This window comes from Bacillus sp. AK124, from assembly GCF_053903085.1.
Window position 1 is genome coordinate 2,326,397 of the sequence record NZ_CP096378.1, and the last position, 56,875, is coordinate 2,383,271.

General features: G+C 40.1%; 68 protein-coding genes and 2 pseudogenes (2 of these 70 cut by a window edge). 7 read left to right on the forward strand and 63 right to left on the reverse strand.

Annotated elements, in window-relative coordinates; all coding sequences use genetic code 11:
• Nucleotides 1-551 carry the 5' portion of a YneB family resolvase-like protein gene (locus M1E06_RS11560; RefSeq protein ID WP_020451593.1) on the reverse strand. The gene continues 97 nt to the left of window position 1, outside the view, so 551 of the gene's 648 nt are visible here — the first part of the coding sequence; its start codon is at nt 549-551; its stop codon lies beyond the left edge, outside the window.
• A gap of 18 nt (nt 552-569) precedes the next feature.
• Nucleotides 570-881 carry a cell division suppressor protein YneA gene (gene yneA, locus M1E06_RS11565; protein WP_020451592.1) on the reverse strand — a complete coding sequence of 104 codons (312 nt, stop codon included), beginning with the start codon at nt 879-881 and terminating at the stop codon, nt 570-572.
• 151 nt (nt 882-1,032) lie between these two features.
• Here yneA and lexA point away from each other — a divergent pair, with 151 nt between their 5' ends.
• Nucleotides 1,033-1,656 carry a transcriptional repressor LexA gene (gene lexA / locus M1E06_RS11570; RefSeq protein ID WP_020451591.1) on the forward strand — a complete coding sequence of 208 codons (624 nt, stop codon included), beginning with the start codon at nt 1,033-1,035 and terminating at the stop codon, nt 1,654-1,656.
• 198 nt (nt 1,657-1,854) lie between these two features.
• On the opposite strand, the gene M1E06_RS11575 is transcribed toward lexA, so the two are convergent.
• The 16 genes from M1E06_RS11575 to M1E06_RS11650 form a co-directional block, all read right to left on the reverse strand.
• Nucleotides 1,855-2,283, reverse strand: a complete 429-nt coding sequence (locus tag M1E06_RS11575) for a NucA/NucB deoxyribonuclease domain-containing protein (RefSeq protein ID WP_020451590.1) — start codon at nt 2,281-2,283, stop codon at nt 1,855-1,857.
• A 293-nt stretch (nt 2,284-2,576) separates the two neighbouring features.
• The gene (locus tag M1E06_RS11580) at nt 2,577-3,416 is read right to left on the reverse strand and encodes a thymidylate synthase (RefSeq protein WP_026579651.1); all 840 of its coding nucleotides are present in this window, start codon (nt 3,414-3,416) and stop codon (nt 2,577-2,579) included.
• Between the two features lie 59 nt (nt 3,417-3,475).
• The gene (locus M1E06_RS11585; protein ID WP_041817207.1) at nt 3,476-4,237 is read right to left on the reverse strand and encodes a hypothetical protein; all 762 of its coding nucleotides are present in this window, start codon (nt 4,235-4,237) and stop codon (nt 3,476-3,478) included.
• An 88-nt stretch (nt 4,238-4,325) separates the two neighbouring features.
• The gene (locus M1E06_RS11590; RefSeq protein WP_020451587.1) at nt 4,326-5,159 is read right to left on the reverse strand and encodes a prohibitin family protein; all 834 of its coding nucleotides are present in this window, start codon (nt 5,157-5,159) and stop codon (nt 4,326-4,328) included.
• Nucleotides 5,152-5,292: a hypothetical protein gene (locus M1E06_RS11595; RefSeq protein WP_023857597.1), complete on the reverse strand. Its 141-nt coding sequence runs from the start codon at nt 5,290-5,292 to the stop codon at nt 5,152-5,154. Before M1E06_RS11595 ends, M1E06_RS11590 begins: the two co-directional genes overlap by 8 nt.
• A 310-nt stretch (nt 5,293-5,602) precedes the next feature.
• The gene (wrbA, locus tag M1E06_RS11600) at nt 5,603-6,217 is read right to left on the reverse strand and encodes an NAD(P)H:quinone oxidoreductase (RefSeq protein ID WP_020451586.1); all 615 of its coding nucleotides are present in this window, start codon (nt 6,215-6,217) and stop codon (nt 5,603-5,605) included.
• Nucleotides 6,218-6,418: 201 nt separating this feature from the next.
• Nucleotides 6,419-7,027: a flavin reductase family protein gene (locus M1E06_RS11605; RefSeq protein WP_020451585.1), complete on the reverse strand. Its 609-nt coding sequence runs from the start codon at nt 7,025-7,027 to the stop codon at nt 6,419-6,421.
• Between the two features lie 21 nt (nt 7,028-7,048).
• Entirely contained in the window at nt 7,049-7,987 is a 939-nt protein-coding gene (locus M1E06_RS11610) for a ring-cleaving dioxygenase (protein WP_020451584.1), read from the reverse strand.
• 346 nt (nt 7,988-8,333) lie between these two features.
• Nucleotides 8,334-8,789 carry a MarR family winged helix-turn-helix transcriptional regulator gene (locus tag M1E06_RS11615; RefSeq protein ID WP_020451583.1) on the reverse strand — a complete coding sequence of 152 codons (456 nt, stop codon included), beginning with the start codon at nt 8,787-8,789 and terminating at the stop codon, nt 8,334-8,336.
• Nucleotides 8,790-9,004: 215 nt separating this feature from the next.
• Nucleotides 9,005-9,610, reverse strand: a complete 606-nt coding sequence (locus M1E06_RS11620) for a TetR/AcrR family transcriptional regulator (protein WP_020451582.1) — start codon at nt 9,608-9,610, stop codon at nt 9,005-9,007.
• 323 nt (nt 9,611-9,933) lie between these two features.
• Nucleotides 9,934-10,236 (reverse strand): hypothetical protein, encoded by a 303-nt coding sequence (locus M1E06_RS11625; RefSeq protein WP_020451581.1) that lies wholly within the window; start codon nt 10,234-10,236, stop codon nt 9,934-9,936.
• A gap of 16 nt (nt 10,237-10,252) precedes the next feature.
• Entirely contained in the window at nt 10,253-10,747 is a 495-nt protein-coding gene (locus tag M1E06_RS11630; RefSeq protein ID WP_020451580.1) for a GNAT family N-acetyltransferase, read from the reverse strand.
• 131 nt (nt 10,748-10,878) lie between these two features.
• The gene (locus tag M1E06_RS11635; RefSeq protein ID WP_020451579.1) at nt 10,879-11,679 is read right to left on the reverse strand and encodes a DUF2935 domain-containing protein; all 801 of its coding nucleotides are present in this window, start codon (nt 11,677-11,679) and stop codon (nt 10,879-10,881) included.
• An 82-nt stretch (nt 11,680-11,761) separates the two neighbouring features.
• Entirely contained in the window at nt 11,762-12,625 is an 864-nt protein-coding gene (locus tag M1E06_RS11640; RefSeq protein ID WP_020451578.1) for a manganese catalase family protein, read from the reverse strand.
• Between the two features lie 76 nt (nt 12,626-12,701).
• Nucleotides 12,702-13,154, reverse strand: a complete 453-nt coding sequence (locus M1E06_RS11645) for a redoxin domain-containing protein (RefSeq protein ID WP_315897817.1) — start codon at nt 13,152-13,154, stop codon at nt 12,702-12,704.
• 127 nt (nt 13,155-13,281) lie between these two features.
• Nucleotides 13,282-13,722, reverse strand: a complete 441-nt coding sequence (locus tag M1E06_RS11650; protein WP_048350287.1) for a hypothetical protein — start codon at nt 13,720-13,722, stop codon at nt 13,282-13,284.
• 209 nt (nt 13,723-13,931) lie between these two features.
• Here M1E06_RS11650 and M1E06_RS11655 point away from each other — a divergent pair, with 209 nt between their 5' ends.
• Entirely contained in the window at nt 13,932-14,258 is a 327-nt protein-coding gene (locus M1E06_RS11655) for a YxeA family protein (RefSeq protein ID WP_217626321.1), read from the forward strand.
• Nucleotides 14,259-14,294: 36 nt separating this feature from the next.
• On the opposite strand, the gene speG is transcribed toward M1E06_RS11655, so the two are convergent.
• The 4 genes from speG to M1E06_RS11675 all read right to left on the reverse strand — a co-directional run bounded on the left by speG (nt 14,295) and on the right by M1E06_RS11675 (nt 16,183).
• Nucleotides 14,295-14,837 carry a spermidine N1-acetyltransferase gene (gene speG, locus M1E06_RS11660; RefSeq protein WP_020451574.1) on the reverse strand — a complete coding sequence of 181 codons (543 nt, stop codon included), beginning with the start codon at nt 14,835-14,837 and terminating at the stop codon, nt 14,295-14,297.
• Between the two features lie 28 nt (nt 14,838-14,865).
• On the reverse strand, nt 14,866-15,183 hold the full coding sequence (locus M1E06_RS11665) for a DMT family transporter (protein ID WP_020451573.1): 318 nt from the start codon (nt 15,181-15,183) through the stop codon (nt 14,866-14,868).
• Between the two features lie 2 nt (nt 15,184-15,185).
• Complete coding sequence (locus tag M1E06_RS11670) at nt 15,186-15,518, reverse strand: DMT family transporter (protein WP_020451572.1); 333 nt, start codon at nt 15,516-15,518, stop codon at nt 15,186-15,188.
• A gap of 80 nt (nt 15,519-15,598) precedes the next feature.
• Nucleotides 15,599-16,183: a TetR family transcriptional regulator gene (locus M1E06_RS11675; protein WP_020451571.1), complete on the reverse strand. Its 585-nt coding sequence runs from the start codon at nt 16,181-16,183 to the stop codon at nt 15,599-15,601.
• A 560-nt stretch (nt 16,184-16,743) separates the two neighbouring features.
• Here M1E06_RS11675 and M1E06_RS11680 point away from each other — a divergent pair.
• Nucleotides 16,744-17,364: a hypothetical protein gene (locus M1E06_RS11680; protein WP_020451570.1), complete on the forward strand. Its 621-nt coding sequence runs from the start codon at nt 16,744-16,746 to the stop codon at nt 17,362-17,364.
• A gap of 352 nt (nt 17,365-17,716) precedes the next feature.
• Here M1E06_RS11680 and M1E06_RS11685 read toward each other — a convergent pair whose 3' ends face one another.
• The 11 genes from M1E06_RS11685 to M1E06_RS11735 all read right to left on the reverse strand — a co-directional run bounded on the left by M1E06_RS11685 (nt 17,717) and on the right by M1E06_RS11735 (nt 25,175).
• Entirely contained in the window at nt 17,717-17,890 is a 174-nt protein-coding gene (locus tag M1E06_RS11685; protein WP_020451569.1) for a hypothetical protein, read from the reverse strand.
• Nucleotides 17,891-18,008: 118 nt separating this feature from the next.
• Nucleotides 18,009-18,485, reverse strand: a complete 477-nt coding sequence (locus M1E06_RS11690) for a Rok-like winged helix domain-containing protein (RefSeq protein WP_020451568.1) — start codon at nt 18,483-18,485, stop codon at nt 18,009-18,011.
• 130 nt (nt 18,486-18,615) lie between these two features.
• Nucleotides 18,616-19,188, reverse strand: coding sequence for a GNAT family N-acetyltransferase (locus M1E06_RS11695; RefSeq protein ID WP_020451567.1), 573 nt, complete (start codon nt 19,186-19,188; stop codon nt 18,616-18,618).
• A gap of 33 nt (nt 19,189-19,221) precedes the next feature.
• On the reverse strand, nt 19,222-19,704 hold the full coding sequence (locus M1E06_RS11700; protein WP_020451566.1) for a DUF4944 domain-containing protein: 483 nt from the start codon (nt 19,702-19,704) through the stop codon (nt 19,222-19,224).
• Between the two features lie 105 nt (nt 19,705-19,809).
• Nucleotides 19,810-20,406: an SAM-dependent methyltransferase gene (locus M1E06_RS11705; RefSeq protein ID WP_020451565.1), complete on the reverse strand. Its 597-nt coding sequence runs from the start codon at nt 20,404-20,406 to the stop codon at nt 19,810-19,812.
• 161 nt (nt 20,407-20,567) lie between these two features.
• Complete coding sequence (locus M1E06_RS11710; protein WP_436231765.1) at nt 20,568-20,813, reverse strand: DUF7878 domain-containing protein; 246 nt, start codon at nt 20,811-20,813, stop codon at nt 20,568-20,570.
• Between the two features lie 289 nt (nt 20,814-21,102).
• On the reverse strand, nt 21,103-21,327 hold the full coding sequence (locus M1E06_RS11715; protein WP_020451564.1) for a hypothetical protein: 225 nt from the start codon (nt 21,325-21,327) through the stop codon (nt 21,103-21,105).
• 60 nt (nt 21,328-21,387) lie between these two features.
• Entirely contained in the window at nt 21,388-22,365 is a 978-nt protein-coding gene (locus M1E06_RS11720; protein WP_020451563.1) for an alpha/beta hydrolase family protein, read from the reverse strand.
• A 161-nt stretch (nt 22,366-22,526) separates the two neighbouring features.
• Nucleotides 22,527-22,943 (reverse strand): hypothetical protein, encoded by a 417-nt coding sequence (locus tag M1E06_RS11725; protein WP_020451562.1) that lies wholly within the window; start codon nt 22,941-22,943, stop codon nt 22,527-22,529.
• A 503-nt stretch (nt 22,944-23,446) separates the two neighbouring features.
• Nucleotides 23,447-24,670, reverse strand: coding sequence for a cation:proton antiporter (locus M1E06_RS11730; protein ID WP_020451561.1), 1,224 nt, complete (start codon nt 24,668-24,670; stop codon nt 23,447-23,449).
• A gap of 16 nt (nt 24,671-24,686) precedes the next feature.
• Nucleotides 24,687-25,175 carry a cation:proton antiporter regulatory subunit gene (locus tag M1E06_RS11735; protein WP_020451560.1) on the reverse strand — a complete coding sequence of 163 codons (489 nt, stop codon included), beginning with the start codon at nt 25,173-25,175 and terminating at the stop codon, nt 24,687-24,689.
• Nucleotides 25,176-26,481: 1,306 nt separating this feature from the next.
• Here M1E06_RS11735 and M1E06_RS11740 point away from each other — a divergent pair.
• Nucleotides 26,482-27,336: a manganese catalase family protein gene (locus tag M1E06_RS11740; protein ID WP_020451558.1), complete on the forward strand. Its 855-nt coding sequence runs from the start codon at nt 26,482-26,484 to the stop codon at nt 27,334-27,336.
• Nucleotides 27,337-27,796: 460 nt separating this feature from the next.
• Nucleotides 27,797-28,113 (forward strand): annotated as a pseudogene (locus M1E06_RS11745) (hypothetical protein).
• 124 nt (nt 28,114-28,237) lie between these two features.
• On the opposite strand, the gene M1E06_RS11750 reads toward M1E06_RS11745, so the two are convergent.
• From M1E06_RS11750 to M1E06_RS11765, 4 genes and pseudogenes are all read right to left on the reverse strand, one after another.
• Entirely contained in the window at nt 28,238-29,674 is a 1,437-nt protein-coding gene (locus M1E06_RS11750) for a DUF6179 domain-containing protein (RefSeq protein WP_025810909.1), read from the reverse strand.
• Nucleotide 29,675: 1 nt separating this feature from the next.
• On the reverse strand, nt 29,676-30,143 hold the full coding sequence (locus M1E06_RS11755) for a DUF6323 family protein (protein ID WP_020451555.1): 468 nt from the start codon (nt 30,141-30,143) through the stop codon (nt 29,676-29,678).
• A gap of 1,076 nt (nt 30,144-31,219) precedes the next feature.
• Nucleotides 31,220-31,423 carry a hypothetical protein gene (locus tag M1E06_RS11760; RefSeq protein WP_023857616.1) on the reverse strand — a complete coding sequence of 68 codons (204 nt, stop codon included), beginning with the start codon at nt 31,421-31,423 and terminating at the stop codon, nt 31,220-31,222.
• A 230-nt stretch (nt 31,424-31,653) separates the two neighbouring features.
• Nucleotides 31,654-31,821 (reverse strand): annotated as a pseudogene (locus tag M1E06_RS11765) (type I glutamate--ammonia ligase); the annotation flags it as partial.
• Nucleotides 31,822-31,953: 132 nt separating this feature from the next.
• Between M1E06_RS11765 and M1E06_RS11770 the strand changes: the two are divergent.
• A complete protein-coding gene (locus M1E06_RS11770; protein WP_009327761.1) occupies nt 31,954-32,184 on the forward strand; it encodes a hypothetical protein in 231 nt (76 codons plus the stop codon).
• Nucleotides 32,185-32,216: 32 nt separating this feature from the next.
• On the opposite strand, the gene M1E06_RS11775 is transcribed toward M1E06_RS11770, so the two are convergent.
• The 19 genes from M1E06_RS11775 to M1E06_RS11865 all read right to left on the reverse strand — a co-directional run bounded on the left by M1E06_RS11775 (nt 32,217) and on the right by M1E06_RS11865 (nt 49,567).
• Complete coding sequence (locus M1E06_RS11775; RefSeq protein ID WP_020451551.1) at nt 32,217-32,804, reverse strand: hypothetical protein; 588 nt, start codon at nt 32,802-32,804, stop codon at nt 32,217-32,219.
• A 157-nt stretch (nt 32,805-32,961) separates the two neighbouring features.
• Complete coding sequence (locus tag M1E06_RS11780) at nt 32,962-33,654, reverse strand: peptidoglycan recognition protein family protein (protein ID WP_186440169.1); 693 nt, start codon at nt 33,652-33,654, stop codon at nt 32,962-32,964.
• A gap of 446 nt (nt 33,655-34,100) precedes the next feature.
• Nucleotides 34,101-34,730: a hypothetical protein gene (locus M1E06_RS11785; protein ID WP_035338636.1), complete on the reverse strand. Its 630-nt coding sequence runs from the start codon at nt 34,728-34,730 to the stop codon at nt 34,101-34,103.
• A 682-nt stretch (nt 34,731-35,412) separates the two neighbouring features.
• A complete protein-coding gene (glnA, locus tag M1E06_RS11790; protein ID WP_020451550.1) occupies nt 35,413-36,747 on the reverse strand; it encodes a type I glutamate--ammonia ligase in 1,335 nt (444 codons plus the stop codon).
• A 56-nt stretch (nt 36,748-36,803) separates the two neighbouring features.
• On the reverse strand, nt 36,804-37,211 hold the full coding sequence (locus tag M1E06_RS11795; RefSeq protein ID WP_003182143.1) for a MerR family transcriptional regulator: 408 nt from the start codon (nt 37,209-37,211) through the stop codon (nt 36,804-36,806).
• Between the two features lie 102 nt (nt 37,212-37,313).
• Nucleotides 37,314-38,579 carry a methionine gamma-lyase family protein gene (locus tag M1E06_RS11800; RefSeq protein WP_035338631.1) on the reverse strand — a complete coding sequence of 422 codons (1,266 nt, stop codon included), beginning with the start codon at nt 38,577-38,579 and terminating at the stop codon, nt 37,314-37,316.
• Between the two features lie 18 nt (nt 38,580-38,597).
• Nucleotides 38,598-39,842: a GTPase HflX gene (gene hflX, locus M1E06_RS11805; RefSeq protein ID WP_422677746.1), complete on the reverse strand. Its 1,245-nt coding sequence runs from the start codon at nt 39,840-39,842 to the stop codon at nt 38,598-38,600.
• 122 nt (nt 39,843-39,964) lie between these two features.
• Nucleotides 39,965-40,930: a stage V sporulation protein K gene (spoVK, locus tag M1E06_RS11810; protein ID WP_003182136.1), complete on the reverse strand. Its 966-nt coding sequence runs from the start codon at nt 40,928-40,930 to the stop codon at nt 39,965-39,967.
• Between the two features lie 302 nt (nt 40,931-41,232).
• Nucleotides 41,233-41,931: a hypothetical protein gene (locus M1E06_RS11815; protein ID WP_035338627.1), complete on the reverse strand. Its 699-nt coding sequence runs from the start codon at nt 41,929-41,931 to the stop codon at nt 41,233-41,235.
• 439 nt (nt 41,932-42,370) lie between these two features.
• Nucleotides 42,371-42,808, reverse strand: a complete 438-nt coding sequence (locus tag M1E06_RS11820; protein WP_026579677.1) for a hypothetical protein — start codon at nt 42,806-42,808, stop codon at nt 42,371-42,373.
• 400 nt (nt 42,809-43,208) lie between these two features.
• Nucleotides 43,209-43,814, reverse strand: a complete 606-nt coding sequence (locus M1E06_RS11825) for a PadR family transcriptional regulator (RefSeq protein WP_075213268.1) — start codon at nt 43,812-43,814, stop codon at nt 43,209-43,211.
• 35 nt (nt 43,815-43,849) lie between these two features.
• Complete coding sequence (locus M1E06_RS11830) at nt 43,850-44,542, reverse strand: HoxN/HupN/NixA family nickel/cobalt transporter (protein WP_130569533.1); 693 nt, start codon at nt 44,540-44,542, stop codon at nt 43,850-43,852.
• 65 nt (nt 44,543-44,607) lie between these two features.
• Entirely contained in the window at nt 44,608-45,432 is an 825-nt protein-coding gene (locus tag M1E06_RS11835; RefSeq protein WP_095290576.1) for an urease accessory protein UreD, read from the reverse strand.
• 1 nt (nt 45,433) lies between these two features.
• Nucleotides 45,434-46,045, reverse strand: a complete 612-nt coding sequence (gene ureG / locus M1E06_RS11840; RefSeq protein WP_020451539.1) for an urease accessory protein UreG — start codon at nt 46,043-46,045, stop codon at nt 45,434-45,436.
• A gap of 20 nt (nt 46,046-46,065) precedes the next feature.
• Complete coding sequence (locus M1E06_RS11845) at nt 46,066-46,749, reverse strand: urease accessory protein UreF (protein WP_020451538.1); 684 nt, start codon at nt 46,747-46,749, stop codon at nt 46,066-46,068.
• On the reverse strand, nt 46,742-47,197 hold the full coding sequence (gene ureE / locus M1E06_RS11850; protein ID WP_020451537.1) for an urease accessory protein UreE: 456 nt from the start codon (nt 47,195-47,197) through the stop codon (nt 46,742-46,744). The genes M1E06_RS11845 and ureE overlap by 8 nt, the downstream gene beginning before the upstream one ends.
• Nucleotides 47,198-47,207: 10 nt before the next feature.
• A complete protein-coding gene (ureC, locus tag M1E06_RS11855; RefSeq protein ID WP_020451536.1) occupies nt 47,208-48,920 on the reverse strand; it encodes an urease subunit alpha in 1,713 nt (570 codons plus the stop codon).
• The gene (ureB, locus tag M1E06_RS11860) at nt 48,917-49,243 is read right to left on the reverse strand and encodes an urease subunit beta (protein ID WP_020451535.1); all 327 of its coding nucleotides are present in this window, start codon (nt 49,241-49,243) and stop codon (nt 48,917-48,919) included. The genes ureC and ureB overlap by 4 nt, the downstream gene beginning before the upstream one ends.
• A gap of 21 nt (nt 49,244-49,264) precedes the next feature.
• Nucleotides 49,265-49,567: an urease subunit gamma gene (locus M1E06_RS11865; RefSeq protein ID WP_020451534.1), complete on the reverse strand. Its 303-nt coding sequence runs from the start codon at nt 49,565-49,567 to the stop codon at nt 49,265-49,267.
• A gap of 240 nt (nt 49,568-49,807) precedes the next feature.
• Here M1E06_RS11865 and M1E06_RS11870 point away from each other — a divergent pair, with 240 nt between their 5' ends.
• Nucleotides 49,808-50,752: an urea transporter gene (locus tag M1E06_RS11870; RefSeq protein WP_020451533.1), complete on the forward strand. Its 945-nt coding sequence runs from the start codon at nt 49,808-49,810 to the stop codon at nt 50,750-50,752.
• Between the two features lie 571 nt (nt 50,753-51,323).
• Here M1E06_RS11870 and M1E06_RS11875 read toward each other — a convergent pair.
• From M1E06_RS11875 to M1E06_RS11905, 7 genes are all read right to left on the reverse strand, one after another.
• Nucleotides 51,324-51,575, reverse strand: coding sequence for a hypothetical protein (locus M1E06_RS11875; RefSeq protein WP_020451531.1), 252 nt, complete (start codon nt 51,573-51,575; stop codon nt 51,324-51,326).
• Nucleotides 51,576-52,093: 518 nt separating this feature from the next.
• The gene (locus tag M1E06_RS11880) at nt 52,094-53,227 is read right to left on the reverse strand and encodes a Rap family tetratricopeptide repeat protein (RefSeq protein ID WP_167511155.1); all 1,134 of its coding nucleotides are present in this window, start codon (nt 53,225-53,227) and stop codon (nt 52,094-52,096) included.
• Between the two features lie 60 nt (nt 53,228-53,287).
• Nucleotides 53,288-54,541: an MFS transporter gene (locus tag M1E06_RS11885; RefSeq protein WP_035338621.1), complete on the reverse strand. Its 1,254-nt coding sequence runs from the start codon at nt 54,539-54,541 to the stop codon at nt 53,288-53,290.
• Nucleotides 54,542-54,746: 205 nt separating this feature from the next.
• Nucleotides 54,747-55,166, reverse strand: coding sequence for an SMI1/KNR4 family protein (locus M1E06_RS11890; RefSeq protein ID WP_025811516.1), 420 nt, complete (start codon nt 55,164-55,166; stop codon nt 54,747-54,749).
• Nucleotides 55,166-55,552: an immunity 22 family protein gene (locus tag M1E06_RS11895; protein ID WP_026579688.1), complete on the reverse strand. Its 387-nt coding sequence runs from the start codon at nt 55,550-55,552 to the stop codon at nt 55,166-55,168. Before M1E06_RS11895 ends, M1E06_RS11890 begins: the two co-directional genes overlap by 1 nt.
• A 192-nt stretch (nt 55,553-55,744) precedes the next feature.
• Nucleotides 55,745-56,200: a DUF4274 domain-containing protein gene (locus M1E06_RS11900; RefSeq protein WP_026579689.1), complete on the reverse strand. Its 456-nt coding sequence runs from the start codon at nt 56,198-56,200 to the stop codon at nt 55,745-55,747.
• A gap of 267 nt (nt 56,201-56,467) precedes the next feature.
• On the reverse strand, nt 56,468-56,875 hold the 3' portion of the coding sequence (locus M1E06_RS11905) for an SMI1/KNR4 family protein (protein WP_026579690.1). Its footprint extends 42 nt past the window's final position; the window shows 408 of its 450 coding nt (coding positions 43-450); the start codon falls outside the window, past its right edge; its stop codon occupies nt 56,468-56,470.

Genomic DNA, 56,875 nt, shown 5'->3' on the forward strand with positions numbered 1-56,875 from the left:
GCAAACGTCAGCTTGTTCTCCCTGAGCCTGACGATTTCTGAAAGAGGCGCTTCGATCCGCTCTCTCCCGCCGCCTTCATTGCGGTGTTTCAGATTCCTCTCCGGGCGGTAGCCGTTTTCGACCGCCTTCTTCATTCCCCGCTTAATTTTCAGGTTATGTATTTTCCGCTGGTATTCTTCGACAATGCCGACAATCTCCAAAACCATCGAATCCGCTTCGGAAAGCTCAAGTTTTCCCCGGTGAGCCAGCGTGTAGATTTGAACGCCTTCTTTATATAAACAGTGAAGAAGGGCAATTTTGGCATTCCCTCTTCCAAGTCGCGTATCATCCTGTATTAAAACTGCGTCAATGTCTGATGTTTTGATTTCCTCGAGCAGATCGAAGACGCCGTCGCGGTCCATCTCATATCCGCTCGCCTGTTCGGAAATGACGTTCACGACGTTCATCCCGTGCTCGGCGGCAAGCGACTGGAGCTCTTCAGCCTGCCGTTTTAATGAGGTTTCCTGCTGCTCCTTCGCAGTGCTTACCCTGGTGTAAATAATCGCATTCATGGAAATCCCCTCAATCATTTATTCTACAACTGCAAGCTGATATTGATCGGAGTGCTGTTTGGCTACCGGCAGGACCAAAACATCGCCCGGTTTAATAACGGAGGTCGGCAGATTGTTTTTATCGGCGACCCATTCGATGAATTTTTGTTTGTCAGCGGGTTTTCCGCCTTTGATCCGGTCGGCCAGCTCCCACAATGTATCGCCTTCCTGCACTTCTATTTTAACATATTGCTTTCTTTCTTCGATTTTACCGGCAAAAGACACAAACAGAATACAGCAGCTGATCACAGCAGTAAACAGACTGACAAAAATCAATGATTCTCTTTTCATATCCATCACCCCAGAATGTTTGTTCGGTTTTATGATTTCAGTATACATACGAACAAATGTTTCTGTCAATCGTTTTTTTCGAACCTATGTTTGTACTCAAAGGAAAAACATGCTATAATCTAGCTAAAATCGACGTTTTGAGGTGCAAAAAATGACGAAGCTATCAAAAAGACAACTTGATATTTTGCGTTTCATTAAAGAAGAAGTGAAACGCAAAGGCTATCCGCCTTCCGTCAGGGAGATCGGAGAAGCGGTCGGCCTGGCGTCAAGTTCAACGGTACACGGCCACTTGGCAAGGCTTGAAACGAAGGGATTGATCAGAAGGGATCCGACGAAGCCGAGAGCGATCGAAATTCTCGATACAGAGGAAGAAATTCACATTCCAAAAAACCAGGTTGTCAATGTCCCGGTCATCGGAAAGGTGACGGCCGGTACGCCGATTACCGCAGTCGAAAACATTGAGGAATACTTTCCGCTTCCAGACCGCCTGGCGCCGCCGGATGAGCATGTCTTTATGCTGGAGATCATGGGCGAAAGCATGATCGATGCCGGAATTCTTGATCAGGATTATGTGATAGTCAAACAGCAGAACACCGCAAACAACGGAGATATCGTCGTTGCGATGACCGAAGACGACGAAGCGACTGTTAAGCGGTTTTTCAAGGAAGAAACCCATATCCGCCTTCAGCCGGAAAACCCGACGATGGAACCGATCATCCTCCAGAATGTGACGATTCTCGGAAAAGTCATTGGCGTATTCCGCACGGTTCATTAAAAAACGGACTCATCAGCAAAACCGCCGGTCGGCGGTTTTTTTTCGCACGAAAAAACAGGCTCACATCCATACGGAAATGAAGGATGCGAGCCTGAAACAGAGGGATTGATCATATGCTTACATTACCATTATCCCCCAAACAAGTTTTCCTGTCAACAAAAATGTTTCCTTGAGGAAACATTTATCGTTGTCTCCCTTTTATCGAACGATAAACAAAATTCTCGTCCCGTCAGCGTAATCGCTCAGCCTGTTCCCGACCCAGGAGCCGGCTCCGCGGTTATCCGATGAGCTGACATATCTGACCGACGCTCCTTTTCCCCCTTCTTCACACATGGCCATCGGCCATTCGTCACGGTCAAAGCCCGGCTTAGTCGGAATCCCCTTTAATGATTCCTGACGGCGCTTATCCGCTCCAGATCTTTCAATTGTGCAGACATCTGAATGGCCCGCTTTGATCGCATCGCTTATATGAGCACCTGTTTCAGGATAGCGCGATGCCGGAAAATACAATACGTCATCATACCTTGCAGCGCCTTCGGCATGCTGAGGAGAATATGCAGCCCCTCCCGAAAGCCCAAGCAGCACCAATGCGGAAAACAGCAGATGAACCGCCCATTTTTTGATCATGACAAAAACAACCTCCTCTTGTATATGCTGGTGTCACTAACAGATTAAGAGAGAATTGTTTTTGCTTTTCGGGCTCTTTGTGAAAAAGACGTTTAGATTGTGTAAATAAACGTAAGTTAAATGCTCGGGTCATACCCGTGAAAAACTGCATGTACTTTTTGCGTCCGCTCTAAACGTATACACGGCTGCCGTAAGGAAACATGCGGCTGCCGGATATGCAAATTTTTTCATCGTTGTATTTTTTAAAAATGATTCATTCACACAACAAAAAAACAGGCGGAAAATCCGCCTGTTTATACGGCAACTTCAAATGTCAGCTTGTCGCCGTGCTTATAGTCAATTAATTTAAAATCATCGATTGTAAAGTCATAAAAGTTTTTGATGTCCGGGTTGATCCACAGCTTCGGCGCTTCATATTGCTCGCGTTTCATCTGAATGTTTAAATTATCGATGTGACGGGTATAGATGTGACAGTCGCCGATATTGAAGATGTATTCGCCCAGCTCATAACCGAGGACTTGGGCGATCATGCGCTGCAAGACGTTATATTGGAACACATTGAACGGGTTGCCAAGCGCCATGTCATTGCTTCTCGCTCTTACTTCCAAAGAGAGCTTTCCTTCTTTCACATACCATTGCGTCTCATAGACGCAGGGCGTCAAGGCCATGCCGTCCAAGTCATCGGGATTCCACAGCATGGTCAAATGCCTGCGTGAAGACGGATTATGCTTTAACTGATGGAGCAAATAATCCACTTGATCGGCTTTCTGCCCGTTAACCGTTCTGTTTTTCTTCGCTAATTGATAGCCGTAGGCTGCTCCGATTGTGCCGTCTTCAAGCCGCCATTGATCCCAAATATGAACCCCCATATCGTTCAAAACTTGAACATCATTGGATTTCAGCTGCCAGATCCAAAGCAGCTCTTTGATGGCCGTTTTCCACGCCACCTTCTTCGTCGTCAAAATCGGCACTTCCGAATTGTCAAACCGCATTTTTTCGCTCATGATGCTCAGCGTATGAGCCGGCGTTCCGTCTGAATCCCACTTCGTCCGGACCTGATATTCTTCATCGGAGATCCCTGATTCAATAATTTTTTGAATGATTGCATTGTATTGCTGGTCATAATGGCTCATCTTATCCTCTCCTCTTTCCACATGATATGTATAAAATGAGTTTTTTTCAAGATTTAAGATCATGCGCGGGTTTGATAAATCTCCAACGCTTTCTTGATAACATTTTTATCGTATCCGGTGACATCATGGATTTTCTCAGTCCAGCCTTCAATTGTGTCCGGCTTCGCTTCTCTGTATAATCCTTTGCTCGTGCTAAGATATATGTCCCAGCCGCTGAATTCCCAAAGCGCGATTTCATGTTGAAACTGAATTCTGCATTCCAGTAATGGCGAAGGCTTCAATGCCGCTTGCGAGCATTCAGCCGCCTCCCAAAAAACGGACATGTCAACAGGGTCTGTAGAGTAGACTTGAGTTGACACCTTTCCGTTCGGCCGATGGTAAAGGACCTTAACTCCGCCGGTTGTCGGCTTGACTTGAATTTGTGCTGCCGGGAAAAAACCGTCCAGCTTTTCACTGGTATAATCTTCACATTCGCAGTCGATCAGAATCGGCTGCAGCCATTGATCTCCCAGATCACATAAAAAGCGCCGTCCTCTTTCATCAAGCGCGATGACTGCGGCATGCGCGCGTTCTGTTTTGAACGAACGGCCGATCGGAAAAGCTTCCACTCCGTCTTTTGTAAACTCGTCCAGCAGCCAAATCGAAAGGTCAAAGCAATTGCCGGCAATGCCGTACTCTTGGTGGTGTTCCTTCATCATTGAGACGTTCCGCTGTTTCTGATCCCCTCCCTGATGATAAAACCATGCCTTTGTCAGCGTTTCCATCGGAAAAGCGTCGAATCTTCTCCACGTACGGAGAATGGCATCCGGAGCAAACATCATCTTCCCCCCTGTCCAGAAGCGATTGTTAACACTATTATATACGGGCGACCGAGACGAAAAAAATCCCTTAGCAAGGGATTTTTTCATTTTATTTTCCTTTTTCATCGGTCGGAATCTGGATCAGGGAATTCGATCCTGTCGCTTTAGGCATTTTTCCGTCCCATTTTTGGATCCATTGATACTTGATCATTTCATCTGACATCGATTTTTTAATAATTTCATTATACTCGGCAATACCTTGGGCTTCGATCTTTTTCTTTTTCGCTTCCGCTTCGGCGATCTTCAGCTCTGTCTGCGTTCTTTCCAGTTCCTGCGAAGACTTCACGCGCGCGTCAATCGCTTCCTGGGTCGCTTTATCAGGCTTTGGCACACCGAGTGTTAAATCGTCAATGACAAAGCCGAGCCCCTTCATATCATCTGCAAATGTTTTTTGGATTTCTGCGGCGGCATCAGATGATTTTTGTCCGTATGTATCAATGACGGAGTATTTGGAAATCGACTTTCTTGCAGCGTCCCACAGCCTTGTTTTCAAGTAGCTGTTTTCGATTGATTCAATATCGACCGCTCCGAATTTATTAAACAATTCTACGACTTTATCAGGCTGAACGACATAGTTGTAGGCGATGTCCATTGAGATGTTTTTGCCATCAGAAGTAGCCACTTGAATATCCTGATTGTTTACAGTCTGCATCCGCACCGGATATCTTGTGACTTTGTCAAACAGTCCGACTAAATGCCAGCCTTGATCAAGCGTTTCCGATTTCACCCCGCCATTCGGAGAATAAACGACGCCGACATATCCGTTCGGAATTTTCTCGATGAACAAGGAAGCCGTGAATCCTCCGATAATTAAAGCAACAGCGACAATGATTCCGCCGAGCAGCGTTTTGTTTTTATTCTTCTTTGGTTGTTTTTCATTCATCTTTGTCATCCTCCAGCGTTTTCTTTATTTTGCTCGCCCCGCTTCCGACTTTTTTAAAAAGCGGGCTTAACATAAGCCATACGCCAAACCCTATAATGGATAGCAATATGATCGAACCAATCATGACTTTCACTTTTGTTTCACCCCTTTTGCATTTGTTGATTGATCGTATGACTAAATAAAATCATTTCACTTATGTTTACGTTCATATGAACTTAAAGTTTCATTTTTTTAAAATGTAATAGAAAAAATTTTATCATTGCAATTGCGAAATCAATGGCATCGTTAAAGGATATGTCGGATATCTTACTCTTTATGCCGCGTATATCATGGCGTGGTCGCAGTCAAATGAAGACGAAGCGGCATGCCGAACCAACTATCAGCTGGGCACATACTAAAAAAAGAGCCAAATGATTGGCTCTTTTAAAAATATTAAATTTCAATTATTGTTGATTGCCCTTTTTAACCCATTCAGCTACTGTCACTGTGCGTTTAGCTTGATGTTTCACTGCAGCTTCCACGTCTTCAATCATCTTCCCGTTTTGATCGACTGTAACACTCGTTCCATATGGATTTCCGCCAGCCCCGAAGAGGACAGGATCAGTGTATCCCGGAGAAGCAATAATAGCTCCCCAGTGCATCATTGAAGTATATAAGGACAAAATTGTTGCTTCTTGACCACCATGTGGATTTTGAGCGGAGGACATTGCGCTTACAACCTTATTTACTGTCTTTCCGTTTGCCCAAAGTCCGCCTTGTGTATCAAGAAACTGTTTCATTTGGGATGCCATATTGCCAAAGCGTGTTGGTGTACTGAATATAATAGCATCTGCCCACTCTATATCTTCTGAGGATACGACTGGAATGTCCTTTGTTGCATCAACAGTGGATTTCCACACTTCATTTCCCTCAATGGCTGATTGCGGAGCCAATTCTTGTACTTTTAAAACTCTGACTTCAGCACCTGCTTCTTCTGCACCTTCTGCAGCCCATTTGGCTAATTGATAGTTTGTTCCGCCCATACTATAAAAAACTACAGCTAATTTTACATTTGACATATGATCCAGCTCCTTTGATTTTCTAAATAGTTTGTCTAAAAATCCCATGTTTTCACACCTGCTTTTTTGTTTTCTTTTCGGCAAACCTTTTAAGAACCACCCCCTTGAAGTGTTTCGCTGCCATTATTATTCCTTGCTAGAATAAACTTAAAACATTTCAATTTAATAAATCTCAATTTGGAGATATTATGGATGGTTATATTACTTCGGTCTTTTTCTGGTGAAGATTTCGCCAATCTTTGCGTAATCATGCCCGGCTAAACGACTGATGGCGCCGAGGCCTCTTGGATCGATTTTTCCATTTTCATAGATGCCGCTTTCGATATGATATTGAACGACTCTGCCTATCATAAAATCGCATCCGTCAGAGTGCTTATCTCCCAACTCTAATGAATACTCCAGAACACATTCCATACGCACTTTTGCTTCTATCACGCCCGGCACCGAGACTTTCATACTTTCAACGGGGGTTAACTCCGCTAACTGAACTTCACTTTGACTTGGTGGTAGGCTGGCGGCCGTTAAATTCATTTTTTCAACGTTTTGTTCATCAACGATATGGACCACAAATTCTTTGCTGTTCAAAATGTTTCTCGCTGTATCCTTTTGGCTCCCTTCAAAACGTTGAATAGAAAGGGAGATCATCGGAGGATTTGAAGATACAATATTAAAGTAGCTAAAAGGAGCTCCGTTTAAGACACCCTCCTCTGATAAACTTGTAACAAATGCAACAGGTCTCGGTATAATACTCCCGATTAAAAACTTGTAGTTCTCTCTTTCTGTTTTTGTATTGGGATCAATGGACAGCATCGAATCACTTCCTTACAAAAATTAATCCAGCGCCTTCACTGTTACAGGAATTAATCTTCTTTCTAACTGCTCTCTGTAGTGTTCATACTGGGCCGGCAGCATTAACTGTTCTCCCATTGTTTCATATGATTCATCATGGGCGAATCCTGGTGGATCTGTTGCAATTTCAAATAAGATTTCCCCGTGTTCTCTGAAATAAATCGCGTTAAAATAATTTCTGTCTTGCACAGGTGTAACACGGTATCCGTTTTCCGCAACATATTTTTGCCATTCCAATTGATCATTGTCATCAATGGCTCTCCAGGCAATATGGTGAACTGTACCCGTCCCCATTTGTCCGCTTCCTATAGTTGTTAATTTCAAATCAATCATATTTCCTATGTCACCAGCAGAACGAAAACGTACAAAATCTCCTTCTTCTCCAACTTTTTCAAGTCCCATGACCTTTTCTAATAATTCAGCCGTTTTTTCGGGTTGTTTGGATAACAGTGTTGCTCCACCAAATCCTTTGATTGCATTGTCCGGTGTTATTTCCCCTACTTTCCAGCTGTTCTTTTCCCCTTGTTCTCTTTCGACAATTTCCAGATGAAGACCATGAGGATCATCGAACTCCAAGTATTCCTCTCCAAAACGGTTCATTTTTGTATAAGGCACATTGAATTTTGCTAATCTGTTTTCCCAAAAAGCCATTGCGCCTTTAGGAACGACGTAAGAAGTCACTCCCACTTGACCATCTCCAATGACTCCTCGCCGGGCACCTGCCCAAGGAAAGAATGTAATAATCGTTCCCGGTTTCCCGCCTTCATTGCCAAAATAGAGGTGGTATGTTCCCGGATCATCAAAATTAACGGTTTTTTTCACTAAACGTAAACCAAGAACGCCAGCGTAAAAATCCACGTTCTCTTGCGGATGGCCGACAATCGCTGTAATGTGATGGATTCCGCTTGTTTTCTTTTTCATTCCACTTCACTCCTCTTTCATGAAACATAGCTTTATGATGAGAAATACGTTACAAATTCATTTACAGGTTTTCTAAATCCCCGTGGTTTTTCTGCTTTTTATTTTTTCCTTCTTTAAAAGATCAAAATCAATGGACAAGCATCCCTGCCTTTTTCTTTATAGGACTCCGGGCAGTTTTCAACCTTCGTAGATTTCTGTTGCTTGCTAACGATGATGACTGCCGATGAGCCCAGGATCTTGTTATGTCATGAAGCTCCTGTTCAGAAATAGAATACCCAGTTCAATATTTATTTCTCATTATCATGAATTCATATATTTCGAATTCGAGATATTATCATAAAAAAATTTACATGCTTTGGGCATGGAAGCCAAGTTTTTTTAACTTTTCAATTAGAACTTCTTTTTCTTTTATGTCTAAGCCGCCGAAAATGCCTTTCATAGCTGTTTTATGTTTTGGAAAAAGATTGTTCATCAGTGCAGTTCCTTCATTCGTTAAAGCAGCGTATGTTATACGGCGATCTTTAGGACAAGGCCTTCTCTCTATTAACTTTTTCTTCTCCAACTTATCTACAACATAGGTAATGCTGCTGCTTGCGATTAATACTTTTTCGCCTATTTTTTGGATCGGCTGATCGCCTTTACTATAGACTAATTCTAGAACAGCAAACTCAGTTGGGTTTAGTCCTAAACATTTAATATCCTCTTCCACACGCTTTTTAATCGATTGCAGTGCACGAGACAACACAATAAATGCCTTTAAAGACAACTCCTCTTCGTATCTCTCCATTTCCTGACTGCCCACGGTATTCATCCTTTTTAATTATCTCGAATTCGAGAAAATTGTATAATAACGATTTGCTGTTGTCAACTTTTTAAAACGGTTTATGTTATTACGAGTTAAAACAGATGAGACAGAATTGTTAAACGGATGCATTTCCATTGCCGAAGCAGGATTCGGATCTAACACAAAAAACCGCCGACTCAAGGTCGGCAGCGCCGGCTGTTTCAGAAGTCTTGTCATACATGAAATAGTTTGTCTTTTATCTGGAGATGCAGCTTCGGATTCAGCAAGAAAATAATGGACTGAAGCTGTTCCTGTTTATTAATCGAGGGATCCGCGTGGTGTTGATGGTTGTATCCGTTAAAGATTGCAATCAGCGTGGTGGCCATCACCTTCGGATTGAGCTGTTTTTGAACGATGCCTTCTTCCTGAAGCTGCTCGATCAGTTCGACAAAAAACTCTCTCCACTGCTCATACAGAAGGGCTACTTTTCTTTGAATCTCAGGATATCTATGACTATTTGCCATAAATTCCAAAAACAAAGCTGTCGAATGCTCTTTATTTGATGTTTGAATCAAGTGTTCAATCCCTGCGAGCAATCCCCTCAGCGTCTTTTTTCGAAAACAATTCATGCTGGTTTGAAAGCGATCTTCCATTTGCTCATTCATAATATGGAGAAACAGCATCTCCTTTGACTTGAAATACAAATAAAACGTAGCTTTAGAAAATCCGGCTTCTTTCATAATTTCATCTACAGAGGTTGCCGAATATCCATTTTGGGCGAACAGATGATATCCGGCTTCTACGATCTTTTGAACCGTATTCTGTGTCTTCTTTTTCATTAAGCTGTCCTGTCCTCTCTACTTCTCTAATTAAGTTAACCATCTATGTATTGAGATATACTGGGAACGTCAAGGACTCGTTATGTTAAAGAAAATTGGAAAAAGACGCTTAAAATCTTTTGCTCAAACATACACTTGCAGCCTAAGCGGACGTTCTTTCATCAAGCATAGCAGTGACATATAAACACCGCCAAGTGACATTAGCCCGGTAAGTCAACAAGGTCAATCGCCCTAACAGGCCGGTAGCCGTATGTTCCTTTCCTTGCAAAATTCCCAACCTTCATTCTAGCATTTACTGCTAAAAACTTCATATATATTGTAATTTATTTAATTGGATTTTTCTGTTTTTTAAAAGCCTCTATGAAATACCCGGGGTCCGCATCCACTTCATAAGCAAATACCCCTTGGTTCGTATGGAGGTAAAGCAAACCGGCCTCGGAAAAAGGTCTGTATGATACATCGTGGACGTGCTCAAGGCGATACTGGCGGCTTGCCGTTAAAATTTTATCGTTGTACAGGTACATTTGATTATGCTTTTTTGTATAGGTTTGCCGGTTAAAATCAATCGTCCGTTCTGTTTTGTAGTAGCTGACAGCGGCGATGGCCTGATGGCACCCGTCTTTCATTTGAAACCTCCATTTGCTATTCGTTGATTAATTTGGACATGACATATTCATCAACATATTGTCCTTTTACTTTCAAAGCGTGCTTTTTAGTGCCTTCAATGATAAAACCCATTTTTTTGTATAAACGCACGGCGGCTGTATGATGGGTCATGACAGTCAGCTCAAGTCTGTGAAGCTTTTCTTCACAGGCCCATTTTTCCAATGCCTGAAACAGCTTTACTCCAATACCTTGTCCAATATATGTTTGGCGTATGCCAATGATGATATGGGCACGGTGGCGTGTTCTCTGAACCTGTCCTCTGACTGCTGCAACATATCCGACTAAGCTTCCGTCATCAGCCGCACAAACAAAAACTTCACACACGCCGGATTGGATCTGTTTGATTTGACGTTGTGCCTGAAGCTTTCGTTCACCCGGTTCAAACAGCATGAATTCAGATTCTTCATCGATCGTTTCACAAAGCTTCAGATAGTTTTCTGCATCTGAAGCTGTTAATTTTCTGATATGCAAGAAAGGCCCTCCAAACAGTTTTTAGATTATCTATATATTCTGAATTATAATCGCATGAAAAAGGCTGTGCAAACCGCAGGTGCCAAGATCGATTCGCGGCTTCATCAAAAAAAATAGCAAAACCGTCGGCATTACTTTTCAAGCAGCCTCGGTTTCGCAGGGTCGCACGCAGGTTTTTGCGTATTTGTCGATTCGGCGATTTTCATTAAATAATAGCATTCTTCCCTCATCATGTGGTCTGCCATCAGCGCGGAGAACGTACCGAGCATCTGATCTGTAAGCTCCAGCTCCTCCACTTCTTTCAAAAAGGTACGAAACAGCTCAATCTCAAGCTTCACGTCTTTATTCATCCTTCTGAGAGCGGGAAAAGATTCAACATTCGCTCTGAGATACCCCGTCAATTCAACGGATTTAATATAGAACTGTTCAAAGTGTTTGACAAACTCCCTGCTCTTCTCTTTCAACCGTTTTTCCACCGCATCCAGGTCATCGGCAATTGCTCCAGCATGTCCGGCGGCATCCATCAGCCACAGCATATGGTGGTGCAACTCGTGGAAAACAGGCGGCACTTCCCGTTTTTTTAAGTATTTTAGCACAAGCAAGTACTCCTCCAGTTCATTTACCATATGGTTGATAAAAGTCGGGGGAAGGTGAATTTTAATATCGCCTGTCAGGTGCCTTTTAATGATGGAGAGTTTAAATTTCCTGAATTGAAGGGCATATTCTTCAGCTTCAAGCGTTAATGAATACAAATCAGGCGAAGCATTCACTTTTTTCAGCAAAACATCAAACGTCTGCTTGAACTGCTTCGCCTTTTGAATATCTTCTTTTTCCCTTTCAGCCAAAGAATCCAAAATAAAACGCGCATGATCACCCAAAACCTGAAGCCAAAATTTATGTTCAAAAACGGCCGTCTCCTTATAAGTTTTCAAGCTTGCGCCTCCCTTTAAATACCATTCTTCACTATGGCTATTCGCTGCAAGCCCGAAATATGATCATGCAAATAGAAGCTGATCAATAAAGATTCGGAGGCAGTATATCATCCCGGGGATGTTGAATAACCGATGGCGGCGTATCATGAATATATGCAGGCGCAGGTTTTAACACCGGTTTTTTCGCAAGGGGCTGAGGATGTTCAACATACTGAAAAACGCCTTCCCCATCCATGCTCGGTCCCTTCGCCCATCTGCCTGCAGCGCTCTCGTTGCCTCTTGAAAAATTAAATAATACATGAGAGACTTCCCTTTTTTCCAGATGGCGCGGAAACGTGCTTGGGACGACGACATTTTCTTTCGCTTCCAGTTCTTTAATGGCTGCAAGCCACTGGTTTTGATGCATCGTATCCCTTGCAATCAGCCAGGACAGCATATCTTTGACACCGCGGTCCGTCGTCTCTTCATAAAGCCGGACAGCCTGCAGGCGTCCCTGTGATTCCGCGTTTAAATTTGCCCGAAAGTCAGCAAGCAAATTTCCGCTTGCAATAATATAATCGGCAGTCCAGCGGTTTCCCACGCTGTCGGCCGGCATCGCCCCTAATCCTGATACGATGGCATGCTGCGGATTCATCCCTCCGAGAATGGCGCCGAGCACCGGATCTTTTGCCGCTTTTTCAAGATCGCCGACCGGCGCACCGTCCAAAAGCCTTGCAATCATCGTCGCCAGCATCTCGATATGGGCGAGCTCTTCAGCTCCTGTATCCATCAGCAGATCTTTGTACTTGCCGTTTCCTCTGACACTCCAGCCTTGAAAAAGATATTGCAGAGCTACTGATATTTCCCCGAACTGTCCTCCCAGTATTTCCTGCAGCTTTTTCGCAAATAATGGATCGGGTTTTTCAGGCTTTGCATGATACTGCAGTTCTTTAATATGAAAAAACATAAGATCGCTCCTCTCATGAGCTACCTTATGAACGATAAGAACAATAGGTGTTTGTCTATCCCTTTTAAATGAGTTTCTATGAACCGCTAAGAAGATCTTCAATCCACATATCAACTTGCCGCTCAGACATTCCTCCGACATACATCCGCTCTGGTCTTCCTTCCCGATTAATGAATATACTTGTAGGCAAATAATAAATCTCCCAAGAACGGTAACCTTCAGCCGATTGATCCAAAGCGACCGGAAAAGTTAAGCCATGGCGGTCGACAAAGCTCTTTACCGCACCTTTCGATTCACGCACATTGACAGCGATGATTTCAAAACCGTCTCCTTTAAAACGGTCATAAGCTTTTTGCATGACCGGCATCTCCTCTTTGCACGGTGTACAAAAAGTCCCCCAAAAGTTGACAACCACCGCCTTTCCCCGTAATTTTTTCAGTTCGATGTCACCGCCCTCTAAAGTCGATAATTTAAAATGTAATGCCTGCCTGTTCATTCCGGCCTCCGGCAATATGCTGATAAAGAGCATAACCAGCCGCACAACATAGGAGCAAGAGGATGGCGCCTCTCAATAAAAGCAGCGTTTGTTTTTTCATTTTTTTTCCCGATATGTTAGCCCTGATATGAAAAAAGGACTCTCCTCTGCTGGGCTTTCTTTATGATGAGTAGTCCGGCATTTCATGCTCAAAGCCGTAAAAGCCTGTAATTCCAACTTCTCCGCAGCCTGACACTTTTGTGATATCCAGGAAATGATTGCGGTGCGGCGTCCCGCTCACTTTATCTGCAGCACTTAAATGAAGATGATTTCCAGTAAATTCTTTCTCGCTTAAAGTGATCGCATGTCCTGTTAACGTGATTCTCTGCAGCTTGATGTTGAGTGTACAGCCTTCTGCATTAAAAATCGTAAACTTATAATACAGCCATGTCGGGTAGTAATTTACATTGGTGCTGTCCGCCATAAAAAATCCCACTTGATCTTCAGTCATTGTCATGGTCGTCTTTTTCTCATCTTTTGTAACCGCGGCATCAGCAGGCTGAATATGAAAACTGCAGGCCATCATGATTGAAAACAACATCAAAAATAAAATTTTTTTCATTGGCGCCCCTCCCTTTTTCCATATTATAAACTTTATTGAATAAAAAGGATATTGAAATTTAATCTCCCGTTTCAAGATGAGTGTGCCGAACGATCCCTTACAAAAGTGTAATGTTCATGTCACGTTATTCGATTTTTTTATCAGACAATGAATCTTAAAATGATAAATGAGGTGAAATTGTGAAAAAGCATATCGTATGGATCAGCCTGATGATCATATTTACCGCATTATTAAGCGGATGTAACTTAAACCGTGTGGGAACAGACGAATATTATGTTCACATTACCGGAAACGGGAAGGAAGACACGTCGAAGTTTGACGACGGCGAGGAATACTCCGTCTTCAAATATGAACTGGCCGGTTTTGATGAGGACGGTCAAGAAAAAACAATGGAATTCACAGCTGATAAAAACCTTCGTACAGGCGCGTTTTTACGGCTTTTCTATTCTGAAAATAAAGGCGTGAAATCGTGGGAAGAGGTTGAAAAAGACGATATTCCCGACAAAGCCAAAGATCGATTAGGTGTGAAAAATTAAAAAACATGCGGGAGATGGCGGCGCCATCTCTTTTGTTTATCCTTGCATGCCTTCCTTTTTGCTTTTTTTAAGTGATAAAAATTCATCCTGAAAAATGCACATTCTAATAGCGTTACGATAATAGCCGTCAACGAAAAACTCATCCTGCAGCTCGCTCTCGATTGTGAACCCTGCTTTTTTATACAAGTGAATCGCTTTTGCATTATCTTCGTCGACGATCAAATACAATTTGTGCAAATTCAAAACTGAAAACGCGTAGTTCATCGCCAAATACGTTGCGCTTGACGAATACCCGTTCCCTTGATGCTCTGGATCAATGATGATTTGAAACTCCGCCCGTCTGTGAATATAATCAATTTCGACCAGCTCAACCAATCCGATCATCTCAGTCTCTTTCTCTATGATAAAGCGCCGTTCGCTTTGGTCATGAATGTGTTTGTCAAACAAATCCTGCAGCTCAACAAAAGTCTCATACGGTTCTTCAAACCAATACGACATAATCTTCGCATCGTTGTTAAGACGGTGGACAAACGGAAGGTCTTCTCTTTCGAGCGGACGCAATTTAAGCTGATTGAACATATCAGCAACCTCCAATATAAATTAAAATTTAAGATGATGTAAGGCGCAGGCCGATCACCCCGATTATAATAAAGCCAAGTGAGATGAGCTGCGGAGCGCGAATCCGCTCCTTAAACCAAAATAAGCTGACTGCCGTAATGCCGATGCTGCCGATCCCGGTCCAAACGGCATAGGCAACACCGGCTGAAAGTGCCTGCATGGCTTTCGAAAGGCAGAAAAAAGACAAAGCAAACCCCAATACCATGACAATAATCGGCCATTTTTTTCTTGTGCCGTCTACATATTTCATAGCGATGGCGGCAATGACCTCTTCGATTCCAGAAATCACCAAAAATAACCACGGCATGATCAATCACCCCCTGACTGGGTATTGTTCTCTTTTGTAAACATTTTCATGCCAATAATGCCTCCCAACAGCACGATCAAAAAAAATATTTGCCCTCCTGAAAAGGGTTCGCCCATAAAAACACCCGTCACATATGTGCCGGCCGTTCCGATTCCGACAAATACGGTATAAGCCGACGCCATCGGAATGTTCCTGTAAGATCGTATCAGCATGAGAAAACTTGCCGCGATCAGTACAAAGATCATCAGCCAATCGGCGAAGGAATCCGCATGTTTAAGACCTGAGGCCCAAACCACTTCCAAAAAACCCGCAATAATGACGAGGAGCCAACTCAATGATAACACCCTTCCTGTTGTGAATGAACGTCAGTCATTTTTAGGCCGATAAAAAATGAACAGCTGCAGCCGGTCATTTTTCACTTGGTTCCTATGCTTCTCTTCAGAAAAGTAAATATTTCTTTTTTGAACACACTGAGCTCTTCGTCTTTTTCCGCCCCGATGTAATAACGTTCCGCTGTGTTTTCGACAAAGTTGATAATCGTTCTGGCCGTCCAGCGCACATTGATGTCCGGAATGACCTCGTTTTTCTCAACTGCTTTTTCAATAAGTCCTTCAAGCCAGGAATAATAAGGCTGATAGATCGCCTCCCATTTTTCCATCGAATGGTCAAAGGCAAGACCTGAGTAGCAAAGAACGATAATATCCTGATGAAGTTCCGTCATGTTGAACGTCTCATCGATCATGATGTCCAAGGCGGTCCAGAAAGACATGGTTCCGTCGACCTTGCTCTTAATATGGTCCAAAGAATGTGTCAGAAGATTTTCCGCGATCGCGGGAATCAATGCATTTTTGGATGAGAAATAAAGATAAAAAGTGCCCTGCGCAGTACCTGCTTTTTTCACGATATCTGAAATCGACGCCTTATCCAGCCCCTTTTCAGAAATGACTTCAATGGCCGCCTGCAAAATCTTTTCATATTTCCCGGACGTTTGCTTTGGCATGTTGCAGACCTCCCTAAAAATGAATGACTATCATTCATTTTAGTGGAGCGGCTTTTCATTGTCAACCGGGCGGCGCAGGACTTATTTCCTTAAAATTTCTTTAAAATCCTAAGCATAAGCTGTCTTTGGATATGAATCCCTTTTATACTTTACACATATACCGAAAACAGATGGAGTTGATATTGTTGAAACCGCTGATCAAGCTGGCATGCGGAGCTGCCTCTCTTATCGCAGCCGTCCTCGCAATATGTTTTGCAGTGAAACGGAGCAAAGACAAACAATAGGAATTAGGAAAAGTTCTCAGCAAAGCTTTTCTTTTGCTAAAAGTTTTTTTGTTGATCTCCCTGTTCATTTTAAAGAGAAATGCAATGCATAGTGATCATGAAATCGAATAATCGATTAGACCTCCTACAGCTTTCTATGAATCTTTTTGGACTATTATGCTATATGAAAATATGCACAAAAAATATAACACTTGGAAAATCAATATGATATAATCATTACTCTAATGAGTAAATAAAGAGCTTTTTTAAATATATAAACGACGAAGGGGCTATAGAATGGAACTTACGATCACCAGAGCACTAAGCGAACTCAAAATGTTGGATAAAAGAATCAAGCGGGCCGTAAATGAGAGCACATTCGGAGGTTTGATGATCGGAAAGAAACTGCCGAACGGATTTCGGACAGCCGAAGACTTGGAAACTAGGGCGAAAGCCGATTATCAATCAATTGAAGCCTTAATCAAAAGGCGAAATGCCATTAAGTCTGCCATTGTTGTATCCAACGCGACGACCAAAATCGAAGTGGCCGGAGTCAAGATGACTGTGGCTGAAGCCATCGAAAGAAAAACCTCCATCAGCTACGACATTCAGCTTTTGGATAAGCTGAAAGAAGTGTACGCTGATTTAGTCGACGAGGCCGAGAGCGTCAATCAAAAAGTAACAGAAAGACTAGACAAACATCTGGAGACTCTTTTCGGAAAAGACGGCAAAGTAAAAGCGGCTGAAAACCAGGAAATCGTCAAATCTTTCCTCGCTGAAAATGAAGCAAAAATCATCGATCCGCTGAACCTAAAAGAGAAGATCGATTCCTTGTCAAAAAAGATCGAGGACTTTGAAATGGAAGTTGACTTTGCATTGTCCGAGAGCAATACACTCACCAAAATCAAAATCGATTAACGGCCGATTGTTAGCCAACCGAAAACCGATAAAACTAAACACCTTCCGAGGGAAAGGTGACTCCCTCCTTTTATTTCATCTGCACAGCCAAAGAGACGCTGTGCCAACATTGAGATAAAAGCTCAAAGCTCAACGTTCAGCGTTTACAGCTTAAGTATCAAAGCTCTTAACAGTTCAAAGCTTACGCCTTAAAGTTAAAAGATCGATAAAATCTGGGAGAAACGGCTGCTTGAGCATTTGTTTACCGGCTCAGTCGGTTGCCGCCCAGCAGGTTGGCTAACAATGGATATCAATAACAAAAAAACGTCTATATAGACGTTTTTTTAGTGGATTCGCAAATCAAAGGATGCGCTCAATCTTTCTGTTTGTCCTTTTCTATATGCACCCAAAGATAATAAATCACCCCGCCTGCTAAAATAAACACAATCCCCAAGTACCTTTGTTCTGAGGGAACAAAAAATTGAAATAAAAACGCTAAAATTAAAGCCGGTACCATAATCATGAAGTATTTCTTTTTATCCAACATGTAGAACACCCTTGCATTAGTTTTAGCTAAATATACGATATAGGTGTTGTTTGGTTTCAATTTTTAAAGATTCCGCTCTGATTTATGACAATATGAATCTGGAATAATGACGAAAACCTCAAAGGTCTTTTTCTTTATGCAAAATATAATGGCCGCGGGCAGGCTTTTTAATATCTGGGCGATGTTTCATTAAGCTCTTCATAAATGTCGTCATGTTTTTAATCGGAAAGCCGGTTTCTTTCTCGATTTCAGTTTTGAGCTTAATGCCTTTCAAGCCCTCTTCATAGCGGCTTAAAATGTTTAAGGCAGCCTCGCGCTGTATGGTTGTTTTTGATTGGAAAATAGTATGAGATGGAGTCTTGATGGGCGGATGTTTGTCAGCGGCAATTTGGGATTGTTTTAATTCCTCTGCTGCAGCGCTTGCCAAGTCGATCAATGAAGATTTTTTATTAATTGCGGGATCACTCTCCCGGTCCAATTCACGCAGCTTCGAATAAATGTCCTGTCGTTCTTTTCGCAATTCCCGCATCACCTGAATCTCCGCATCACCTAGCTGTTCAAGTCTCAAACGCAACGCTTCTCTTTCGTCGAACATATCTCCCACATCCTAAAATTAAGATTCCATTATAGTTTATAGGACTTTTTTAACTTTAACAATTTATTTAAAAATAAATTCAAGAAAAGTTCTTTTTATCGTTAAAACGTATATGGAATATAAAGGATGATTACGTTATTGATGTTCTTGTATCAATCGGCATATCCTTCGTCCGTCTCCTCCAAATCATATGATCATATCCTTTCCCCCAATAATCCTTCAGCATATAGTCAGGCTCGCCGAATTTCTTCTTCCATATTTTCTGTGCACCGGGATAACCGCTGTCCAAACAAAATTCCTTCACTCCCCGATTCAGAAAGGTCAATAACATAACGTTGAACAGCAAAGACCCGATTCCGCGTCTTTGATAATCCGGGTGGACAAATACCGTCCCTACCTCATATAAATCCTTTAAAGCCCCATCCGTACAAATATCGATCAATTCGCTTGCAGGGCCATATTCGATTGTACCGATGATTTTATTCAGACGTTGATCTGAAGCGATAAAAAAGTGCCGGCTCTTCCCTTTGCTGTCTAAGTCTGCTTTCAAGTATTGCCTCTTACTTTCAATTTCACTTTCTTGATCATCAAGCAGATCGGATATCCCCTCTTTAGCAAAAGTATCCTCGACCACGATTCTGAAAAACTGATTCAGCTCTTCAACGTCGTCAATTTGCGGCCTTCTGATCTCAATTTCATTCATTTTAAATCACTTCCTTATTCAGTGATTGTCGTTTCATTTATACCACGGAATCTTGGTTAATTTCATTATTTCTGCGTTCTCTTCATCTCCGGTTTTCCACTCCACTTTGACTGATAACGCATGCCCGATGACATCCTCTTCAGGCATAAAATCAAAAGTCGCGATATGATCTTCCATATGGCCTCCGTCATCCATTTCCTCTCCGGTATACTCAGAAAGATCGTATTCTCCTCTATCATCATACTTTTTGCCGTCTATGTATAAGGTGATTGTTTTCACAATCGTTCTTTTCGCATCTTCTTTCGCGCCATCCCAATACAAATTCAAAAAATAATTAGGCCCGATTGACGTTTTATCTGATTTCTCAATCGAAGCATGCCACAGACCGCTTTCCCCCTCTCCTTCATACACCACTTTCTTTCCGAAGATCATTGCACTGACATATCCCCCGCCAATTAAAAGCAGAAATGCGCTGCTGATCATCAGCAGCCGTTTGAGTCCATTTTTGTTTTTCATCATTTCCCCCGCTTTCATCACAATAGTAGTGATGACGGTGAAAAAAGTTACGCAAAAAAGGCGCCATAAACGGCACCTTTTTAAAATCATATTTCCCCGGAGTATTCAGCGCTTTTGACCAATAAATTGAATGACATGAGACAGGCCGTTGTGCCAAGCCCCTTCATGACGAACGACTTCCCCCATAAAAAAGTGGACAATACGCCAATCTGAAAAGGTTTGTAAAAATTCTTCCGGTGTATATAAAAGCTCCGGATCCTGCGGCCCGCCGCTTTTGTAAGGAATTTGGTGCGTCGAATACACTTCCGTCACGAAAAATCCCCCGGGCTTCACGGCTTCTTTTACTCCAAGAAGTGTTTTTCGGCGCAGCTCTTCTGGAAAATGTCCAAAAATACATACAATCTCGTCCCAATGCCCTTGATTCCAAGACGCTTCATTTAAGTCAACAAGCTCCGTCTTCACCGATACATGACGGGTTTCAGCAAGCTTTTTCGTTTTCTCCAACCCTGACTCGGCATAATCCCATGACGTGACGTTCATCCCTTGTTCTGCTAAAAAAACCGCATTGCGCCCCTCGCCTTCTGCAATGGCTAAAGCATCACCCGACAATTGAAGTTTTTTCTGCGAATCTGCCAAAAACGCATTCGGTTCCGTTCCATACACATAGTTCTCATCTTGAAAGCGCTCGTGCCAAAAGTTCATCGTTTTTGTTCTCCTTTTTTGGATGCTTCCATATCAATGGTATTGTGATTCGTCGTTCATAGCCATTGATATACCCGCTTCTTTTAGAATATGCATTTTATTTTCACATCGCAGATAAGGTGTTTTTAAACTCGGCCCCTGTTTTTAGCCTTTAGGATAAATCAATATTTTCTTAATGGGATCTTACCAACAATGCTTTTCAATGAAATCCTATAATGATGTTCAATATCACGTCCAAGTTTTTCGTGTAAAATTTCCATTTTTCCGGTGATGTAATCAAGGTCGAATACATTATATGATTGTTGAGTTTCCCAAATGGTCGTTAGTCGAGCCTTATAATCAAATGGTATCAATGAAATAATGGGTTCGCCCTTTTCATACTCCGTGGTGTGATATCTATACTCCATAACTTTGTTTTTTTCTTGATCTTTTTAATCCACTCATTTAGAGAAACATAAAATTCCAATAAGGCGATATTTTTTTGAAATATGTAATTCATTTATTTTGATTTCAAGTTCTCCCTCTACTCTCATTGCTATGGAAGGGGCTTTTCTCATTTTCATTGGGATATCTGATTCATCAGATGTGAACTTATAAACTTTTGAGATAGTATGTTTAGATCGAAACAAACTGTCTCACCACTCCGCTCACCTTGGCCCAATATTACGGATTAGCCATTTTTCACTCCCCTTTGAACTAATCCTTCTCCTTATCATTTGTTCGCAAATGAACGATAATCAAGACTACGCCTAAAATAAGCAGCACCGGATAAAATAATACAGATGATTGAAAATAAGCTGAAGCTTCATCATTGCCAGCTGCATCAGTTATATCATGAGGAAAAGCAACAGATAACAACCGTAAGATAAATAGCATGACGAGACCAAACAAAACTGAAACAAATCCGGAAACAAAGTACATAAAAAGCCTCCTATATAATGATTTAGCATTCTGGAAATTGCCCGCTTATTAATATTGAAATTACTTATGAATCTGCTTTAATTTTTTTCGGATGAAAGAAATCGTATCTAATGCCAGCTTTTTGCGGCAAAGAACAATTCCGGCATGGCCGCAATTGTAGAGACGTCTTTCGGGCTTCCCCCAGCTTTCCCACAAATCATCAGCATCCTGTATATGAACATATTGATCATGTGCCGCGGAAATCAGCAAAATATTATCTTTATTAACTTTCGGCACAGCCTGGCTGGGATCTGTAATTTCCCAATATGTTTGTAAATCTTCATATGTCACACCGTGCTGTTCCAATTCTTCTCTTATGAATTTACCCGGGATGGTATTCCATATCGCATAAGAAAGACGATTGGCATAAAATATCGATACCACGATGTCGATTTCAGTCTCAAGGGCAGCCAGTAAATTTGTCATCCACCCGCCTAAACTGACGCCCACTATAATAACAGGGCCGTTTTTATTTGCTTTTATCCAGTGAATGAGAGCCCGTAAATCGACGATAGCTTGTCTCGCCGAATCAACCGTACGATTCAAATTCGCGCTTATCATCAATTCTCCGCTGTAAAGTGAATGTTCCGGCTCTCTTTCAAAATGATACGGAAGAGGATAGTAGTACATGTTCCAGCCTAAATCGTTCATGATACGATCATGAAATATCTTTTTTATTCTGTCGTATGAATCCATTCGCCAGCCATGCACAAAAATAACATTAGGCTGATTTATATCATTTTTATTTAAAAAAACCTCGCCTTTTAAAGCATCATTGACAGGGTCCCCGGATGGAATTAAAGATTCATAGCTGAAATGTCCAGCCAAATAGTTTTTTCTTGATTCATGAAGCATAATGGCGACATCAGCCGCTTTTGCTTGATAGAATTCCCCCCTGTCAATCAAATTCAATGAAAAAGCGGAAAAATGTTGATCTTTACTTCTTTTTCTGTGCAAATCATATAAAGCTAAACGATCGATGATCTTTGCAAAAAACACTTTTTGCCCTCCTGAAGATTTTAGTAATAGCGCTTTTATGGACGAGACGTTTGGCCAAAAGAGGAGCTCCTTTAACTTTCACAAACTGCTTTTATATTCTTATCGCTTGCCTCTCGCAACTTCAATATTTTTTGTTAGAGCAACGCCGCTGTTTAAGCCCCTTAATTATACGCCATACAAATTGTTAGGATTAAAGCAATTGGATAAAAAGCTGATGCTAATTTTTGCTTCTTTTCATCAATTTGAATTAAGTTTTTACGAGATAAAAATTTGCAAATCTCGGGTAAGAATATCAAGATAATCTGTGACAAGAAAGACAGCTTTTGCAGTATGGTAAGCGGACTAAACGTAAACCCGAATCCCGCATTTCCACCTATTGTTGACCAATACATAAAAAAGTTAAGGAAAGGTATTATAAAGCAAAATATAAGTCTGTATAGGTTGATATAGTAATCATGTTTTTCAGCATTAATACCTTTGGAAGAAAATCTAAGTCCATAGATGAAAAGAAAAACCGTTCCAAAACTTAATATCGGCTGCTTGATAAAGTTCGCCAAAGCAAAACCTATTAAAAACATAATTTACTCCCTTACATTTCAATCAGTAGTTTAATGACAGACGCCGTTCTAAAATGCCAAACTAATAGCTTAATTTACTGCATAGCGGAAGGATGATGTCTAACACTTCTATTTGTATCCGCCTTTTTAGTAACCAATGGCGACTGCAGTTCATTCATTTTATTGCTTTACGTCCCCCATTATGGCAAGCAGGATGCCGCAAAACATTAATGAGAATGATTTCACAATCAATTGCGGCTCTACTTTGAAATAGGATGAAGCAGGATCGCTCGAGGCCCCAGTTGCCGAATGTATCAGCCTAAGCTTCTATAAAACAAAAAAGTAAATGTATACAGTGAAGTCATCCGCTGCAGCTCTCACACCAATAGTGCAAAGCAACGTAGCTTTTTTAAAGAAGAAAGAAATTGATTTTTATTGAAGAAAAGCGACGAATTGAAATTTTATGTTGATCGTGTAAGTTTAAGAGAAATAGCTGATGCCGCTACGGAAGATAGGCATATAGATTAAATGGGTGTTTTCATTTTGCTCTTTTCCGGAGGTTTGCTCCACTTGAAAATTTTGTTTAAATGTTTATAAACATTCTTACTTTCTTTTGCCATAAATGGTCCTGAAATTGCCAGAATGAGAACATAAAGCGCGGTAAAAGGAGTTAAAATAGGATTTAATCCTGCAGCGACCCCTAAATTTGCTACAATGATAGAAAACTCTCCCCGAGCCATGATGGTTAATCCGATATTACTAGAGGCCTTATGGGATAGCCCCGCTTTCCGTCCAGAAATCATTCCAGCCACAAAATTGCTTATTATCGTAAGTAAAGCTGCCCCTAATGCCAGCCAAATGGCATCTGCTAATGTTGATGGATCAATACTTAATCCAAAGCTGAAAAAGAAAATTGCGCCAAAGAAATCCCTGAATGGAACGACAAGATGTTCAATGCGATCCCGATGCTCGGTCTCAGAAAAAACTAAACCTAACAATAAGGCACCAATCGCTTCTGCCACGTGAAGCGTTTCTGAAAATCCCGCAACAAAAAATAAGATCGAGAATATCACAATGATAAAAATTTCATCTGATTTTATGTTTAACCATTTATTTAATAACGAAGCTCCTTTTCGAGCGATAATAAAGAACAGTAACATATAAGCAACAGAAATAAGTACAGAGGTGAAGATACCGAGAAAGGATGTAGACCCTGCAAGCAAAACTCCTGATACAGTTGTTAAAAATAAAGCCAGAAAGATATCGTCAAATAAAATAATCCCCAGGATGAGCTCTGTTTCTGGATTCGCTGTTCTTTTTAAATCGACAAGAACTTTGGCTACAATCGCACTGGAAGATACACTAAGCAGTCCAGCAATAATGAGTGTTTCCATCCAAGGCATGCCTGCGATTAATCCATACAGGAGACCTAAAATAAAGTTAATGGCTACATAGATACTGCCGCCTACTACGATGTTTTGACCTGATTTGACCAGTTTGCCAACGGAAAATTCAAGCCCTAAATAGAAAAGTAAAAAAAGCACACCTATTCGGCCTAGAAATTGAATAATCTCATTACTTTCGATAAATGTTAAATCGATGATCCCAATCGTCGGAGCATGCGGGCCTACAATCATCCCAAGAATAATTAGAAAGGGGATGATTGAAAACTTTAGTCTATTTGCAACAACAGCCCCAATCGCAACTATAACAAGTGCCGTACCAACTTCAAATACTAAGTGATCCATCTATAATCTCCACTCCTTAGGTTGATAACAGCTTTTTAATTAATTCTTTAATCTGCTGCCTTTCTCCTGAAACAACCAATGTGTCGCCAGCTTCAATAACTGTATCAGATCCCGGATTGTGTGACTTTTTGCTGTTCTTTTTCTTAACAGCAATAACAGTAACTCCAAAGTTATTTCTAATATCAATTTCGCCAATCGTTTTATTTACAGCAGGTGCATTGGGTTCTACTTGATACCATTCAATGATTGTATCGTCAAAGGCAAATTCTACAGTTTCTAAAGCTTTAGGTTTATATGCCATACCTCCTAATATACTTGCAATTTTTCTGGCTTCAGAATCATTAAAAGTAGCACTGACCAAAACCTCTTCATGATCGTCAGCATCAAAATGATAAATTTCTCTGCGGCCGTCATCATGGATTACAATGACCAACTTATCCTGATTTTTTGTAAAGATTTCAAACTTATATCCGATTCCCGGAAGCTCGATTTCCCGAATGTTCATTTAATATTCCTCCTCTGAAAACAATAATGGATATGGATTAGGGCTATTCTAAAGATTGACTTCAATTTTGCTTTCCTTAAATCCAAAGACATCTGAACGACTCAGAAGGGCGAATCGTGAAATCGCCTTCGAAAGCAACCTCCTTCCCTATTGCCCCTTCTTTTTCAAATAATTTTAATATTTATACGTGAAGACAATAAAGAAGGTAAGAATGTTCAATTTTTTTACATATTTTACAAACAAACTCACTCAATATAATTTACACATATTACTTAATTAACCTTCTTGATCCATGTCACTCAATACCATTATAGTATTGTTGTGTAACAATGCAAACGCCAAAGATTATGTAAAAAGCCAACACTTGATTAAAGTTACTTCGCCTCCCTCGGTTTTATACGATTATCTCACAAATGCTCACTTAATCGCTGGATTCCATTTCAATTAACAGGTAGTTTTAGGTAATTGAAGAGGGATTCAGGGAACAGTTGCTTGATAAACTTACTAAAGCTGCATGCAAAAATAACCTGGTTGAATACTTTTTATAATTTAAGCTCAGTATATGATAATCCCCCAAATGCAGTATACATAGTGGATAGTCAGAAATTATGGAAAAATGAACAGAATTGACAAGTTGTAGTCATCTCTTTTTCAAGAGGAACTTTGCATAGAATGCTGAATAAAATATGTAGCTTGTGTTGGAAAATTGCTGTTTTTTAGTACGATCCTGATATTGTACATTGACCAGTGTCTACACCTTTGTTTAAGGTTTTTAATAAACGATTACGACAGACATGACTGAACTTAAGATTTCAAAAAAAGTTTCTCTCCTTTTAAAACCAACATAGCCAATTCTTTTTCTAAAAGGAACCAGCATTCCAATGTTCGGTTATGAAAGTCCTTTTTGGTCTGGACTAAATTTCAATCCGCAAATAATTAGCCGCTGGCTATAAAAACCCATTTCTAATGAACTACCAACGAAAATCCAGACTTTTATGATCGATATGAGCATTTCGGGACCAGTTTAACTAACAAAAAAACCTTGAAAATCCAGGGGGATTTTTTGTAAGTTCATCAATCCGCCCATTCCGTCTATCAATTTCGCCGTTTTCTCTTTCCGAAAATTCGAATAAGTCGGGTTCAAATAGGAATTATTTTGCGGCTCTCTTGTTTATATATTTTTTTCGTGTTTTATTTGTGATTTTTTCATTCTGGTTTTATTTCTTGCTGAGAAGAAAATATCTGTATATTTTATCTTCTCTTACAAATGATATAAGAAATCAATCATTTAAAAGCGAGGTATGTTGTGTATTACTACAAAGAGGAACTTATAAATATCATTAAACCGGACAAGCCAGACCCGGCAGCCGCTAAAGTGTTGCAGGAAATTTTAGGCGGACATTTTGGAGAAATGCGTACGATGATGCAGTTTTTTTTTCAAAGCTCAAATTTCAGGGGAAAACAGAAACAATACCGTGACCTGCTCCGGGGCATTTTCTTAGAGGAAATTGCTCATGTTGAACTGGTACAAAGTACAATTAATGCTTTATTAGATGAATCAGGCGGCGAAGGAGCCGGCAATCAAGGTGCAGATCAGGCTCCCCTCAATGAAGCGATTAAAAATGCTAATCCTCATCATTATATTATCGGGGCGCAAAGCTCTCTTCCCGTTGATGCAGGGGGGAATCCGTGGAATGGATCTTGGGTGTATAACCACGGAAACTTAATTGCCGACCTGCTGGATAACTTGGTTCTTGAGTCGACAGGCGTGCTGCAAAAAACAAGGATCTATGAAATGAGCTCTAATCAGACATTTCGGGAGACCCTTGCTTTTCTTATTGTACGCGACAATGCTCACCAAAATGCGTTTGCCAAAGCCCTTGAGACATTGGGGGTTGACTGGGCGAACCTTTTTCCTGTGCCGAATTACGACATTAATAAATATCCCGAGTGCAGAAAGTTTGTTGAATTAGGCTACCACAATGCCCAGTTTAACTTCAGGTTGGATGAGACAAGAATCGGAGAAATCTATCAAGGAAAATCTCCAAGCCGTAATGGCGGAGAGTTAAAAGTAACAGAGCCTCCCGCAGGATTTCCTGTCCCCGTGCTTCCGGAAATACCGAATGAACATAGTCCCGGGTTAGGCGATATGAATGCCTGATCAGGATGTATGAAAGTGCTCAAGAAATCTCTTGAGCACCTTTAATTTTGATTGATTATGCTATGATATAGAGATGAATATTTCATCGACATCTCAATCCTAAATGTGGTAAAATCGATGCCGATGTTAACCATAAAAAGGAGAATTATGTGTATATGAGTATTATTATTTTAGCATCCATGCTTTTTTGGGGTGCATTAATTTATGAACTAAGTAAATCTTCAAAAAAGCAAAACAACCGAAAAATTGTATCTTTGATATCTTTGGGCTCTTTATCAACTTTAGTTATTACTATTTCGCTTTTTCAAAAACTTCCGTTTTAATTTGTTTATTACTAAATCCTTCGTATTAAATTATTCATTATTATGCTTTTTCCATGAAACAAAAGAGATTAAAGTAGTTTCAAGTGAAAATAGAGACGCTATTACAGTAATATCACTATTTTTAAGGAGTCACTTGGATGTTTATAAAATATAAGAATACGATTTACTGGAACTTTTTGAGAGTGAGCCAGCCAGTATAGCTGATGATCCAGAGGCTGGCGAATTTATTTATACTTATAAAGATAATCAAAACTTCAAGTTAATCTTGACGCTGGATGTTTATCAACTAACTTGCAGCCTGGATATAACCTATAAAGATTTCGCGGTATTTACAGGTGTTTTTCAAAACGTAACTAGCATTAAGAAAGTTGAAAATTTCATGGTTGTAAGTATTGGAGAAGAAGAGAGAATAAAAGTAAAATTCACTAAGCAAGTTGGAGTAGAATTACTTTAAGCTTTTAAGTTGTGTTGAAAAATAACTTTCTTGGCGGGATAAGATTGCATTTATCGAGTGCTGTTATTTATCTTCGTCTTTCTTTAGACTCTCCTTTGTAAAAACTTATAAAAACGTCTTTAACTTAATAAAACGATATCTCCTCATAGTCAATATCATTGATGAGCTGTCCAATCGTTGCAATGCGCTCATCTTCTAATTGTTTAATAAATTTCATATAATATGTTTCCCACTCGCTCTTTGCTTCAGAGCAGTCAGCAACAATGTCAATGAAATTGAGGATTCCCCCTCTTAATTCTTCATAAAATACAATTTTCGCAAAAATGGCCAATTCAAAATTCCCAAACGTAGCAAAAAGTGCGTTATATTCGTCGTCAAACAGACATCCCGAATTTAGCAAATCCAAATAATCATGCAGTGAAACAAAATGATCGCGGATCAGCGATATTTTTTCTGCTGTGTTTTTTCTTTCCATGATGCAATCCACCAATTTCCGCATTTCAATATCACTCATGCGATCATTTTCATTTAACATTAACGCTATTGGTTTTTCTCTCTCTTCAATTTCTCTGATGATCAACATTTTGAAGCCATCAATTTCCGCAGCGTTATTTACCCTTTGAATACATTCATTGCGATACAAATTGATATAATCAGTAATCGTTTGATCTGTCTTTAAATCCCGCTGTAACCGATCAAATGCTTCGTTAATCAAGTTTGCCCTTTTATCAGCATGGCAATCACTTAACAACCGACTCAACCTGTCATATTGAACTTCAGAAATTCTGACTTGATTGGCTTCGCCCCCGGATAGCAGTGAAAAAACAGCATTGTTTATCATTAACTCAAAAATATTAAAAAGTTCTATGCGATAATTAAAGCGGCATATTCTCCCGAAGTTTGTCAAGATATACATTAGATCGTGATGGTTAAAAAAGTGACAGAATCTCGTTTCTATCAGCAGTCGCTCTAAATACTGTTTAATATAAAAAACACCTTGCAGTTCCATGTTGTCAATAGCTAAAGGATAGTCAATGCTCGCCATCGTATTTTGAGCTTCAAAAATAATATTATAATGATTCATAAATACAGGTAACGATTCGTCAATGGTTAAATTATAAGCATCAACAGGCACATCTAACTTTAATTTTTTTACGTCTTGATACAATTGTTTAGCTTCTTCAAAATAACAGTGAAGTAATTCGACACCTTTGGTATATATTTTTTTTATACTATCAGAACGTAAATGTACGATAACCTCTTCAGGTTTCTCAAAATGGAGAGCATAAGCATCTATTGCATACATGAGGGAAACCATAATCCCTTCCGCCGTTTCTGTAGTAACCGACGTACTTTCCCCTTTGGTATACTGGCCTATCAATCGTTGCAGGATTTGCATAATCTCTACCTGTATCTTGTAAGCTTTTTCGCTGGTAATAACTCCAACCCTTTGGCCTTCTTTTAGAAGCGACAACATAAATTGGCTTTGCTTTAACTTTGATTTATCAATCGTAAAATTTGAAACCAAATCATAGCGATTTAAAGTATTTTCTTTTCCCATGTTATTCATCACCTTTATATAAAGACTCACTTCTCATCGTATTTCTTCTGAAACTCTCCGCGAGTTCCTCCATTTTACTTCTTAATAACTCTAAAGACCCCGCAGAAGGTCCGTTAAAACACTCCATCATCTGATGAATCAGTTTCATGTCACCTATCTTATCTTCTGTTTCATTTCTGAGATAATAAAAAATCTCCTGAAGCTCGATTAACGTTTCGACATCATGATCCTCATCCATATAGGGTGAAGCAGCAAACACCTCAATTAATTCCTTTAGTACTTCAATCCCCAGCTCTATACGTCCATGATCATGAAGCACTTTATTTCTATAAACGATTAATGTTTTGATATCGCTGGGTGTTAAGATCAAGCCATGCTCTTTTGTTTTTTCATTTAATTCAAGCAGTTCCATCATAGGTTTTGATTGAGGGGATAATTGAATGGAATTCAAAAAACGAGATAAGTTCATAACCTCTCTTCCTTTCAAAAGCATCTTTTTTTAAAAAAACATTGACTTTTTATATCTTGTGTGCTATAATAAAATTAGGTGTTTTTTATAACAATAATTAATTTATTCTATTTACTTACATATGTCAATAGTTGTTTTTCAGCAGCATTGTTTCTTTCCCTCTTAAATCAGCTTTTTATTCCTCAAGACCAATTTAATTTCCCTTCAACTCAACAGATTTCGTTCAAAATTTTTATCTGCTTATACTTCATTCTATTAATTGTTGTGTAATTTAACTTTTCTATTTTTTGTCTTAGACCCGTAAATACCATCAGTGACGGTCCCGCCGCTTTCTGACCGTATTGCCGTCAATACCTTGCTCTCTTAGAGCTAAAGAACAGCCAACGTTTCCTGAACCTGACGTACAGCCGCTCCTTTCATTTCATGCGTTTGTCACTTTAAAGATGCCGGCCAACAGTGTGTTGGATGATTTCTTTCCATTTGTACTAACTTTTTTCAAACTAAAAAGGCTGCAGCTTGCAACCTCATTTTGTTAACCTTTTTGTTTCAATGCCTCTTTCTGTTCTGGATATGATAGGTTTTCATTTCATTTTCGACAACAAAAGAAATAAAGACATTTCAATAAGGAACTCATACTAGAGAGTAAGTGAATGCCAGTGTTCATAGTGAGAACTCCGAAGGAACTATAATGTCCGAGTTGAAAACAAACGGTTTTGTTCTTCAGTCAAAGAATGAAATAAAGATGCTTATTTCATCGACATCTCAATCCTAAATGTGGTAAAATCGATGACAATGTTAACCATAAAAAGGAGGATTATGTGTATATGAGTATTATTATTTTGGCATCCATACTTTTATGGAGTGCATTAATCTATGAATTAAGTAAATCTCCAAAAAAGCAAAACAACCGAAAAATTGTATCTTTGATATCTTTGGGCTCTTTATCAACCTTAGTTATTACTATTTCGCTTTTTCAAAACCTCCCGTTTTAAAAAAATTGTTTATAACTAAATCGATCGTATATGTCGTCGGTGTGGTATTGTTATAAAAAAAATCCTTCTTGCAAGAAGGGTTTTTTATTCATTATTCTCTTCTTTATTATCCAATTCTGGAAAATCCTCAATCATTGATCGAATATCTTCAACAAATTCTTTCTCTGTATATTGACCACCCGCGTGTTTTAGATTATCCAGTTTTCCGCAAATAACCTTAAGGGTTCCCTTTGCGTGCTCTTCTTTAAGGCCGTTTACTTTGTTTATCATCTTATCCAACTCAAACATTTAATAGTTTCCCCTTCGCTTATTGTTCCCCTAAATATAACATATTCATTCCAATCAGTATTTGGTCACTTTTGCCGCGTCATTCCAAGCTGACCACACTTTTCGCCTAACACACGTGGTTTTACTCTTGGAATTCAGGTACAGACATGAAATATATTAAGAAAAGCAGCTGATGTTTACTCCCAATATCAGTAAGAAACTTGACCAAGATAGAATCGAAGATTACGAAGGTTTGATTTGAATTCTTCGAGAGCGTCTGCGAGTGTCGCAGGAAGGTCGACGATTCCGTTTTCGAGGCGCTCTTCTTTTGTCATCACATAGATGTTGCGGTCGATCGGAGCCGGTGCTTCGAGCTTGTTTTTGATGCCGTCAAGTCCTGCTACAAACTGTATACTCAAGTCTATAGTTATCACGAAAAAATTCCTCTTTTGACAGGTGAAGATGTTACAAACGTCTCCTTTTCTATTATAAACATTTTTGGTAAAATCAAGTTGTTGGTTAAAGAATTCAAAATGTGGGAGTGACCAGCAATGCTTTTGTTTTTTGGTAAGTTTATCTTGCTCTATTTGCTTTGTTCAGTTGCATACGCCTTTTTCAACGTGCTGTATTACAATATCGGCAAAAAATTTGTTTCAAAGACGGTCGATGGTACAAAATTGAATTGGGCTTTAAATGTTTTTGTTAAAAACGGCACGAAAATGGATAGTAGTGATTACTTTATTATGGCTGTCTTAGCGGCTTTATTGGCGATTTACTTATAAAAAAGCTCCTGGAACTAATCCAGGAGTTATTTTTATTTTGTTGGATATCCATTATTTTCACAGAAGGCTTTAATCTTCTTATGTTTTTTTGAAAACTTTTTGCATGCTTCTTTAATCCCATGTGTGTAAATGTCTTTTAAGAACTTTTGAGCAACACCAGCTAATCCCACAGCTGTTAAAATTGCAATTAACTCTTGCAACGAAATATATACAACCCATGGTAACGCAGGCACAAACATAGGCTTGATTTGATTATCGCCTTTTACCGCAACCTGTTTCCCTTCCTCTAAAAATTTCACTTGTTCTGTTGGCAAGTTTTCATAAAACATCGCCATATTTGTTACTTGATCTACAGAAAAACCAATTTGGAGTGCTTTTTGACGGTCTACAGAATATGTAAAATCATCATTGGTTTTCAATGCTTCTTTTACAAACTTTTTCGCTTTTTCCATGACTTTTTCATCAACATTTTGCACAACATCGCTAACTTCTTGATGATTGATCAAACTTTCTGTTGCATTTTTTGCCTGTACCGTAGCCGCTGGCGTAGTCAATACTACTGTGGTTAGGAGTGCAAATACTGAAAAAACCATTAACACCCTAGCCTTCATACTTTTCATACCAAAAACAACCTCCTATAGTTTATATTTACAAGTAATATATTAACATATAAACCAACTATATGGAAAATCTCCTTTTGAAAATTTTACGAACTTTTAATTTTCTATCTGATAAAAGATTAGTATAAGAAGGTTCTCGAGATAGAAGACCTTGTCTTCACTGCAATAATGATTCAAGTTTTGCTTTCGTTTTTGGCCCGTAAATACCATCCGCAGACAGCCCGTACATCAGCTGGAACCGTTTGACCGCGTTTGCCGTTTTCGGCCCGTAATAACCATCTATACCGTTATTTTTCGCGCCCTTCTCCGGATAGAAATAGAGGGTAGCTAAGGCCTTCTGAATCTGGCGGACGGCCGTTCCCTTCATCAACGGGCTTTTTACTTTATAGATGCCAGACGGCAGCGGGTAGGATGATTTTTTGCCGTTCGAGAAAGGCTTTTTCTTTTTCGCTTCAATAGCTGCAAGCGCCTTTTCTGTCGCCAGTACGTAAATTCCATCCACCGCGATACCCGCTTTCTTTTGCAGGGCTTTAACAGCCTGCACCGTCTCATTGCCATACGAGCCATCGTCCCCATACTTCGGCAGTGAGAAGCCTGCGGCAATCAAACGTTTCTGCAGCGCCTTGACCTGGGAACCGGTCGCCCCTTTTTTCAGAATGGTCCCTGTGGATTTGCTTGACTGGCTCGTGGATGATGTTGTCTTTGAGACAGTTTTATTTCCAAGTAGGGCATCAACTTTTTTGAAAGTCACCAACTGACTTGAATCACTCACCCACAGCGCCGGACAGTTTTTGTTTGTCACATCATAATAGCGAACGATTTTTTCTGTAGAAAGGCGTAACGCTTGCACAGATCGGCGACCAATTCAACAGCATTCTGAACCGTTTTCACTGTGAATCCTGCCGTCTTTTTCGACACACATTTCAACGCTGTTTGACTTTGTATTGGCGTTCGGCTCAAAAAAAACTGACATAGCAGCGGTTTGATCATGGATGTGATAAGCGACTTCATTTTCAGGAATAATCAATTATGCTTCTTTTTGTCGCTTAATTGTCGTTTTCATTCTAACAAAATAAACAAAAAGAGAGCAGATTGAAATCTGCTCTCTGCAAAAATTTATGATTTTTCATTATCAGATAATCTTAGAACCGCAATACTCAATAATATTAAGCCTATAAACGTGCCGTATTTTCCGGTATCTATATCTGTAAGTGGGGCTACAATATATTCAATTAAAAATATAATAATAGCTATTGAGACCAATATACGATTCATTTGACATTATCACCTCAATTATTAACCATTTCTCCAAGGAAAAATAAAAATGGTACCAGGTACCCAATTATAAGAAATTCCGTACTTTCCATTATCAGATATTTTTTTTATAACATACTTACCAGCAAACATTGCCCCTGCAATTGCTCCAGCATATACTGAAATCCCAGGTACTTTCTTTACCAATGCTGTTATCCCAGCGATAGCCCCTGCAATACCGTCAGCATCCTCAACAATATTCAAGAATTTTTTAATTGTACATGAATTCAAATGCATCTTGACTAAAGGATATTCTACTGAAGCACCTTGTTTCCCTCTACATTTTGCTTGAATTGACATCTTGCTTGATTCCTTAGAAAGACTGACTGTAGCAGAATCAACTAGTGTTTTATGTCCATCAGTTAACAAATATTGATCAACTTTGATTGCCTCTTTAGAGGTTCCTTTATCTAATGTTTTTTGATCAATAAGATACTGTTTTCCACCGTATTCAAGTGTATAAGATGCTTCATCTTCAGACTGGCTTATAACATTAATTCCAGAAGCATTAGTTTTTGCCTTTTCATTCATCGATGTCTTAGCATAAGATGGAAGTGCAAATCCGCAGACTAAACTTAATACAAGTAGCAAGCTTACTATTTTTGTTTTCAAATTATTATCCCTCCTTTAACGAGATTAACATAGTCATATTGAAAAATATACCACCTAACGATAAAACAGGAATTTTCACCCACACAAATGCTAACTGCAAAAAAGCACTCAGGTTATTCCGAGTGCTGTTGCTATACGATATATTGTACGCTGTTTTATTTCATAATAGGTGTCCTTTTTGAAGCTGAGTTCCATATTAATTTCTTTGACCCTGAGTTCTTTAAAATGCTGATTCCTTTTGCTTCCTCATATCTACAATAATGATCATGCTGTCGAGGATACTTTTCATTTCAGTATCCGAATAGTGTTAGTGAATAATCGTCATGCTTTCTTCCCCTTAAAATACAACATAGCCCTTTCATAGATTTCTAAAGAGAAGCTTGTCCGTTTCTTCATCCTCAAAATTCGAAACAGAGCTGTTCAGATCTCTCCAGCCGTGTTCAGGAGCGCCTCGGCCACAAAAGTATTCAAGTAACATCCGATATTTATTCTCATGTCAGCAAAAAGATTGACATGGATTCGATGAATAGATATGAAGAGTATATCTCCACGATAATGGAGTAATTTTTTTATTGATTTTTTGTGGGTGATTTGTGGGTGATTAATGTTCCCTCTTAAAATATTAGAAACACCCACAAAAACAAAAACCCCCTGACACCGCTGGTGCCAAGGGATTCCTAGATTAATACTGAGACATATACTGCTCGCGCTCCCAAGGGTGGACTTGTGTGCGGAACATATCCCATTCGATTTCTTTTGCTTCGACGAAGTGTTCGAATAGATGGTCGCCGAGGGCTTTGACCATGACTTCGTTTGATTTGAATTCTTCGAGAGCGTCTGCGAGTGTCGCAGGAAGGTCGACGATTCCGTTTTCGAGGCGCTCTTCTTTTGTCATGACATAGATGTTGCGGTCGATCGGAGCCGGTGCTTCAAGCTTGTTTTTGATGCCGTCAAGTCCTGCTGCAAGAAGTACGCTCAAAGCAAGGTACGGGTTCGCAGAAGGGTCTACGCTTCTGACTTCTACGCGCGTGCTGATGCCGCGGGAAGCCGGGATACGGATCAATGGGCTTCTGTTTTGCGCGCTCCATGCCACATAGCAAGGTGCTTCATAGCCTGGAACTAGGCGCTTGTAAGAGTTGACAGTCGGGTTTGTCACAGCTGTAAAGCTTGTTGCGTGCTTGACGATGCCGGCGATGAATTGCTTTGCCGTTTCACTCAGCTGAAGGTCAGTGTCTTTGTCAAAGAAAGCGTTGGCTCCGTTTCGGAAGAGTGATAGATTGCAGTGCATGCCTGATCCGTTTACGCCGAACAACGGTTTTGGCATGAATGTTGCGTGCAGGCCATGTTTGCGCGCGATTGTTTTAACGACGAGCTTGAACGTTTGGATATCATCGCAAGCGCGGATGGCTCCAGCGTATTTAAAGTCGATCTCGTGCTGTCCAGGTGCAACTTCGTGGTGAGACGCTTCGATTTCAAAACCCATTTCTTCGAGCTCAAGTACGATGTCGCGGCGGCAGTTTTCGCCAAGGTCAGTCGGCGCAAGGTCGAAGTATCCGCCTTTGTCGTTCAGTTCAAGGGTAGGCTCGCCTTTTTCGTCAAGCTTGAACAGGAAGAATTCCGGCTCCGGTCCAAGATTGAAATCTGAGAAGCCCATGTCTTCCATTTCTTTCAAAATGCGCTTCAAGTTGTTGCGCGGATCGCCTTGAAACGGCGTGCCGTCCGGATTATAAATATCGCAGATGAAGCGGGCTACTTTACCTTTTTCGGCGGTCCACGGGAAAATCACAAATGTATCTAAATCAGGGTACAAGTACATATCGGATTCTTCAATGCGGACGAATCCTTCGATTGAAGAGCCGTCGAACATAACCTTATTATCAAGTGCTTTTTCCAGCTGGCTCACAGGAATTTCAACGTTTTTAATCGTTCCAAGAATGTCTGTAAACTGAAGGCGAATATATTTTACATTCTCCTCATTTACTAGTTTAACAATATCGTCTCTTGTATACTTTGCCATTCGTAAAACTCCTCCTCTAAAAGGTAAATGTATATAGCAATGCAGTTGCTAACAAATTAATGAAAAAACCTGGACATGTCTCCCTGGCGGAATGTCGTCCCTCTTTGGAAACGGCCTGCTTGGATAAGCTCGTTTTTCAGCAGTTTTCTCAGTTCTTCATCCGACAAGTTGTGTTTCTCTGCTTTTTTCGGCTTGTCTTGTTTGTCTTCTTTTTGTTCGTTTTCTGTTTTGGCGAAAATTTGTTTGATCCCCGCCATGTTTACACCTTGTTCGATCAAATCTTTAATTTCGAGCAGCTTATCTACATCATGGAATGAAAATAAACGTCTGTTCCCTTCACTTCTTGCAGGAAATACCAGTCCATTTTCCTCATAATACCGAATTTGTCTTGCGGACAGTTCGGTCAGCTGCATGACGATACCTATCGGAAATAAGGGCATTGAGCGGCGAATTTTATCACTCATCTCAATTTCCTCCTTTTCTTATATAAATTTATTATATGTGATGTTATATAATGTGTCAACATGATGTAAGGATTCTTTACATGAAAATATTCTTTATTTTCTTTACATTAATCCCTGCTTCATGAGCGCATCCACAGCACTGCATATCGCATTCTTCACATGGGAATAGGTTAATCCGCCTTGGACATATGCCACATAAGGCGGTCTTATAGGGCCATCCGCTGATAGTTCAATGCTTGCTCCCTGTACAAAAGTGCCGGCCGCCATAATGACATCGTCTTCATAGCCCGGCATATAGCTCGGATATGGTGTCACATGGGCGTTGACAGGAGAAGCGTACTGAATGGCCTGACAAAACGCGATCATCTGCTCCGGGGTGGAAAATTCGACAGACTGGATCAAATCGGTCCGCTTGCTGTCCCACGAAGGATTCGTCCTAAAGCCGAGCTTTTCAAGAAAGCGGGCTGTGAACACGGCTCCTTTTAATGCCTGGGAGACGACATGCGGCGCAAGGAAAAAGCCCTGGTACATTTCCTGAAGGGTGTACAACGACGCACCGGCTTCACTTCCGATTCCAGGTGACGTCATTCTGTAGGAGCAGGCTTTCACCCATTTTTCCTTGCCGGTGATATAGCCGCCTGTTTTAGCGAGGCCGCCTCCCGGGTTTTTAATCAGCGAGCCTGCCATCAGATCCGCTCCAACATGGCACGGCTCACGCTCTTCTACAAATTCGCCGTAGCAGTTGTCGACGAAAACGATGATGTTTTCGTTTACTTCTTTAACAAAGCGAATCATCTTCTCAATCTCACCAATTGTAAAAGACGGACGGTCTGCGTATCCTTTTGAGCGCTGGATTCCGACAACTTTTGTCTGCGGTGTGACGGAAGCTGCCACGCGGTCAAAATCAACGGCTCCTTCTTCAGTCAGCTCGACATGGCTGTATCCGATCTGGAAATCTTTCAAAGACCCCGAGTTTTCCTCACCTCTGACGCCGACGATCTCTTCGAGGGTATCGTACGGTTTGCCTGTGATGTAAAGAAGTTCATCTCCCGGGCGGAGAACGCCGAATAAAGCAATTGATATCGCATGGGTTCCCGAGATGATCTGCGGTCTGACAAGGGCCGCTTCACCGCCGAAGACGTCGGCATAGACTTTTTCCAGCGTATCGCGGCCGATGTCATCGTAGCCGTAGCCAGTCGATGGTGTGAAATGCGTGTCCGATACTTTGTGCTTTCTGTAGCTTTCAAGCACCCTCCACTCATTTCGTTCACTGATTTCATCAATTGTTTTATGGATCTGAGCGATATCGGTTTCAGCCTCCACCGCCGTTTTTTTTAGTAGATCTCCGTGTTTTAATGTCTCAAACATGTTCTACAGTGTCCTTTCCTACATATACTTCTTCAGCTCTCCCAAAATGTTTTGGTCAGGGAGAATATATCCTTCCACGTCATATGCTTCGCGATCTTCGTCAAAAATGGTGCTGTTCGTCATTGTCTCAGACTTGATTCTCGACAATAGCCTTCCTTCTGAAGCGGGAATCCTTACGTCATACGGAACGAGCAGTTCCTTTTTCAGATAGTCTTCAACCGCCTGCTTAAACAGCCGCAAGTCTCCGTCTATTTTGGCGCTCGTCATGATATGCCCTCTCCCTGAAGAAGGGATGAAATCCGGCCGCTTCCGGTCTCTTTTATTATAGACGGTTAAAACGGGAATATCGTCGGCTTCAAGTTCTTCAAGAAGGCGCTTGACCGTCGCTTCGTGGCCCTCGTAGTCTTCGTGTGAAGAATCGATCATATGAAGAATCAGATCGGCTTCTTTTACTTCTTCGAGCGTCGATCTGAAAGCCGCGATCAAAGTCGTCGGCAGATCCTGAATAAACCCGACCGTATCTGAGAGCAGCACGCTGTATCCGCTCGGCAGCGTCATTTTGCGGGTCATCGGGTCAAGTGTGGCAAACAGCAGGTTTTCTTCATAGCTGTCGGCGTCTGTAAGCCTGTTAAACCAGGTCGATTTCCCTGCATTGGTGTAGCCGACGAGCGCGATTTGCAGTACGCCGTTTTTCTTTCTTCTTTCTCTGTATCTGCTTCTGTGGCGAATGACGGTAGACAGCTGAACATTGATTTCATGAATCCGGTTTCGGATATGACGCCGGTCGGTTTCCAGCTTTGTCTCCCCTGGGCCTCTTGTTCCGATTCCGCCGCCTTGCCTTGACAGGTTGATTCCCTGGCCGCTTAACCGCGGGAGGGCGTATTGCAGCTGCGCCAGCTCAATTTGCAGCTTTCCTTCCCTTGTCCGCGCGCGTTTGGCGAAAATATCGAGGATCAACTGCGTCCTATCGATAATTTTCACGTCAAGCGTTGTGACAAGCGCTTTCAGCTGACTCGGCGACAATTCATCATTAAAAATTAAAACATCGGGCGACAGCTCTTCACAGAGCACCGACAATTCATCTACTTTTCCTTTTCCGATATATGTAGCAGCATCCACACGGTTCCGCTTCTGCGTGACCGTGGAAACAACCGTTCCATCGGCCGTTTTCGTCAGCGCGGCGAGCTCTTCCATCGAGTATGAAAAACGCTCATCAGATACGTGCGGAAGCTGGCATCCGACTAATATGGCTTTCTCTTTCATGACGTCCTGTCCGTTCAAATGATCATGTTCCTTTCTTAACGTTAGTCAATTAAGCAGTACTATCATAACAAACGAAGGGAGCGGTTGCCAGAAATCCTCGAAAATAAAAAAAGAACGCGCCATTATACGTGCGGCGCGTCTTCCTTCAAGTCGAGATCCTGGCTTTTGATGGTTATCAGATCATTCTTTAAATAGCAGTCTCCCATCAGCAGTCTCATCGCCTGCGACCGGATGGATTTTTCGATCAGGTTGCGGACGAAGCGGCCGTTGCTGAACTTCGCGGGGCTGACCGTGCTTTTGACGGCCATCAGATGATCTTTCAACTTCCATTCGGCCTCAGGGCTGAACTGATATTCCCTTTCCGCCATCATCCGTTTCGCAATGTCCATCAGCTGGCTGACTGAGTAATCGGGAAAATCGATGCTGATCGGAAACCTTGACTGAAGGCCTGGATTTAATGAAAGAAAATGATCCATTTCCCGCGAATATCCAGCGAGGATTAAAATAAATTCGTTCCGCTTATCTTCCATATGTTTGACTAATGTATCGATTGCCTCCTTGCCGAAGTCTTTCTCTCCACCTCTGGCAAGGGAATAGGCTTCATCGATGAACAGGATTCCGCCCATCGCTTTTTTGATTAAATCCCTCGTTTTTTGCGCCGTATGACCGATGTACTCACCGACAAGATCGGCGCGCTCCGCCTCGATCAGATGGCCTTTTGAGAGAACATTCATCTCGTAAAAAAGCCTGCCGATCAGCCTGGCGACGGTCGTTTTTCCGGTTCCCGGGTTTCCTTTGAACATCATGTGTAGCGCCTGTTTTCCAGCTTTAAGGCCTTGTTCTTCACGCTTTTTATTGACGAAAATCCAGGCGTAGATTTCCTTAATATTGCGCTTCATTTCCTCCATCCCGACCAGGGTGTTCATTTCCCTTTCAATTTCCTTCAGAATGCTGTGTTTGGCTTCATTTTTTTGCAGTGCGGCCTGATATTCGGCTTCAGCCTCTGAATTGGCCAAAACCTGCTTTTGACCGTTCAGTATGATATTGATTTGTCCGTTGTTTTTATAAGTAACAGCCCTTTCCAACACACTCACCTCACCATTCTCTCTTTATATCCTATTCATGGCGCGCTTAAGCCGTGACAGACGCCCACATGACTGCGCATTCCGATGTTTTTTGAGAAGGACGGGGCAGGTCTTGTTGAAACCTGCGCTTTCCCGAGAAATACTTTATTTCTTATTGTATTCAGGTAAGCTGTGCGGACAAACCAATTTTTTATTTCTGTTTGCCTTTTTGGTGAATGCTTAACGGGTTGACATGATGATGTACTGAACCAGCTGTAGGAATACGTTAACAGTGATAAACCCCGACTAGGCTCTTTCGCATATAGTTATTTTTCATAATAATAAGCTTTGACCCAATAATAGTTTCTACCCTTATTTTCACACCATTCAACAAATCCTTTTGATTGCCCTTCTTTAAACATCACCCAGTCATTCAATAGATCTTGATAATAGTTAAGTGCTTCGTTATTGTTTTTTCTTGTTTGTTCACATTCTACTTTGTTATTTAACTGCCGGGACTTAGCAAGAAGTACTGTATCTTCTTTAATATCGCCAAGATATAAATCTTCAGATATATGATGAAATGAATACCAAAGAGCATTCAAATAAATATCGATTAGCGTTAATAGGGATAATTGTTCATTGCTGCCACCACGTCTAAGTGCGTTGTTTAAGTAATCGACACGTTTTTCAGTATTTAAAAACACGCCATACCATCTATATGGTCTTGGATCTTCGGGATTACTCTTCATCCATCTCTCAAGTAAAGGCTTCAAAAGTTCCTCCTCCAAAGGATAAACGAGTATATGATGAATATTATCTGATTCTTCAAATAAGGCAAATAGCCAACTGGCAAAATGCTGTTGTACATTATTATCCCACGTCTTTGCTTCATCAATAAAGGCGGACAATGCTTTAAAGGATTCCTTTCGCAACCCTTTTTCTTTGAGGAAACAAAACTTTTTAAATAATGGATATGCATCCAATCTGTCATTTTTTAAGACATTTGTTAAGACATTTACCATTTTCACATCTCTCTTTGCTCAGAATAAAACCGTGATTTTTATTCAAAATCTCACTTTTTTGTTCGAAAATGAACAATAATTAATATTACACCTAAGATCATTAACAATACAGGATAAAATAACACAGATGATTGAAAATAAGCTGAAGTCTCTTCATCACTAATCCCATCAATCACATAATTAGGAAAAGCAACAGATAACAACTGTACAGAAAATAACATTGATAGCCCCAGCAAACACGACATGAATCCTGATATAAAGTACATTTATAACCTCCAAAAAATAAAATAATTCCCTTCACTAGAATGCTATCTTCCCCAAAGTTTCCGTTAGTCTCTCTCTGATACTGACTAGTGTTTCAAGTTCATGTTAAGCGCTATATAATTCAGCATCAAAATATCCTTTTGCATATTCATTAAAAGCCTTCATATTTATTTTCCTACTTTTTCGAAGATCGTGATTTATACTCTCTTCTAATAGATGATTTTTTTACCCACCATTGAGTGCCCTTATTAGACCCGCTTAATACTTCTATTAATGCCAAGTTATCTTCTTCTAAAATTTTTATAATTTTTATTCTTTGATGCTTTGAAATAGTAATTGTCTCCCCTTCAACGTTGAATAAATTACCGGAGTTTTTCTCTAAATTCTCAATAGAATTAGCACCTGTAATAGACTGTCCGAGCCGTAATTCATCCCCTGCTTTATCGTCTCCTCCACTCCCAATCACGTATAGAGCTGCCATTACTACAAAAACCAAAAGAACGCCAGCAATTCCATAAAGCGCTTTTTTCATGAGTTCTATTAATTTATCTACGAAGTTGATTATTGGATTATTTATATATTGGTGTTGTCTGTTTTTCACTCGTGATTGCATTCTGCCCTCTTCTTTCTTATTTTCTTTATTGCGTCATGGTGATCATTAGGGTACTCAATATAGCTTCCGTCATCCCAATGAACAGCAAATGTCTTTTCCCAAATCATCTTCAGTTCCCCTTCAGTCACGTTTCCATCACCAAACCATGTAACCCGATTCTCATTTAAAAACACCTCCAAGTCATATTTCGGATAAGATTGATCCGATTTCAAACTCGAAGGTGTTTTTTTATTTGTCTCATCTTGTGGGGCAGTCCGGCAGTTCCCTCGTTTGTTTATCAAAAATGGCACGTTTCGTTTTTCTGCACCATTCGTTTTTTGAACGCGGGCGTAAACATGCGGCGTTCTCACTGTGTTATATTGAGGCGCCTTATTTTATGTACGTGATATTCGTTTTCTGTCTAGATAAGCAGTGACGCTCCATTTATCCCTTCTACACTGACATAACACAGAAAGGGAAAATTAAATTTCTTATCTTTTATTAGATTTAAAACCTTCTGACACCATGTTTTTTCCTCTTTGGCCAGTCTGAATTTGCGATCAATCAAGATATAACGGCCAAAGTTTTTTGACATGCTATCCGATTCCTTGTTTTTTTCTAGCTCCGCCATTTTGTTCAATTGGGTATCAATTGTTTTTTCTAAATTTTTGATTCGATCCTGAATCAGTTTTACAGAATCTTCCTCTTCCAACAACCAAATCGAATATACTTTAATAAGAAATTCGTCCCTATTTATTGGATCTGAAGGAGATACAGCGATCCAATCTTCTAACGCTTCTTTTCCCTTTTCAGTAATGGAGTATATTTTTTTATCAGGTTTCCCTATTTGCTCTACATGCTCGTATTCAAGAAATTCTTCTTGTTCCATTTTATTTAGCAAAGGATATATTTGACTATGTTTTGCCGGCCACACTACCTCCAGGTACTGGACTAACTCATATCCTGAACAAGGTCTTCTGCCGAGAACGCTCAGAATGGCATACCCTAAAGTATTTATATCATTCACCTCAATCTTTAAATGGCGGTTACTTTATACTATTTTTAAATCCAAAGGTTAAATAAACCCTCATTAATACCCAAGTTATACATATAGTATACACCAAAAACAGCACTTATTACACCCGTCGTCATCCCTAGTGTTCCGCTGATTGCCCCTCGCTTCTTACTCAGCACAAAGGGAATTCCAATGATTGTTGTAAAGAAAAGCATACCAATAACTGTTCCTGCCCCGAATATAAGAATATATATTGCCGCTTCCTCTACACTCTTGACAGTACTTATCGTTAATAAGACCATGGCTCCACTTCCTGCAAGACCATGAACTAAACCGATGAATGTTGATCTTAAGTACGTTACGTTTTTATTGCGGCGCTTATGGTCGCCGCTGCTTTGATGGGTGTGGAGATATTTGTGTTGATGCGTATGTACAGGGCTATTCTTGAAAGAAAGAATCGTTTTAATCCCTAAATAAACAAGCATGACTCCTACTAAAAATTCTAAGGACATCGACCATTTTTCTGATATTTGCCCCTTCATTACAATGACAATGATTCCAACTATAAACAATGTTACAGTATGGCCAATGCCCCAAAATATGCCCGCTAAAGAAGCTTGCCATAACTTTTTACTTTGACTTGCAATTGTCGATACCGCAATCACATGGTCAGGTTCAATCGCATGCTTGATTCCTAAAATTAATGCCAGCATTAAAACCGAGAATAATGTACCTTCCACAAAATACAGCCCCTTCTTGAATCTGAAAAAAACCAACAATTGAACAGTTGCTGGTTTTTTAACCGTTAATATTTTCTTAAAAAACTTGGGGTTTTGTTAAACCATACTTGGTTGAGGAGATGATGAAATTCGGAAAACAGACTTTCGATGATCTGTGTTTGATTTGCTAATACCCGTACGGAAAACCCAGGGACAGGCAATAAAGATATGCCTATTTTATATTCTTTTGTCTGAGTATCCACGGCCTGATATAAACGATCAAGAAGGTCATGATCTACTTGTTCATTGATCACAATCATGGAACCTAAGTGAGAATAGCCTTCCATTAAACCCAGACCATCTATATTTTGTTTGGCCGGGCATAGTTTGATATGGTCATAGACTGCCAGCTCATTTTCCATATAGATTTCATTAATGAATTGAAGCATCTCATAGGTAAACTTTTCTCCACTAGGAGACCATCCAGGAGTCACAATATCTGAATAAAGGAACGTACATCCTTTTTCAATATATACTATATTTTTTTGTTTATACCGTGCATTTTGATAGCCGATAAGCGGATCGGGAATGTACTCAAGATAACTGCCTTCCTTAAGGTTAAATTCCGTTTCCTGATATGCATGTGTATGCGGTGTCTTATATATTTTAGTTGCCGCTTGGGTTGTTAATGTTAATCTTGCTTGTTTCTCCAGTGAAATCTTCATTTGATAGCGATCACCGTCTAAATAACCGCCGCCGGGGTTTAAAATATAATAACAGGCTTGTCCTGATTCATCATGATAAATAGGACGCATGACTTTATACGCCCCCTGAAAATACACATTTTTCGCAATGGTCTTTCCATTTTTTTCTTCAGCGCTCAAACGCAAAACGCCTGTCCAGTCCCCCATCTTACTCCAGTCCTTTTAATAGTGCATTTTCCTTAATCCAGTCAATGACTTGATCAAGACCTTCATTCGTTTTTAAATTTGTAAAAGCGAACGGCTTGTCTCCGCGGAAAACCTTCGTATCAGATGCCATAACGTCCAGATTTGCTCCAACGAAAGGCGCTAAATCTGTTTTATTGATGATAAACAAATCAGATTTAATCATTCCTTGACCGCCTTTTCGCGGTATTTTCTCCCCTTGGGCCACATCAATAATATAGATTGAAAAGTCAACAAGTTCAGGGCTGAATGTAGCTGCCAGATTATCTCCGCCGCTTTCAACGAAAATAAGTTCAACGTCTGGATTCTTCTTCACCAGCTCATCAATGGCTGCAAAGTTCATTGACGCGTCTTCGCGTATTGCCGTATGAGGGCAGCCGCCTGTTTCCACACCTATAATCCGATCTGCGGGAAGCACCCCGTTGTTCATTAAAAACTTGGCATCTTCTTTTGTATAAATGTCGTTTGTCACAACTGCCATACTCATTTCATCTTGCAAATGCCGGGTTAATTTTTCGACTAACATCGTTTTCCCTGCTCCTACAGGTCCTCCTACACCGATCCTAATTGGTTTCATACCTAACACTTCCTTTTTTATTAAGACATGAAAATACGAATATTTACACGCTCGTGCATCATTTGAGATAATTCTAAACCGGGAGAAACAATCCCAAATTCTTCTTCATTTAAACTTTGAATTTTTTCTGTTGCTTCGATTAAAACAGTCTGAAATTCTTGAATTGTCTTTTGACCTGCCACTTGCCCCAGAGGGACAGCCCGTACCGCATTTTGAACAAGATTTGAGACTGCTGAATACAAATAGTACAGTGTAGTCGTTGATGAAGGGACACCAAGATGATGACCTACAATCGTAAATACAATGGAGGGATGTCCAAACGATTGCTTTTGATTTATACGCTCCCGATATGTTGAAAGAATGGGTATATCATATAGGGATTCAATAAGATTTAACATCCGCTCGCCCATCCTTTGGGTTCCTTCTCTTGTTTCACGCGGCAAACTTTGAACAGTCAACATGCGATCTAATTTCCATACTGTTTGTAAATCTTCGTTCTCTAAAGCTTCATATACAAGACGGGAAGCCAACCCATCTGAATAGATGAGCTGCTCGTTTACATACGTATGAAGCCATTGTACGAACGTTGCTTGATCATGGACTTTATCTTCTTGAATATAGGTCTCAAGACCATACGAATGACTAAAAGCCCCTATAGGGAAATTTGAATCACATAGTTGGAGTAAAGATAAAATATTAATCATGGCTATGACCGATATGGCGGAAAGCCTGTTTTACTTTTCGGTCTTCACGTTTATATGGAATTTGCAGGTCTTGAAGTAACTCTTCTACAAGATAATCATATTGAACAAGCATTTCGTCCTCTTCAAACTGCGCCGGCAGGTGGCGATTTCCTAATTGATGAGCGATCGTTCCCATTTCATTCAAGGTGCGCGGTTTGATAACTAATAAATCATCGGACAGTACATCGATGACGATCATATTTTTATCGTCCATATACAAAACATCACCAGCGACAAGGTCACGCGCTTCTTTTAAGCGTATTCCAATTTCGTTGCCATGATCTGTTTTCACCCGTTGGATTCGTTTTACTAAATAAGCACTTTCAAGGTAAACTTTTTCAATATGGCGTTTTTCAATTTCCTCTTTTTCCATGTTTTCAAGATTTGTTACGATTTGTTCAATGATCATGACTCTCACCTCAGAATAGGAAATATCGTTGACCCATTGGCACCTTATCAACAGGGTCACATGTAATTAATTGGCCATTTACTTTTACTTCATATGTTTGTGGATCGACCGTTATTTCAGGAGTTTCGCCATTCAGCTTCATATCTTTTTTCGTTAGTTTGCGAATACCGCGAACCGGAAGAATGATTTTTTGCAACCCAAGCTTCTCATGCACTTTGTCATCGAAAGCTGCCTGGGAAATAAACGTAATGGAAGTGCTGGACAGCGCCTTGCCAAACTGTCCATACATTTGGCGGTAAATAACAGGCTGCGGTGTCGGGATAGAGGCGTTAGCATCTCCCATTAAGCTCTCTGCAACAAAGCCGCTTTTCATCACCATTTCAGGCTTCACACCGAAAAATGCTGGATTCCAGACAACGAGATCGGCCATCTTCCCTCTCTCGATAGAACCGACATATTCGGAAATACCATGAGTAATGGCAGGATTAATTGTATATTTGGCAATATAACGTTTTACGCGGTTGTTGTCCGAAAGCTCGCTGTCGCCCGCCATTGTTCCTCTTTGTTTTTTCATCTTATCGGCTACTTGCCATGTACGTAAAATGACTTCTCCAATCCGTCCCATCGCTTGGGCATCCGAACTAGTCATACTGAATACACCCATATCCTGGAGAATGTCCTCAGCTGCAATCGTTTCGCGTCTGATACGTGAGTCAGCAAACGCCAAATCTTCCGGAATAGATGGATTCAAGTGGTGACAGACCATTAACATATCTAAGTGCTCGTCTACCGTATTGACTGTATAAGGTAATGTCGGGTTCGTAGATGACGGCAGAACATTGTTAAAGCTGGCCGATTTAATTAAGTCAGGAGCATGTCCTCCCCCTGCACCCTCTGTATGGTACATATGAATGACGCGATTTTTAATAGCTGCCATTGTATTTTCCATAAATCCGCCTTCGTTTAATGTATCCGCGTGAAGGGCAACCTGAACATCATATTTGTCAGCCACACTTAGCGCATGATCGATAGCTGAAGCTGTAGCGCCCCAATCCTCATGAACTTTCAGTCCAATGGCGCCGGCGCGTATTTGCTCTACCAGTGGAGCTTCTGAAGCGGCTTGTCCTTTTCCTGTAAACCCAACATTAATCGGCATGCCCTCTGCCGCTTCAAGCATTCGGTGCATATGCCACTCGCCCGGTGTAACCGTGGTAGCCTTTGATCCTGCAGCAGGGCCTGTTCCTCCTCCAATTAGGGTGGTAAGACCTGAAGCTAATGCTGTTCTGATTTGCTCCGGATTAATAAAATGGACGTGGGTGTCAATTCCGCCCGCAGTTACAATCATACCTTCAGCAGCAATAACTTCTGTACCAGAGCCAATCACAATATCCACATTGTCCATGATTAGCGGATTACCTGCTTTCCCGATTCCAGCGATTTTGCCATCACGAATTCCAATGTCCGCTTTATAAATACCAGTGTAATCTAAGACAACAGCATTCGTAATGACAACATCTGCTATTCCCTCTCCACGTGTAACTAAAGGGTGTTGTCCCATTCCATCACGAATAACTTTACCGCCGCCGAATACCACTTCATCTCCATATGTCGTGTAGTCTTTCTCAATTTCGATGAGCAAATCTGTATCTGCCAGACGAATAGAGTCCCCTGTAGTCGGGCCGTACATTTCAGCGTATTGCTTTCTTGGCATCTTGAAGCTCATGATTGGTTCCCCTCTTTTTCTAATGATCCGTCCACTTTATTATTAAATCCGTATACCCGGCGTTCGCCGGCGTAAGGCACTAATTCCACTTCTTTTTCATCCCCGGGCTCAAAACGCACAGCTGCTCCTGCCGGAATGTTTAGTCGCTTTCCAAATGCTTCTTCTCGTTTGAATTGAAGCGCTTCATTCGCTTCATAAAAATGAAAATGTGAACCTACTTGAACTGGGCGGTCACCTGTATTCGTTACATTCAATTTGGACGCCGCTCTTCCGACATTACAAATGATATCCGTTTCTTTTAAAAATAGTTGCCCCGGTTCCATTTCAATAGCCTCCTATCCATTTTATTTAATTGGACTATGTACAGTTACAAGCTTTGTGCCGTCTGGAAATGTAGCTTCTACCTGGATATCATCAATCATTTCCGGAATGCCTTCCATTACATCTTCCCGCGACAAAATGGTTGTTCCATATTCCATCAACTCCGCAACTGTTTTTCCATCCCGTGCTCCTTCCAACACTTCATACGTTATCAGGGCTACTGCTTCCGGGTGATTCAATTTTAATCCCCGTTCTTTACGTCGCTTCGCAAGATCTGCTGCCACAACAATCATAAGCTTGTCTACTTCACGCGGTAATAGTTGCATCACAAAACCTCCCTGTATTTTTATTACGACCAAACGGTGAGCATTCATATAAGGGGGAGCCAGTTCATTAACATTCTGAGCTGAAAGCGCAAAAACTAAAAAACTGAAAATATATTTGATTCCCCTGCTTCTGTTTTAAATGTATATCATTTTTTACATATATGTCAATTTATATATTCAAAAATTTATATATGATACACTGAAGATATATAACCTTGAAAAGAAAGGAGAATATTCATTATGCGAAAAAACAAACATCATTTATTAAGCGAGGCGGTGTTTTCCCGTTTAATAACAGCTTCTCTCAAAGGCATCTCTCAAGTCATCCTGATTGAGAATGTTATGACCGGCTTTCTAATCCTTATAGCCATTACTATTTTTTCCTATTATTTAGGTATAATCGCTTTGTTGTCCGCTATTATCGGTACTTTAGTAGGGAAATTGGGAGCGGCAGATGAAAAGATTATAAATGAGGGTCTATTAGGATATAATTCTGTGTTAACAGGAATGGCATTGGCATCATTCTTAACTGGCCCTTACATGTGGCTTGTCGCTTTAATTGGATCAGCCTTAGCAGCCATTTTTACAGCCGCCATGATGCATTTTACGAAAAGAACCGAAGTTCCAATTCTTACATTCCCCTTTGTTATCCTGACATGGTTTATATTGCTGGCTTCATACAAATTAAATGGGGTTAAATTAAGCTCTGCCCTGATACCTCAGGATTTAACACACTGGGAACTAAAGACAGCAGGGGGAGTCAATTTAGTAGACGGGGTCTTTCATGGAATTGGACAAGTATTTTTTCTGAATAACACAGTATCCGGGATTTTAATTTTTCTAGCCGTATTTTGGGCAGGAAGAAAACTGGGACTTTATGCAGTTATCGGAAATGCAGTTGCCATCATCATTGCATTCCTTTTAGGAGGAGAGCGTTCTCTCATAACATTGGGTCTTTACGGGTATAATGCAATTTTAACAATCCTGGCCGTATCTGCCATTTTTAAAAGTGAACATAACCGGTTTTCATTTTTGTCAGGGATCATTTCAGCTTGTCTGACAGTGCCTATAACAGCGGGACTCAGCACTTATCTTTTGCCATATGGACTCCCTGCCCTAACAATGCCGTTTGTTCTTTGTTCATGGCTGTTTTTAGGTGCAAGAAAGGTTCTGCAAAACTTATAAGCATTGCCTATTGATGATGTAAATCAGCCGCTTAGTGGTTACGCAAGAAATAAAAGTCATGGAAGAAACCCATGATGTCTTACTATACGAATCTACTCGCGTTTAGACATTAATGAATGATAACTTGTGAAAAACGATGGTGAGCTAAAAACTTACAGGAATGCCGGGACTTTGATAGGAATGTTCCATTTCATTGACACTCTCACTTCAGAAATATCTGGAATCAATCGATTACCACATGAAACAGACTTATTTTTCAATAATGATGCTATGAGAGCGTCTCCGACATTATTCGCTAGATAAGACCCTTAGGCCAGTCAGTCTGAAGGTGTGCTGCGGCCGCTGTTCAGCTCTCCCCTGTAAACTGTGAAAAACTCATATTGGCGCAAGCATATTCTGATGGTGCCGATGAAAACTGTTCCAGCTTTGTTTTCATTGATCAACGAGAGGGGCATAAATAAAGAGGATTTGGACACAGAGAGGTGAAAGTAACTGATTTGGTTAATGAAAAAAATTCTGTCTCAGAAAGAATAAGAATACAAACGATTGAGACAGAATTTTGTCTTACGATTTACTTATACACGTAGCAAGTTCCTTGTATAACCGTAACACATGTATATGTTTCATGATAAGATTTACCTTGGCTGTCTCTAAAGAAAACAGTTACAGTATTGTTGCCATTCCATTGGAATTGATAGGCGTCTGGATACTTGTCTCGAATCGGAGTTAAATCCGGCGCAGCACTTGCAGGTAATCCGGATACCAACAGAGCCCCAGCAACTGCAACCGCTCCCGCTACTTTTTTGAGTTTGTTTTTAAACATAAACACATCCCCTTTTCGTTTTGTTTACCTATTAAATGCTTGTCCATTTAATAGACACCTTGAGCTTAACACCAAAAGGATGAAAAAATTGTCAAATGGTGTAGAATTGAAAAATAATTCAAAAATAATACACATTTTTACAATTGATTGGCCATAACTTTAATCACTTTTCACTTAGGATTTACTTTAATTGCATTCCTCAGCATCAATCCTTCCATTTTTTCTAGAGGCAATTCTGGTGTTGGGAGTATATTTGAGAGCCGCTTCTTTACTGGCTTGAATATATTGGTGAAATCCGGAAAACTAATCGATATTTCAGAAATGAAAAAGACCAGCCCATAAACTCACAGTGAGTTTCACGAACTGGTCTCTTTTAAAGGTTCTATATATTAATTTAGCAGTCTCAGAGTTAAATTGCTACCCTGTCAGCAACATGATATGCTGTATTTGTTGATTGATCGTAAGAAGTGCCCAATAAACCAACTGCACCTAATAACAGAATAGAGCAAATTAGCAACTTAGCTTTCATGTACTGTCCCACTCCTTTGTATTTGTCTTCTTGCCTCAACTACTCTGCGGTAAAACTCAAGTGAATCATGTAGCATTTCTTTTCCTTGTAGAAGTTCTGCCGTGATGACTCCATACTCTTCTATGTCTGCATACATACCTTTTTCACTGAAGAACTCAAAGGAATCTCGAACTGTGTCAAGGTCAAATGATAAATACAACCCGTAAATCATTTTCAGCTTTGTAAGGAATTCTTGGTCCTCAAATTTTTGAGCCCATTCCATACCCTCAAAGTACCGATCTTCTGCTTCAATCCACTTCTCTTGTTTCGCTTTAACGTGCGAAATATTAAAGAGGGCTTTTGGCAAAAAGCTGTGCTTTTCATTTTTATAAAGTTCAGCAGCCATTTGAAAATGATTTTCTGCTTTGTAAAGTTCTTCAAGTTGATTATAACATATTCCAATATTCAAGTGTGAAGAACCAATTAAATAATCAACTTGTAATTCCTTTGCATCTGACAGTGCTTTGCTGGTATGCTCCAGGGCTTTTTCAGGATTCATTTTATCCAGCCAGTTACCAGTCATTAAAAATTGGCATTGTACTCTACGCTGTCCATATGTTGGCTGTTTTAAATAAATCTTATATGCATGATTAGCATAATACATTGAAAAATATGTTTGTTTCATATAGTAATAAATTTCTGACAATTTGAAATAAAATTCTGCCTTTTCAACATCATCGCTTTCAAATGAATTCAATTGATTTTCGGCATTTTGGTAGTAAGCTAAAGCATGAAGAAGTTCTTTCTGTCTAAAATGATACATTGCTGTGAAGAAATAGTAATAATATTCGAGCATACCATTCAAATTTCTCCCGCCTTTAGTCTTTTCCCTTAACTCTTCATAATGAACCTGTATATCTTTTGCTGCTTCTGGACAAATGTAATCCAACATCAGCTTATGACGGAATTCAAGCAATGAAAAATATATAAGGACATCCTGATTTTCTTCCATTATAGCGATCTCTTGTTTAACCTCAGATTTCATTTTTTCAGCTTCATCAACCCAGTCATTTTTAAGAGCTACATACCAATAATTCATTTTCGTTGCCACTAGATCATAAGGTATTACGCTTTTATATACCAAAATAAAAACCCCTTTTCTTAATCATTTTGAAATATTCGGCATTTAAACGTGTGAATTTTCTTACATTTTTAAACTTTCTTCTTTATCCCTTATCATGTCTGAACGATTGGTTTTACTTAGTTTCGTAAGAGTTAATATCGCCATTCCAGCTAGAATTTCAATCAGTCCGCCGAAAGCGATAACTTTTCCTGCACCAAAGGCAGCGGCTGCATAGCCGCTAATTAAAGCCCCTAATGGTACCATCACATGAGAGATCATTCTAATAACAGCAAATACCTGCGGCTGATCTTCATCTGCAACTGAGGTTTGAATAATGGTGTGTTCAGGTACGTTTATGGCACTAATGGTAGCCCCCAAAACAAATGCTGTGAGAAGAAGTAGTAATAAAACTGAATTCATTCCTGTTATGAAAAGTGCAATTCCTTCTATAATTCCAGCGGAGACAAACAATAGTCCATATCGGTTCACTCTTACTTTAGTTAAGATAAACCCCATTAAAAAGGCTCCGGTAGCTGTTGCTACTCTTATGAAAGAATGAATGACCGAACCGCCGCCTAAATCTTCTGACAGATAGATCGCTGAAAGCGCCTCCCAAGGAGCTGAACCGATATTCAACAAAATGCAGTATACGGCTAGCGGAAGCAAAATATGATGATTTCGAACAAGTACAAAACCTCTTTTTAGCTTTTTAAAATATGCGCCTTTTGGTTTCTGTTCCTGAGCCCCTTCTTCTTTCGAGCTAAATTTTATACACAGAACTAAACAGGCTGAAGCGATGTAAAATGGAAATATAATAAGCATTGTATAAGCAGCGCCTATTACAGCAATCAATATACCGCAAACCATTAACGAGACCAATTTTACAATTTGGGCTGAAGATTCTATGGTGGCATTAGCTTTTTGAATAAGTTCATTCTTAACAATTTGCGGAATCATGGAAATGGATGCAGGATCATAAGAAGCCCCAGTTGCCGAATGTATCAGCATTAGTGAAATAATGAACCATAATGGTGAAAATCCACTAAAATAAAAAATTGGAATGATCAGCATCAATGAAGCCCTTGTTATATCTGCGGAGAACATCCAGAACTTAAGAGTTTTTGGTTTCATAAAAGGTGAAATCAACGGTCCTATTAAAGCTTGGGGAAGAAGGGTGACAGCTATTAGCATACCTGTTCCGACAGCCCCTTTTCCATCTAAAATGAGAAACCACAAAATAGAAGTAAAAGCAAAGCTGTCTGCGGTTATTTTCACCATTTTAGAGACAAACAGAAAGGAAAAATTTCTTTGCCACACAGTGGAGCCACTATTCATTCCTCAAAAAATCCCCCTTACAAAAATCCCTCATTTTTACAGGTCTCTCACCAAAGCATATCCTATATTTGGTTTCTTGGTCAATGTAGGAGAGGAATAATTTAAGAAACATTAAGGTAAAAAGGGCTTTCACAATTAATCGTCTCCCTTCTAAAACAAAAACCCCGCCCTTTTTAGAGGTGGAGTTTTAAATCTTGGCTTTTCCTTACCAGTTATCTATTGCTTCTTGAAAACTGTCTTGTAAATAATCATCAAAGCTAGAATATCTTTCAATCTCCTTTTTGCTTATGTCATCCCACCTTATTACACAATGATTTTCTCCAGTATTGAGACAATAAACAAACTCGTCCACATTTTCAATAACTAAGTATTCCTCAGGTAAACCAAATTTTCTAAATCTTTCTGTAGCATCAACTACTGAAGCATATCCATTTCCCTCTACTCCTAAGACCTCAACTCCACATATTCCTCCTGAGCCATATGCTTTAACAAACTCTTTATATTGCCTTGGAAATTTGCATCCTAATTTCTCTTCAGCCCTCGAAATATCTTCATCGGGTACTGCTCCGAAAAAATCATCTTTTTCTATATATTCATTTATCATCATTGAAATTTGAGTATTCATTACATATATTTAACTGAACCTAAAAATTTAAATTCACCGCCACCAATAGATACCTTCTTTTTGACACCTTTATAGTCGAAATTATATAAGAGTACCACCGCATTATAATTTTTTGTCAGGTGCTCTCCACATACTGAAATAAATTCGGGGATAATCGTATGATCGTAAGAGAAGTCTTCTAATAATCGACTTACTGAGTTACTAGACTCTTCATAAAAATCTGCTTCACGAACAGACTCGTCATACCTTTCTATATTAAAGCTATGAGCAAATATTGAAGGAATAAAATCACCATCTTCAGTATAAGAAGTTTTAAGAATCTTTTCTAATTCTTCTGGAGAACTGATACTGCCTACCCAAAGTGATACAAACTCTTCTTTTTGCATAAAGCTACCTCCTCTTCTATAGCTGCGCCTTTAGTGCCGACGACAGACGTAGCAACCATTCCGGTAGCCATATTTAAAACATCTCACCCGGCTTCTTCCCAAAACGCCTATAATTCCGCCCTATTCCTTGCTGGGTTTCTCCAATTTGTTCAAAAACCTTGAAAGGCACTGCCGTTCAAGGTGAAAAACGCATCAAATTTTTGGAAGTTCAATCAAAACCCCTGGTGACTTATCAAGTAAAGCATCGGGAATATGCGGGTTATTTTTTTTCAACTTAAACCTATGAACCCTTGTTATTTCAGGATCGAATGAAATATTTTGAGAATTAAACTGCAAATTTATAAGCTTTTGATATGTTTGAATTAAAAAATCCTTCCATTCTTCTAAAGCAGATGCTGAAACATCGTCTGGGCTTTCGAGCATACGATAACCGTCTGCATAATGGAACATTAATAACCCCGTACCATAATCGCAATTTTCATTCTCTAGAATTGCTTTTGGAACTTCAAAACCACTATTCCAATTATAATTCGCTGCAAAAACGTGAAGAATAACAGGGTTTTCAATATTTCTCATCACTCTTACTAGATCGTCTTTATCTGTATTATAAAGCAGCTCCTCGAGGAACTTAATATCTTTCTTATCCAATACTGTTTTACCTCCTAACAAAAACACTTTAAATATTAGACCAATTGTTTAAGCTTTCTCCTTCATAATAAGTTCCCTTAGGGAGCTTATTATGAAGGACTATTTGAATTTAAATACTGTTCTAAGAACCTAATGTTATTTTCATCATTAGGAAAATTGCATAGATTTCAGACCACTTCTTATATGAAGATGATGTCCATCTCGAATTTTTCTCGATTTAAACAAAAAAGCACCCAATCAAAGATTAAGTGCTTGAGATTTAATATATTATTCTTCCTCGTACCAATCTTCTTTAGCTTGATTTAAATATTCCCATAAAAACTCAAGGAAGTTAGGAGCCTTTTGGTGATCATATCCGCTTTGATAAACCCATGTAACTACAGGACATTCTCCGTTATCCATTTTTTGTGTATCTAAGCAATAAGCAAATGCATCTACATCAACGACTACTACAATATGATTTGGTAAGTCGTAGAGCTCCCTATAGTCTTTGGTGAACTCTACGACTTCCGGGGATACAAGTCCATGACCCAATATTTCGACGCCAAAAGAGCCACCTGAGCCATAGTTTCTTAAAAACCATTTATAACTTTCAGGAAGAGTGGTTTGTAAGTCATTTTCAATTTTTTTGATTTTTTCCTCATTAATTCCTCCTGTAAAATCATGGGGAGTAGC

Bases quoted from the DNA above. Each gene is read 5' to 3' on its own strand.
- glnA (WP_020451550.1), bottom strand. From the start codon at position 36,747: ATGGCAAAGTATACAAGAGACGATATTGTTAAACTAGTAAATGAGGAG.
- hflX (WP_422677746.1), bottom strand. From the start codon at position 39,842: ATGAAAGAGAAAGCCATATTAGTCGGATGCCAGCTTCCGCACGTATCT.
- M1E06_RS11870 (WP_020451533.1), top strand. From the start codon at position 49,808: ATGCGAAAAAACAAACATCATTTATTAAGCGAGGCGGTGTTTTCCCGT.
- M1E06_RS11775 (WP_020451551.1), bottom strand. From the start codon at position 32,804: ATGAAAAGTATGAAGGCTAGGGTGTTAATGGTTTTTTCAGTATTTGCA.
- M1E06_RS11710 (WP_436231765.1), bottom strand. From the start codon at position 20,813: ATGGAGTATAGATATCACACCACGGAGTATGAAAAGGGCGAACCCATT.
- M1E06_RS11890 (WP_025811516.1), bottom strand. From the start codon at position 55,166: ATGAATACTCAAATTTCAATGATGATAAATGAATATATAGAAAAAGAT.
- M1E06_RS11680 (WP_020451570.1), top strand. From the start codon at position 16,744: ATGGAACTTACGATCACCAGAGCACTAAGCGAACTCAAAATGTTGGAT.
- M1E06_RS11590 (WP_020451587.1), bottom strand. From the start codon at position 5,159: ATGAATGAAAAACAACCAAAGAAGAATAAAAACAAAACGCTGCTCGGC.
- M1E06_RS11750 (WP_025810909.1), bottom strand. From the start codon at position 29,674: ATGGGAAAAGAAAATACTTTAAATCGCTATGATTTGGTTTCAAATTTT.
- M1E06_RS11715 (WP_020451564.1), bottom strand. From the start codon at position 21,327: ATGTACTTTGTTTCCGGATTTGTTTCAGTTTTGTTTGGTCTCGTCATG.
- M1E06_RS11875 (WP_020451531.1), bottom strand. From the start codon at position 51,575: ATGTTTAAAAACAAACTCAAAAAAGTAGCGGGAGCGGTTGCAGTTGCT.
- M1E06_RS11575 (WP_020451590.1), bottom strand. From the start codon at position 2,283: ATGATCAAAAAATGGGCGGTTCATCTGCTGTTTTCCGCATTGGTGCTG.
- ureC (WP_020451536.1), bottom strand. From the start codon at position 48,920: ATGAGCTTCAAGATGCCAAGAAAGCAATACGCTGAAATGTACGGCCCG.
- M1E06_RS11585 (WP_041817207.1), bottom strand. From the start codon at position 4,237: ATGATGTTTGCTCCGGATGCCATTCTCCGTACGTGGAGAAGATTCGAC.
- M1E06_RS11885 (WP_035338621.1), bottom strand. From the start codon at position 54,541: ATGAATAGTGGCTCCACTGTGTGGCAAAGAAATTTTTCCTTTCTGTTT.
- lexA (WP_020451591.1), top strand. From the start codon at position 1,033: ATGACGAAGCTATCAAAAAGACAACTTGATATTTTGCGTTTCATTAAA.
- M1E06_RS11730 (WP_020451561.1), bottom strand. From the start codon at position 24,670: ATGGATCACTTAGTATTTGAAGTTGGTACGGCACTTGTTATAGTTGCG.
- M1E06_RS11605 (WP_020451585.1), bottom strand. From the start codon at position 7,027: ATGCTGTCCATTGATCCCAATACAAAAACAGAAAGAGAGAACTACAAG.
- M1E06_RS11820 (WP_026579677.1), bottom strand. From the start codon at position 42,808: ATGCAATCACGAGTGAAAAACAGACAACACCAATATATAAATAATCCA.
- M1E06_RS11650 (WP_048350287.1), bottom strand. From the start codon at position 13,722: ATGAAAAAAATTTTATTTTTGATGTTGTTTTCAATCATGATGGCCTGC.
- ureB (WP_020451535.1), bottom strand. From the start codon at position 49,243: ATGGAACCGGGGCAACTATTTTTAAAAGAAACGGATATCATTTGTAAT.
- M1E06_RS11725 (WP_020451562.1), bottom strand. From the start codon at position 22,943: ATGTTTTTAATAGGTTTTGCTTTGGCGAACTTTATCAAGCAGCCGATA.
- M1E06_RS11580 (WP_026579651.1), bottom strand. From the start codon at position 3,416: ATGAGCCATTATGACCAGCAATACAATGCAATCATTCAAAAAATTATT.
- ureE (WP_020451537.1), bottom strand. From the start codon at position 47,197: ATGATCATTGAACAAATCGTAACAAATCTTGAAAACATGGAAAAAGAG.
- M1E06_RS11640 (WP_020451578.1), bottom strand. From the start codon at position 12,625: ATGTTTTTTCATATTAAAGAACTGCAGTATCATGCAAAGCCTGAAAAA.
- M1E06_RS11800 (WP_035338631.1), bottom strand. From the start codon at position 38,579: ATGTTTGAGACATTAAAACACGGAGATCTACTAAAAAAAACGGCGGTG.
- M1E06_RS11675 (WP_020451571.1), bottom strand. From the start codon at position 16,183: ATGCCAAAGCAAACGTCCGGGAAATATGAAAAGATTTTGCAGGCGGCC.
- M1E06_RS11755 (WP_020451555.1), bottom strand. From the start codon at position 30,143: ATGAACTTATCTCGTTTTTTGAATTCCATTCAATTATCCCCTCAATCA.
- M1E06_RS11865 (WP_020451534.1), bottom strand. From the start codon at position 49,567: ATGCAACTATTACCGCGTGAAGTAGACAAGCTTATGATTGTTGTGGCA.
- M1E06_RS11645 (WP_315897817.1), bottom strand. From the start codon at position 13,154: ATGCTCTTTATCAGCATATTGCCGGAGGCCGGAATGAACAGGCAGGCA.
- M1E06_RS11665 (WP_020451573.1), bottom strand. From the start codon at position 15,183: ATGCCGTGGTTATTTTTGGTGATTTCTGGAATCGAAGAGGTCATTGCC.
- wrbA (WP_020451586.1), bottom strand. From the start codon at position 6,217: ATGTCAAATGTAAAATTAGCTGTAGTTTTTTATAGTATGGGCGGAACA.
- M1E06_RS11735 (WP_020451560.1), bottom strand. From the start codon at position 25,175: ATGAACATTCGGGAAATCGAGCTTCCGGGAATCGGATATAAGTTTGAA.
- speG (WP_020451574.1), bottom strand. From the start codon at position 14,837: ATGTTCAATCAGCTTAAATTGCGTCCGCTCGAAAGAGAAGACCTTCCG.
- M1E06_RS11835 (WP_095290576.1), bottom strand. From the start codon at position 45,432: ATGGGGGACTGGACAGGCGTTTTGCGTTTGAGCGCTGAAGAAAAAAAT.
- M1E06_RS11770 (WP_009327761.1), top strand. From the start codon at position 31,954: ATGCTTTTGTTTTTTGGTAAGTTTATCTTGCTCTATTTGCTTTGTTCA.
- M1E06_RS11795 (WP_003182143.1), bottom strand. From the start codon at position 37,211: ATGAGTGATAAAATTCGCCGCTCAATGCCCTTATTTCCGATAGGTATC.
- M1E06_RS11815 (WP_035338627.1), bottom strand. From the start codon at position 41,931: ATGGTAAATGTCTTAACAAATGTCTTAAAAAATGACAGATTGGATGCA.
- M1E06_RS11845 (WP_020451538.1), bottom strand. From the start codon at position 46,749: ATGATTAATATTTTATCTTTACTCCAACTATGTGATTCAAATTTCCCT.
- M1E06_RS11895 (WP_026579688.1), bottom strand. From the start codon at position 55,552: ATGCAAAAAGAAGAGTTTGTATCACTTTGGGTAGGCAGTATCAGTTCT.
- M1E06_RS11625 (WP_020451581.1), bottom strand. From the start codon at position 10,236: ATGAAAGACGGGTGCCATCAGGCCATCGCCGCTGTCAGCTACTACAAA.
- M1E06_RS11610 (WP_020451584.1), bottom strand. From the start codon at position 7,987: ATGAAAAAGAAAACAAGCGGAATCCATCACATTACAGCGATTGTCGGC.
- M1E06_RS11760 (WP_023857616.1), bottom strand. From the start codon at position 31,423: ATGTTTGAGTTGGATAAGATGATAAACAAAGTAAACGGCCTTAAAGAA.
- M1E06_RS11685 (WP_020451569.1), bottom strand. From the start codon at position 17,890: ATGTTGGATAAAAAGAAATACTTCATGATTATGGTACCGGCTTTAATT.
- M1E06_RS11700 (WP_020451566.1), bottom strand. From the start codon at position 19,704: ATGAAAAACAAAAATGGACTCAAACGGCTGCTGATGATCAGCAGCGCA.
- M1E06_RS11620 (WP_020451582.1), bottom strand. From the start codon at position 9,610: ATGAAAAAGAAGACACAGAATACGGTTCAAAAGATCGTAGAAGCCGGA.
- yneA (WP_020451592.1), bottom strand. From the start codon at position 881: ATGAAAAGAGAATCATTGATTTTTGTCAGTCTGTTTACTGCTGTGATC.
- M1E06_RS11690 (WP_020451568.1), bottom strand. From the start codon at position 18,485: ATGTTCGACGAAAGAGAAGCGTTGCGTTTGAGACTTGAACAGCTAGGT.
- ureG (WP_020451539.1), bottom strand. From the start codon at position 46,045: ATGAAACCAATTAGGATCGGTGTAGGAGGACCTGTAGGAGCAGGGAAA.
- M1E06_RS11705 (WP_020451565.1), bottom strand. From the start codon at position 20,406: ATGAACTTTTGGCACGAGCGCTTTCAAGATGAGAACTATGTGTATGGA.
- M1E06_RS11655 (WP_217626321.1), top strand. From the start codon at position 13,932: ATGATCATATTTACCGCATTATTAAGCGGATGTAACTTAAACCGTGTG.
- M1E06_RS11695 (WP_020451567.1), bottom strand. From the start codon at position 19,188: ATGAATGAAATTGAGATCAGAAGGCCGCAAATTGACGACGTTGAAGAG.